This window comes from Rhodanobacter aciditrophus (genome assembly GCF_050026795.1).
Lineage (GTDB): Bacteria > Pseudomonadota > Gammaproteobacteria > Xanthomonadales > Rhodanobacteraceae > Rhodanobacter_A.
Genome location: NZ_JALBWP010000010.1, coordinates 688,126 through 742,736, shown reverse-complemented (window position 1 = coordinate 742,736; position 54,611 = coordinate 688,126). Strand labels below are relative to the sequence as shown.

Here is a 54,611-nt window from a genome sequence, read left to right as displayed (position 1 = left end):
TGCGTACGGTTCACCGCGCCCATGTGGCCGGACATCTTCTTGCCAGGGAACACGCGACCCGGCGTCTGGCGCTGGCCGATCGAACCCGGCGCGCGATGCGACAGCGAGTTACCGTGCGTCGCGTCGCCCATCTTGAAGTTGTGACGCTTGATGGTGCCCTGGAAACCCTTGCCCTTCGAGACGCCGGCGACGTCGACGATCTGGCCGACCGAGAACACCTCGTCCGCCTTGATCTCCGCGCCCACGCTGTACTTGCCGAGATCCTCGGCGGCCACGCGGAACTCCCACAGGCCGCGACCCGGCTCCACCTTGGCCTTGGCGTAGTGGCCCTTCAGCGGCGCCGTCAGCAGGCTGGCGCGCTTCACGCCCGCCGCGACCTGCACCGCGCTGTAGCCATCGTTGTCTTCCGTCTTCAGCTGGGTGACGCGGTTCGGGGTGGCCTCGATGAGGGTCACCGGGATCGAGCGTCCGTCTTCAGTGAAGAGCCGGCTCATGCCGCACTTGCGGCCTACCAGTCCGATACTCATGTTCGTATCCTGTCTGTCGCTCAACCGAGCTTGATCTGAACATCGACGCCAGCGGCGAGATCAAGCTTCATGAGCGCGTCCACGGTCTTGTCGTTGGGGTCGACGATGTCGAGCACGCGCTTGTGGGTACGGGTCTCGTACTGGTCGCGGGCATCCTTGTCGACGTGCGGCGACACCAGAATGGTGTAGCGCTCGATCTTGGTCGGGAGCGGGATCGGGCCGAGCACCGTGGCGCCGGTGCGCTTGGCCGTCTCGACGATCTCGCTGGCCGAACGGTCGATCAGACGATGATCGAACGCCTTGAGGCGGATGCGAATCTTCTGGTTCGCCATAAACCGTGTCCTGTTATCAAAAGAACTTGAATGTGCAACGAGGCGGCTTCTCACCGCATCGCACTGCTCTCTGGAACCAACCGGGACCGCATCAGGTACGGTCCCGGCCTGAAAAACGCCAAGCGAGCACGAATCGGCTCGCCTGGCGCAAATCCTGCTGCGCAGTTGACGTAGCGGCGGGATTACCCCGGAACTGCGCCGAATGCGATGGCCGTCCACGGCCTGCGAACTCGAAGCACTTCCTGCGCCTCATTTCGCGGTAAGTCGGCCTGGAATCTGATCCAGCCGGCAAGTGAGCTGCGAAGTATAGCCACAAATCCTCGCCGAGTGAAGAGCCCCGCCGCGACCGGCCAGGCTACTCCGAACGGCGGCAGCGGATCGGCCACGCCGATCCGCTGCGGGGGTCTTACTTGATGACCTTGGCCACCACGCCGGCGCCGACGGTGCGGCCGCCCTCGCGGATCGCGAAACGCAGGCCCTCGTCCATCGCGATCGGGTGGATCAGGCTCACCACCATCTTCACGTTGTCGCCCGGCATCACCATCTCCACGCCTTCCGGCAGCTGCACCGCGCCGGTCACGTCCGTGGTGCGGAAGTAGAACTGCGGACGGTAGCCCTTGAAGAACGGGGTGTGACGGCCGCCCTCCTCCTTCGACAGCACGTACACCTCGGCCTCGAAGTCCGTGTGCGGCGTGATCGTGCCCGGCTTCGCCAGCACCTGCCCGCGCTCCACGTCGTCGCGCTTCAGGCCGCGCAGCAGCAGACCCACGTTGTCGCCCGCCTGGCCCTGGTCCAGCAGCTTGCGGAACATCTCCACGCCGGTCACCGTGGTCTTCTGCGTCGGGCGGATGCCCACCACCTCGATTTCCTCGCCGACCTTGATGATGCCGCGCTCCACGCGACCGGTCACCACCGTGCCGCGACCCGAGATCGAGAACACGTCCTCGACCGGCATCAGGAACGGCTTGTCGATCTCGCGCACCGGCTCCGGAATGTAGCTGTCCAGCGCGTCCACCAGCTTGATGATCGCCGGCACGCCGATTTCGCTCTGGTCACCTTCCAGCGCCTTCAGCGCCGAACCCTTGATGATCGGCGTGTCGTCGCCAGGGAAGTCGTACTTCGACAGCAGCTCGCGCACTTCCATCTCGACGAGCTCCAGCAGCTCGGCGTCGTCCACCATGTCCGCCTTGTTCAGGAATACCACGATGTACGGCACGCCCACCTGGCGCGACAGCAGGATGTGCTCGCGCGTCTGCGGCATCGGGCCGTCCGCCGCCGAGCACACCAGGATCGCGCCGTCCATCTGCGCCGCACCCGTGATCATGTTCTTCACGTAGTCCGCATGGCCCGGGCAGTCCACGTGCGCGTAGTGGCGCACCGGCGACTCGTATTCCACATGCGCCGTCGAGATCGTGATACCGCGCGCCTTCTCTTCCGGCGCCGCGTCGATCGCGTCGTAGGCCTTGAATTCGCCGCCGAAACGCTCCGCACCAACCTTCGTCAGCGCCGCCGTCAGCGTCGTCTTGCCGTGGTCCACGTGACCGATCGTACCCACGTTCACGTGGGGCTTGGTGCGCTCGAACTTGCCCTTTGCCATGACTTGAGACCTCTAGATAGAACTTCTGTCAGTGCGGCTTGCGCCGCGTCGTTTGATCTACGCGACCCGCAGGCCGCACTGTTTTCTTCCGATTCCCGCAACCGGCTGCGGTCGCGGGCTTTTCCTGAAAAGTGCGGCCACGGATGGCCGCTTCTTGATTTGCTTTTGCGCTCACGGATGAGCGCAAGGGTCATGCCTTCTTCACCACCTGCTCGGCGATGTTGCTCGGCGCCTCGGCGTAGTGGTCGAATTCCATCGTGAAGGTGGCACGACCCTGCGTCAGCGAGCGGATACTGGTGGCGTAGCCGAACATCTCGCCCAGCGGGACGAACGCGTCGACGGTCTTGCCCGACGGCGTGTCCTCCTGGCCGCGCAGGATGCCGCGGCGACGGCTCATGTCGCCCATCACGTCGCCGACGTACTCCTCCGGCGTCACCACCTCGACCTTCATGATCGGCTCGAGCAGCGCCGGCGAGGCCTTCGCGAAGCCCTGCTTGAACGCCATCGAGGCGGCCAGCTTGAACGCCATCTCGGACGAGTCGACGTCGTGGTAGGAGCCGAACACCAGCTTCACCTTGACGCCCACCACCGGGAAGCCCGCCAGCGGGCCACTGGTGATGGTCTCGCGCAGGCCCTTCTCGACCGAAGGAATGAACTCCTTCGGGATCACGCCGCCGGTGATCTCGTTGATGAACAGGAAGTCGTCCTTGATCATCGGCGCCAGCTTCTCGTCGGCGCGGTCGGCGTCGGTGATCGGGGACATCTCGATCACCACATGGCCGTACTGGCCCTTGCCGCCGGACTGCTTGGCGTGCTTGTAGTCGCTCTTGACGTCACTGGAACGGATCGTCTCGCGGTACGCCACCTGCGGCTTGCCGACGTTGGCCTCGACGTTGAACTCACGCTTCATGCGGTCGACGATGATGTCGAGATGCAGCTCGCCCATGCCCGAAATGATCGTCTGGCCCGACTCCTCGTCGGTGCGGACGCGGAAGGACGGATCCTCGGCGGCCAGGCGGCCGAGCGCGACGCCCATCTTTTCCTGGTCGGACTTGGTCTTCGGCTCCACCGCCATCGAGATCACCGGCTCCGGGAACGTCATGCGCTCCAGGGTGATGACGTGATCCTGCGCGCACAGCGTGTCGCCGGTCGTCACATCCTTCAAGCCGACTGCCGCGGCGATGTCGCCCGCGCGCACTTCCTTCAGTTCGTGACGATCGTTCGCGTGCATCTGCAGGATACGGCCGATGCGTTCCTTCTTCGACTTCACCGGGTTGTAGACGGCGTCGCCGGCGTTCAGCACGCCCGAATAGACGCGGAAGAACGTCAGCGAACCGACGAACGGATCAGTCATGATCTTGAACGCGAGCGCGGAGAACGGCGCGGCGTCGTCCGCCTTGCGGGTCGCCTCGTGCTCGTTCTCGTCCACGCCGGTCACCGGCGGACGATCCACCGGCGACGGCAGCAGATGCACCACCGCGTCCAGCATCGCCTGCACGCCCTTGTTCTTGAAGGCGGTGCCGCAGTAGACCGGAATGATCTCGCTGGACAGCGTCCGCTGGCGCAGGCCGCCGATGATCTCGGCCTCGGAGAGGTCGCCCTCTTCAAGGTACTTGTTCATCAGCTCTTCGCTGGCCTCGGCGGCGGACTCGACCATGAAGTTGCGCGCCTCCGCGGCCTTGTCCGCGAGGTTCGCCGGGATGTCCTTGTACTCGAACTTCATGCCCTGGGACGGCATGTCCCAGATGATCGCCTTCATCTTGATCAGGTCGATCACGCCCTCGAAATCGTCCTCGGCACCGATCGGCACCACCATCGGCACCGGATGCGCACCCAGGCGCGACTTCAGCTGGCCAACCACCTTGTCGAAGTTGGCGCCGGTGCGGTCCATCTTGTTGACGAAGGCAAGGCGCGGCACGTGATACTTGTTGGCCTGGCGCCACACGGTCTCGGACTGCGGCTGCACGCCGCCGACCGCGCACAGCACGAACACCGCGCCGTCGAGCACACGCAGCGAACGCTCCACCTCGATGGTGAAGTCCACGTGCCCGGGGGTGTCGATGATGTTGAAGCGGTGCTGCTCCATCGAACCATCCATGCCCTTCCAGAACGCCGTGGTGGCGGCGGAGGTGATGGTGATGCCGCGCTCCTGCTCCTGCTCCATCCAGTCCATCGTGGCCGCACCGTCGTGCACCTCGCCGATCTTGTGCGAGACGCCGGTGTAGAACAGGATGCGCTCCGTGGTCGTGGTCTTGCCGGCATCGATGTGGGCCATGATGCCGAAGTTGCGGTAGCGCTCGATGGGAGTGGTGCGGGCCATAGTCGTATCCGACGGAGATCCATCCCCGAATGGGCAATGGCGGCCATCCGGGCCGCTCTGGTCATGAAAAAATCCGGCAGGATGCCGGTTGGCGCGACACCGCCCGCATCGCGGGCGGCACGACACTTCCGCCGCTTACCAGCGGTAGTGCGAGAAGGCCTTGTTGGCTTCCGCCATGCGATGGGTTTCCTCGCGCTTCTTGGCAGCGCCACCGCGGCTTTCGGAAGCCTCCTGCAGCTCGGCAGCCAGCTTGCGCGGCATCGAGGTCTCGCCGCGCTTGCGCGCAGCCTCGATCACCCAGCGCATCGCCAGCGCCATGCGGCGACCGGGACGCACTTCCACCGGCACCTGGTAGGTGGCGCCACCGACACGGCGCGACTTCACCTCGACGGCGGGCGCGACATTGTTCAGCGCCTTCTCGACCAGAGCCACCGGCTCGGCGTGCTTCTCGCCCAGATGCTCCAGCGCGCCGTAGACGATGCTCTCGGCCACCGACTTCTTGCCGCTCTTCATCACCATGTTGATGAAGCGGGCGATCAGCTGGCTGCCGTGCTTCGGATCGGGCAGCACCAGACGGGCGGGATGGGAACCTTTACGCGACATAGTTATTTCCTAACGATCAGGACTTCGGACGCTTGGCGCCGTACTTCGAGCGCGACTGGCGACGCTTGGTGACGCCGGCGCAGTCGAGGCTGCCGCGCACCGTGTGGTAGCGCACGCCCGGCAGATCCTTGACGCGGCCACCGCGGATCAGCACCACCGAGTGCTCCTGCAGGTTGTGGCCTTCGCCGCCGATGTAGCTGATCACCTCGTAGCCGTTGGTCAGGCGCACCTTGGCAACCTTGCGCAGGGCCGAGTTCGGCTTTTTCGGGGTGGTCGTGTAAACGCGCGTGCAGACGCCGCGACGCTGCGGGCTGTTCTGCAGAGCAGGCGAATCGCTCTTGTAGCTCTTCGGGCTGCGGGATTTGCGCACCAACTGGTTGATAGTCGCCATGCGAAGCCTTTTCTGAAAACATAAAGGCAGCCCGAACAAGCTCGGTCTGCCAAGAAGCGGGAATATAACACGGACGGCCTGTCACAGACAAGCCAATGTCCCGCCTTCCATGACCCGAACACGAGGTGCGTCCGTGCACCTCATTTCGTATGTCTAGCGAGCAAGGCCCGGAATGGGCTTACTCGACACCACTTTCACTGCCGGCCGGCGCCTCGGCGAACGAGACGGCGGGGGCGGCACCGGAGAGCGTTTCCAGCTCCGAGGCGGTCAGGCCGCCCTGGCTGCGGCGCGAGGCGTGATATGCCAAGCCGGTACCCGCAGGGATCAGACGGCCGACGATAACATTTTCCTTCAGGCCCCGCAAGGTATCGCGCGTGCCGCGGACCGCAGCCTCGGTGAGGACGCGGGTGGTTTCCTGGAACGAAGCCGCCGAGATGAACGACTCGGTGGCCAGCGAGGCCTTCGTGATGCCCAGCAGCACCGACTGGTACTCGGCCGGACGCTCGCCCTTGCCTTCCGCACGCTCGTTCTCGGCATTGATGCGCACGCGCTCGACCTGCTCGCCGCGCAGGTAGTGGCTGTCGCCCGGCTCGGTGATCTCGACCTTGCGCAGCATCTGGCGAATGATCGCCTCGATGTGCTTGTCGTTGATCTTCACGCCCTGCAGGCGGTACACGTCCTGGATCTCCTTGACCAGGTACGTGGCCAGCGGCTCCACGCCCAGCAGGCGCAGGATGTCGTGCGGGCTGGGCTCGCCGTCCACCACGGTCTCGCCCTTCTCCACGTGCTCGCCTTCGAACACGATGACCTGGCGCCACTTCGGGATCAGCTCCTCGTGCTCGTTGCCGTCGGCGTCCTTGATGATCAGGCGCTGCTTGCCCTTGGTGTCCTTGCCGAAGCTGACCACGCCGGAGCGCTCGGCGAGCACCGCCGGCTCCTTCGGCTTGCGCGCCTCGAACAGGTCGGCCACGCGGGGCAGGCCGCCGGTGATGTCGCGGGTCTTGGAGGTTTCCTGCGGGATACGTGCGACCACGTCGCCCACGCCCACCGCGGCGCCGTTCTGGATCGACACGATCGCGCCCGCCGGCAGGAAGTATTGCGCGGCGATGTCGGTGCCCGGCAACTTGAGCTCGCGACCCTTGCTGTCCTCCAGGCGCACGATCGGGCGCAGGTCCTTCGCCTGCGTGCCGCGACGCTTCGGATCGGTGACCACCGCCGACTCCAGGCCGGTCAGCTCGTCGGTCTGGCTCTGCACGGTGACGCCATCGATGAAGTCGATGAACCGCACCACGCCCGCCACCTCGGTGACGATCGGGTGGGTGTGCGGATCCCAGTTCGCCACGGTCTGGCCCGCCTTCACCGGTGCGCCGTCCTTCACCGCGATGGTGGCGCCGTAGGGCACCTTGTAGCGCTCGCGCTCGCGGCCGTTGGCGTCGAGCACCGACACCTCGCCAGAACGCGACACCGCCACCAGGTGGCCCTGGGCGTGCTGCACGGTCTTCAGGTTGTTGAACTTCAGCGCGCCGGTGGTCTTCACCGTCACGTTGTCCACCGCGGCGGCTCGCGAGGCCGCGCCGCCGATGTGGAAGGTACGCATGGTCAGCTGGGTGCCCGGCTCGCCGATCGACTGCGCGGCGACCACGCCCACGGCCTCGCCCATGTTGACCAGGTGGCCACGAGCCAGGTCGCGGCCGTAGCACAGCTTGCACACGCCGTGGCTGGCCTCGCAGGTGATCGGCGAACGCACCTTGACCGACTGCACGCCGGCCTTGTCGAGCTTCTCAACCAGCGCCTCGTTCAGCAGGGTGTCGCGGGTGACGATCGGCTGGTCGTCGTTGCCGGGGGCATACACGTCCTCGACCACCACGCGGCCCAGCACGCGGTCGCGCAGCGGCTCGACCACGTCGCCGCCCTCCACGATCGGCTGCATGGTGAGGCCTTCCTCGGTACCGCAGTCATCCATGGTGACCACCACGTCCTGCGCCACGTCCACCAGGCGGCGGGTGAGGTAGCCGGAGTTCGCGGTCTTCAGCGCCGTGTCCGCCAGGCCCTTGCGGGCGCCGTGGGTGGAGTTGAAGTACTGCAGCACGTTCAGGCCTTCGCGGAAGTTGGCCTTGATCGGCGTCTCGATGATCGAGCCGTCCGGGCGCGCCATCAGGCCGCGCATGCCCGCCAGCTGGCGGATCTGCGCCACCGAACCACGGGCGCCGGAGTCGGCCATGATGTAGAGCGAGTTCATCGACTTCTGGGCAACCTGCTTGCCCTCGCTGTCGGTCACCGTCTCGGTGCCGATGCCGTCGATCATCGCCTTGGCCACCTGCTCGTTGGTGCGCGACCAGATGTCGACCACCTTGTTGTAGCGCTCGCCGGCGGTGACCAGGCCCGACTGGTACTGCTGCTGGATCTCGACGACTTCCTTCTCGGCTTCCTCGAGGATCGCCTTCTTCTCGGCCGGGATCTTCATGTCGTCGATGCCGATGGAGATGCCGGCGCGCGTCGCGAAACGGTAGCCGGTGTACATCAGCTTGTCGGCGAAGATCACCGTTTCCTTCAGGCCCAGGCGGCGGTAGCTGGCGTTGATCAGGCGCGAGATCGCCTTCTTGGTCAGCTCGGTGTTGGCGAGCTGGAACGGCAGGCCCTCCGGCAGGATCTCGGCGAGCAGCGCGCGGCCCACGGTGGTCTCGACCAGCGCGATCTCGCTGTGGCGCTCGCCGTTGTCGCCCAGGCGCACCTGCTTCAGGCGCACCTTGACCTTGGCGTGCAGCTCGACCGCGCGGTTGTCATAGGCGCGGCGCACCTCGCTGATGCCGGAGAACACCATGCCGGTGCCCTTCGCGTTCACCAGCTCGCGCGTCATGTAGTACAGGCCCAGCACCACGTCCTGGGTCGGCACGATGATCGGCTCGCCGTTGGCGGGCGACAGGATGTTGTTGGTCGACATCATCAGGGCGCGTGCCTCGAGCTGCGCCTCGATCGACAGCGGCACGTGCACGGCCATCTGGTCGCCGTCGAAGTCGGCGTTGAACGCGGTACAGACCAGCGGATGCAGCTGGATCGCCTTGCCTTCGATCAGCACCGGCTCGAAGGCCTGGATGCCAAGGCGGTGCAGCGTCGGAGCACGGTTCAGCAGCACCGGATGCTCGCGGATCACCTCTTCGAGGATGTCCCACACCTGGCCTTCCTCGCGCTCGACGAGCTTCTTGGCGGCCTTGATCGTGGTGGCCTCGCCGCGGGCCTGCAGCTTGGCGAAGATGAACGGCTTGAACAGCTCCAGCGCCATCTTCTTGGGCAGGCCGCACTGGTGCAGGCGCAGCGTCGGGCCCACGGTGATCACCGAGCGGCCGGAGTAATCCACGCGCTTGCCGAGCAGGTTCTGGCGGAAGCGGCCCTGCTTGCCCTTGATCATGTCGGCCAGCGACTTCAGCGCGCGCTTGTTCGTGCCGGTGATGGCACGGCCGCGGCGGCCGTTGTCGAGCAGCGCGTCCACCGACTCCTGCAGCATGCGCTTCTCGTTGCGCACGATGATGTCGGGCGCGTTGAGTTCGAGCAGGCGCTTCAGGCGGTTGTTGCGGTTGATGACGCGGCGGTACAGGTCGTTCAGGTCGGAGGTCGCGAAGCGGCCGCCGTCCAGCGGCACCAGCGGACGCAGGTCCGGCGGCAGCACCGGCAACACGGTCAGCACCATCCACTCCGGCTTGTTGCCGGATTCCAGGAAGGCCTCGATCAGCTTCACGCGCTTGGTGAGGCGCTTCAGCTTGGTCTCGGAGTTGGTGGAGGCGATCTCCTCCTTCAGGCGGATGACTTCGCCCGGAAGATCCAGCGACTTCAGCAGCTCGTACACCGCCTCGGCGCCCATGCGCGCGTCGAACTCGTCGCCGTGCTCCTCGACGGCTTCGAGATACTGGTCCTCGCTGAGCAACTGGCCACGCTCGAGCGCGGTAAGACCCGGGTCGATCACCACGAACGCTTCGAAGTACAGGATGCGCTCGATGTCGCGCAGGGTCATGTCCAGCATCAGGCCGATGCGCGACGGCAGCGACTTCAGGAACCAGATGTGCGCGGTCGGGCTGGCCAGTTCGATATGGCCCATGCGCTCGCGGCGCACCTTGGCCAGGGTGACTTCCGTGCCGCACTTCTCGCACACCACGCCGCGGTGCTTCATGCGCTTGTACTTGCCGCACAGGCACTCGTAGTCCTTCACCGGACCGAAGATGGCGGCGCAGAACAGGCCGTCACGCTCGGGCTTGAACGTGCGGTAGTTGATCGTCTCCGGCTTCTTCACTTCGCCGTAGGACCAGGAGCGGATCAGTTCCGGCGACGCCAGCGCGATCTTGATCGAGTCGAACTCGGGCGTGGCACGCTGCTGGTTGAACAGATTGAGCAGGTCTTTCATGTGAGTCTCCGCTTGGAGCTGTCTCTATGGTCGGGATCCACGGAATAACCGGGGCTTGGCTTATCCGGGACCCGGGGCTCTCACCCCGGGTCCCGACCATTCACTTGATCTCTTCCAGGTCGATGTCGATGCCGAGCGAGCGGATTTCCTTCACCAGCACGTTGAAGGACTCCGGCATGCCGGCCGCCATCTCGTGGTTGCCGTCGACGATGTTCTTGTACATCTGGTTACGGCCCTGCACGTCGTCGGACTTCACCGTCAGCATTTCCTGCAGGGTGTAGGCCGCGCCGTAGGCTTCCAGCGCCCAGACTTCCATCTCGCCGAAGCGCTGGCCGCCGAACTGCGCCTTGCCGCCCAGCGGCTGCTGGGTGACCAGCGAGTACGGGCCGGTGGAGCGCGCGTGCATCTTGTCGTCGACCAGGTGGTTGAGCTTCAGGTAATGCATGTAGCCCACGGTGACCGGGCGATCGAACGCCTCGCCGGTGCGGCCGTCGTACAGCGTGGTCTGGCCCGACTCGGGCAGATCCGCCAGCTTCAGCATCGCCTTGATCTCGGTTTCCTCGGCGCCGTCGAACACCGGCGTGGCCATCGGTACGCCTTCCTGCAGGTTCGTCGCCAGCGCGAGGATCTCCTCGTCGGTCAGCGACTTCAGGTCGACGTGCTGCACCGCGCCGGCGACGTGGTGGTTGTAGATCTGGTCGAGGAACTCGCGGATCTGCTTGACCTTGGCCTGCGCCTCCAGCATCTGCTGGATCTTCTTGCCCAGGCCCTTGGCGGCCCAGCCCAGATGCACCTCGAGGATCTGGCCGATGTTCATACGGCTCGGCACGCCCAGCGGGTTCAGGCAGATGTCCACCGAGGTGCCGTCGGCCATGTACGGCATGTCCTCCACCGGCACCACGTTCGACACCACACCCTTGTTGCCGTGGCGGCCGGCCATCTTGTCGCCCGGCTGGATGCGGCGCTTCACGGCCAGGAATACCTTGACCATCTTCAGCACGCCCGGCGCGAGGTCGTCGCCCTGGGTGATCTTGCCCTGCTTCTCCTTGAAGCGCTTGTCGAACTCCTCCTTGTGGCGCTTGACCTGCTCGGCGGCGCGCTCGAGGAACTCGGTGACCGATTCGTCCTTGACGTTGATCTTGAACCAGTCGTCCTTCTTCAGGCCGTCCAGGTACGCGTCGGTGATCTCGGCACCGCGCTTCAGGCCGCCCGGACCGCTCATCGCGCTCTGGCCGACCAGCTGCGCGCGCATGCGGTTGTAGATCGCGCCTTCCAGGATGCGGAACTGGTCGTCGAAGTCCTTGCGGATGCGCTTGATCTCGGTTTCCTCGATCTGCTTGGCGCGCTTGTCCTTCTCAATCCCGTCGCGGGTGAACACCTGTACGTCGATGACGGTGCCGTCCATGCCCGGCGGCACGCGCAGCGAGCTGTCCTTCACGTCCGAAGCCTTCTCGCCGAAGATCGCGCGCAGCAGCTTCTCCTCCGGGGTCAGCTGGCTCTCGCCCTTCGGCGTGACCTTGCCCACCAGGATGTCGCCCGCCTTCACCTCGGCGCCGATGTAGACGATGCCGCTCTCGTCGAGGCGGGCCAGCGCCTGCTCACCCACGTTGGGGATGTCGGCGGTGATTTCCTCGGCGCCCAGCTTGGTGTCGCGCGCGACGCAGGCCAGCTCCTCGATGTGGATCGAGGTGTAGCGGTCTTCCTGCACGACACGCTCGGAGAGCAGGATCGAGTCTTCGAAGTTGTAGCCGTTCCACGGCATGAAGGCGATCAGCATGTTCTGGCCGAGCGCGAGCTCGCCCAGGTCGGTCGACGAACCGTCGGCCAGCGTGTCGCCCTTCGCCACCACGTCACCCACGTTCACCAGCGGGCGCTGGTTGAGGTTGGTGTTCTGGTTGGAGCGGGTGTACTTGGTCAGCGTGTAGATGTCGACGCCGGCGTCGTTCTCGCCCACCTCGTCCTCGTTGACGCGCACCACGATGCGGCCCGCGTCGACCTGGTCGATCACGCCGCCGCGCCTGGCGCTCACCGTGACGCCCGAGTCGCGCGCCACGGCGCGCTCGATACCGGTGCCCACCAGCGGGGTCTGCGAACGCAGCGTCGGCACGGCCTGGCGCTGCATGTTCGCGCCCATCAGTGCGCGGTTCGCGTCGTCGTGCTCCAGGAACGGCACCAGCGCCGCCGCCACCGACACGGTCTGCATCGGCGAGACGTCCATGTAGTCGACTTCGGCCGCCGGACGCAGCTCGGACTCGCCGCGGAAACGGCAGGAGACGAATTCCTCGACGAACGCACCGTGCTTGTCCAGTGGCGAGTTCGCCTGCGCGATCACGTGATCGCCTTCCTCGATCGCCGACAGGTAGTCCACCTTGTCGGTGACCTTGCCGTTCGCCACCTTGCGGTACGGCGTCTCCAGGAAGCCGTACTGGTTGGTGCGCGCGTACACGGCGAGCGAGTTGATCAGGCCGATGTTCGGGCCTTCCGGCGTCTCGATGGTGCAGACGCGGCCGTAATGGGTCGGGTGCACGTCGCGCACCTCGAAGCCGGCACGCTCGCGGGTCAGGCCGCCCGGGCCCAGCGCGGAGACGCGGCGCTTGTGGGTGACTTCCGACAGCGGGTTGTTCTGGTCCATGAACTGGCTGAGCTGCGAGGAGCCGAAGAACTCCTTCACCGCCGCCGCCACCGGCTTGGCGTTGATCAGGTCCTGCGGGGTGAGGCCGTCGGCCTCGGCCAGCGACAGGCGCTCGCGCACCGCGCGCTCCACGCGCACCAAGCCGATGCGGAAGGTGTTCTCGGTCATCTCGCCGACCGAGCGCACGCGACGGTTGCCGAGGTGGTCGATGTCGTCCACGGTGCCATGGCCGTTCTTGATCTCGATCAGCACCTTCAGCACGTCGAGGATGTCCGAACTCTCGCCCTGGGCCTTGACCAGGCGCTGGGCTTCCTCTTCCTTGCGCTCGCCGAAGTACTTGTAGTCGTACAGCACGCCGGGGCCGAGGATGTCCTTGCGGCCCACTCGGCGGTTGAACTTCATGCGGCCGACCGCCGACAGGTCGTAGCGGTCGAAGGTGAAGAACAGGTTGTAGAACAGGTTCTGCGCGGCATCCTTCGTCGGCGGCTCGCCCGGGCGCATCATGCGGTAGATCTCCACCAGCGCCTCCAGCGGGGTGCGGGTGTTGTCGATGCGCAGGGTGTGCGAGATGTAGGCGCCACGGTCGAGGTCGTTCACGTACAGCGTCGGCACGACATCGATGCCGGCCTTGCGGAAGCTCTCCAGCTGCTCGGCAGTGATCTCGTCGTTGGCGGCTGCCAGCAGCTCGCCGGTCTTCGGGTCGACGATGTCGATCGCCAGGATGCGGCCCACCGGGTAGTCGTCCGGCACTTCCAGCGCGGTGATGTTCTCGGCCGCGAGCTGGCGCACGTGACGCGCGGTGATGCGCTTGCCGGCCTCCACCAGCACCTTGCCGCCGATCGCCAGATCGAACGACAGCGTCTCGCCGCGCAGGCGCTCGGCGACCAGCTCCAGCGTGGTGCCGCCCTTGGCTCCCAGATGGAACACGTTGTGCTCGAAGAAGATGGCCAGCATCTCCTCGTTGCTGTAGCCCAGCGCGCGCAGCAGCACCGTCACCGGCAGCTTGCGGCGACGGTCGATGCGCGTGAACAGCGCGTCCTTCGGGTCGAACTCGAAGTCCAGCCACGAGCCGCGGTAGGGGATCACGCGGGCGGAGAACAGCAGCTTGCCCGAGCTGTGCGTCTTGCCGCGGTCGTGGTCGAAGAACACGCCCGGCGAACGGTGCAGCTGCGAGACGATGACGCGCTCGGTGCCGTTGATGATGAAGGTGCCGGTGTCGGTCATGAGCGGGATTTCGCCCATGTAGACCTCCTGCTCCTTGACGTACTTCACGGCCTTCTTCGAGGCCGGGCTGTCCTTGTCGTAGATGACCAGGCGCACGGTCACGCGCAGCGGCGCGCCGAAGGTCATGCCGCGGTTGCGGCACTCGCGCTCGTCGAAGCCCGGCTCGCCGAGGCGGTAGTCGACGTACTCCAGCGCGGCGTTGCCCGAGTAGCTGACGATCGGGAACACCGACTTCAAGGCGGCATGCAGACCCTTGTCCTCGCGCTGCTTTGGCGCGACGTGCTCCTGCAGGAATTCCCGGTAGGAATCGGTCTGGATGGTCAGCAGGTTGGGCACGCCCAGCACGGGGGGCCGCTTGCCGAAATCCTTGCGGATGCGCTTCTTCTCGGTAAACGAGTAGGTCATGGGTTGACGCCTCGGTTCGCAGTGGCGCCGGTGGTGCACACACCGGCTGAATGGGGATGCTTGGATCTGGGGGATCGCGGCTGGGGACTCGATACCTGAATTCCCAGTCGCCATGCCTCAGAGCGCAGAGCTTCCGTGCCTATGGGCAACCCATGGGCTCCTGCCCTTGGTTGCTCGCCCGCCAAAGGCGGGCTCCGCCGGAACAGGCGCCGAGGCGCCTGTTCCACGGCAGGCCATCCTGGCCTGCCTGCGGGCTCCGTTGAATCGGGCGCAAAGCACCCGATTCACGGCGGGCCGTCCTGGCCTGCGCGCCAACCGGCCCTTAAGCGGCCAAAGCCCGGGGACTTTCGCCCCCAGGCTCGGCTTGCGCTAGGTCTGGCTGACGGCGCGCAAGGCGCCGATTACTTCAGTTCGACCGTGGCGCCGGCAGCTTCCAGATCCTTCTTGAACTTCTCGGCGTCTTCCTTCGACACGGCTTCCTTCAGGACGCCACCCGACTCGGTGAGGTCCTTGGCTTCCTTCAGGCCCAGGCCGGTGATCGCGCGGACGGCCTTGATCACGTCGACCTTCTTGTCGCCGGCGGACTTCAGGATCACGTCGAACTCGGTCTGCGCCTCGGCGGCCGGAGCGGCGGCGCCGCCGGCAACGGCCACGGCGACCGGGGCAGCGGCGGACACGCCAAACTTCTCTTCGATGGCCTTCACCAGCTCCATCACTTCCATGAGCGACTTGGCGGCGACGGCTTCAACGATCTGTTCGTTGGTCAGGGACATTTTGATTTACCTCTGGAAATGGATTCGGTACGGATAAGCGTCGGGATCAGGCGGCCGCAGGGGCTTCGGCGACGACTTCGCCACCGCCCTGCTTGTCGGCCACGGCCTTGACGGCGCGGGCGAACATCGCGGCGGGCTCCGCCAGCACGCGGGCCAGCATGGCCAGCGCCTCTTCACGGGTCGGCAGCGAGGCCAGCACGTCGACGTGCGCGGCCGGCAGCAGCTTGCCTTCCACGGAGACGACCCTGGCCTTGAGCTTGTCGTTGGTCTTCGCGAATTCCTTGATCAGGCGACCGGCGGCGCCGGGCTCCTCGGTCGAGAACGCGTACAGCAGCGGACCGGTCAGGGCGTCCTTGACGACCTCGAACTCGGTGCCCGCCACGGCGCGCGACGCCAGCGTGTTCTTGACAACCTTCAGGAACACGCCAGTCTCGCGGGCCTTCTTGCGCATCGCGGTCATCTGTTCGACCGTGGTGCCCGCGTACTCGGCAGCGACCAGGGAGTGGGCCTTCGCGGCGACTTCTGCCAGCTCGGCGACTACTTCTTGCTTCTGGGACAGATTGAGAGCCATTGCACTCCTCCAAATGAACTCCGCTCACGGCTCCTGCCGCTTGCGGTCCTCGGCGACGCCGTCCTTGACGTCGGGGACGCCAGGCGTCCCGGGGTGACGGCCTTTCCAGAACGACGAATCATTCCAGTGGGGGCGGCACCATCTGCGCAGGCCGGATGCGGGCATCCGATTAAGCGGCCGGGCTGGCGGCGACGGCGATTCCCTGCCATGAGCGAGTTCCTTGCCCGTCGTCGTCGCGCGCTGGCCGCGCCTGCGGTCTTTGACGGCTGCCCCGGTACTCGACCGGGGCTGCCCTCAAAAACGGTCCCGCGCGGCAACCGGCCGCGCGGGAAAAGCACTTACTTGGTCGCGATGTTCAGCGACGAGGTATCCACGGTGACGCCGATGCCCATCGTGCTGGACAGCGCCACCTTCTGCAGGTACTGGCCCTTGGCGGTAGCCGGCTTCGCCTTCAGCAGGTCGTTGACCAGCGCGTTGAGGTTGTCCGCGAGCTGCGCGGCCTCGAACGTGGCCTTGCCGATGGTGGCGTGGATGATGCCCGCCTTGTCGTTGCGGAACTTCACCTGGCCGGCCTTCGCATTCTTCACCGCGGTGACCACGTCGGCGGTGACCGAGCCGTCCTTCGGATTCGGCATCAGGCCACGCGGACCGAGCAGCTGGCCCAGCTTGCCGACCACGCGCATCGCGTCCGGCGTGGCGATCACGCGACCGAAGTCGAGATCGCCGCCCTGCATGCGCTCGGCCAGGTCGTCCATGCCGACCGCATCGGCACCGGCGGCCTTGGCCGCCTCGGCCTTCTCGCCCGGCGGGCAGAACACCGCCACCTTGATCGTCTTGCCGGTGCCGTGCGGCAGCAGCGAGGAGCCGCGCACGCCCTGGTCCGACTTCTTGGCGTCAATGCCGAGGCGCACGGCGACGTCGACGGATTCGGCGAACTTGGCCTTGGCGTTGTCCTTGACGATCTTCAGGGCTTCATCCAGGCCGTACACCTTGCCCGGCTGCACCGCGGCCTGGGCGGCCTTCATACGCTTGGTGATCTTTGCCATGTCTTAACCCTCCACCACCAGGCCCATGCTGCGCGCGCTACCGGCAATGGTGCGCACCGCGGCGTCCAGATCGGCAGCCGTCAGGTCCGGCTCCTTCTGCTTGGCGACGTCTTCGAGCTGCTTGCGGGTGATCTTGCCGACCTTGTCGGTGTTCGGCTTCGACGAGCCCTTGGCGACGCCCGTGGCCTTCTTGATCAGGATCGTGGCCGGCGGGGTCTTGGTGATGAAGGTGAAGCTGCGGTCGGAGTACGCGGTGATGATCACCGGGATCGGCAGACCCGGCTCCATCTTCTGCGTGGCGGCGTTGAACGCCTTGCAGAACTCCATGATGTTCAGGCCGCGCTGGCCCAGCGCCGGACCGACCGGCGGGCTGGGGTTGGCCTGACCGGCCTTGACCTGCAGCTTGATGTAGCCTACGACTTTCTTTGCCATTGGATTTTCCTCGCGAGTTCAGGCGCCTTGCGGCTCCTCGCCATGCAACTTCCCTGGTTGAGAGGGGAATCCGCGCTCCCGCAGATTCCTGAAACACGGGCACGCCGGGTCGAAAGACCCCGGCGGGAACCGTGCAGTATAAAGATTGACCAGTCCTTTAGCAAGCTCCATGCCGAACTCCCTCCTCCCCCATGGGGAGAAGGTGGCCCGAAGGGCCGGGGGAGGAGTCGGCCAGCCTCGACGCGAGACCGAAGGAGCGCCCCGGATCAATCCCGGCGCAAGCCCCGCCCCATCACCTCGATCCTCTCCCCGGAGGGGGAGGGCGGGAACGTGCGATGCGCCACCGCCCCGTTCAAATACTTCAGTCGAATCAGGCCTTCTCGACCTGGCCGAACTCCAGTTCCACAGGCGTGGAACGGCCGAAGATCAGCACCGCCACGCGCAGGCGGCTCTTCTCGTAGTTGACTTCCTCGACCACGCCGTTGAAGTCGTTGAACGGACCGTCGGTGACGCGCACCATCTCGCCCGGCTCGAACAGCACCTTGGGCTTGGGCTTTTCCACGCCCTCGCGCACGCGGCTCAGGATGGTGTCGGCCTCGCTGTCGCGGATCGGCAGCGGGCGGTCGGCGGTGCCGCCGATGAAACCCATCACCTTGGGAGTTTCCTTGACCAGGTGCCAGCACTCGTCGTCGATGCGCGGCGCCTTGCCCTCGGTGTTGGTCTCGATCTGCACCAGCACGTAGCCGGGGAAGAACTTGCGGTCGCTGCGGCGCTTCTGGCCGCCGCGCATCTCGACCACTTCCTCGGTGGGCACCAGCACCTCACCGAACTTCTCTTCCATCCCGGCGCGCACGATGCGCTCGGAGAGCGCCCGCTTCACCTGGTTCTCGAAGCCCGAATAGGCGTGCACCACATACCAACGCTTGCTCACGGCTTTGACCTCACAGCTTGAGCAGCCAGTCGAGAATGACCGACTTGAGGATCAGGTCGATCAGGCCCAGCAGCAGCGACAGGACGATGACCACGAGAATAATGATGCCGGTGGTCTTGATCGTCTCGTCGCGAGTCGGCCAGACCACCTTGCGCATTTCGAACTGCGACTCGGCAAGAAAATGCCGCATGCGGCGTCCCAGCGCGGTGAACGCGGCGATCGACAGCGAGATCACCAGCGCCGCCAGCACGCCCAGCAGGCGCGCCACCGGCGGCACCCGCGCATCGTTGCTGAACCACGAATACGCCACGATACCGGCCACCAGGATCACGGCGGCCAGCACCAGCTTGCCGATATCGGCAGCACTCGTGCCCTTGGACTGTTCTGCCTTGGTATTCATGCGCAGTCTGCGGATGTCATCGGCCATCGGAACGGGTGAGGTGTCCGCTGCGCCGCCATCCGTCGTCGATCCTCGGAAAGGTGGCACGCCAGGAGGGACTCGAACCCCCAACCTGCGGTTTTGGAGACCGCTGCTCTGCCAATTGAGCTACTGGCGTAGATAAAACGGGATACGGGATTCGAGCCCCGGAACCCGGCGATGGCGGAAGAGCCTGCCCTTCCGTATCCCGAGTCCCGCCACCCGAATCCCGCAGTTGTTACTTGATGACCTTGGCCACCACGCCGGCGCCGACGGTGCGGCCGCCCTCGCGGATCGCGAAACGCAGGCCCTCGTCCATCGCGATCGGGTGGATCAGGCTCACCACCATCTTCACGTTGTCGCCCGGCATCACCATCTCCACGCCTTCCGGCAGCTGCACCGCGCCGGTCACGTCCGTGGTGCGGAAGTAGAACTGCGGACGGTAGCCCTTGAAGAACGGGGTGTGACGGCCGCCCTCCTCCTTCGACAGCACGTACACCTCGGCCTCGAAGTCCGTGTGCGGCGTGATCGTGCCCGGCTTCGCCAGCACCTGCCCGCGCTCCACGTCGTCGCGCTTCAGGCCGCGCAGCAGCAGACCCACGTTGTCGCCCGCCTGGCCCTGGTCCAGCAGCTTGCGGAACATCTCCACGCCGGTCACCGTGGTCTTCTGCGTCGGGCGGATGCCCACCACCTCGATTTCCTCGCCGACCTTGATGATGCCGCGCTCCACGCGACCGGTCACCACCGTGCCGCGACCCGAGATCGAGAACACGTCCTCGACCGGCATCAGGAACGGCTTGTCGATCTCGCGCACCGGCTCCGGAATGTAGCTGTCCAGCGCGTCCACCAGCTTGATGATCGCCGGCACGCCGATTTCGCTCTGGTCACCTTCCAGCGCCTTCAGCGCCGAACCCTTGATGATCGGCGTGTCGTCGCCAGGGAAGTCGTACTTCGACAGCAGCTCGCGCACTTCCATCTCGACGAGCTCCAGCAGCTCGGCGTCGTCCACCATGTCCGCCTTGTTCAGGAATACCACGATGTACGGCACGCCCACCTGGCGCGACAGCAGGATGTGCTCGCGCGTCTGCGGCATCGGGCCGTCCGCCGCCGAGCACACCAGGATCGCGCCGTCCATCTGCGCCGCACCCGTGATCATGTTCTTCACGTAGTCCGCATGGCCCGGGCAGTCCACGTGCGCGTAGTGGCGCACCGGCGACTCGTATTCCACATGCGCCGTCGAGATCGTGATACCGCGCGCCTTCTCTTCCGGCGCCGCGTCGATCGCGTCGTAGGCCTTGAATTCGCCGCCGAAACGCTCCGCACCAACCTTCGTCAGCGCCGCCGTCAGCGTCGTCTTGCCGTGGTCCACGTGACCGATCGTACCCACGTTCACGTGGGGCTTGGTGCGCTCGAACTTGCCCTTTGCCATACGCCAGAATCCCGATGAGTCAGTGAGAGAAAAACGCCCCGGACGGGCGAGCAACGATGATGGTGCTCATGACTGGAATCGAACCAGCGACCTCTTCCTTACCAAGGAAGTGCTCTACCGACTGAGCTACATGAGCGGAGACTTTCGGCCGCCATCCATGACGGCGAAGAACAGGCCGGCATCCTGCCGGACTCTTCAAAAACTCGACGGGATCAATGGAGCGGGAGACGGGAATCGAACCCGCACCATCAGCTTGGAAGGCTGAGGTTCTACCATTGAACTACTCCCGCCCTGCGCGGAGCCCGTTGCCGCATCGAAGATCGACCCGGCGAACCAGCCCAATCGCAGCCCGCGCGAATCGACTGGTGGAGGGAGGTGGATTCGAACCACCGAAGGCGTAAGCCAGCAGATTTACAGTCTGCCCCCGTTGGCCGCTTGGGTATCCCTCCAACAAAGAACGCGTATTGTGTGGATCGCCCCGCCGACTGTCAACACCCGCGAACGCCCGCAGGCGTGCTTCCGCGGCGCTCCGCGGGCCGGTTTCAGCCCGGATCGCGCCGGTTTTCGTCGGCCCGGGTATCCACCAGTTGCTCCATCTCGCGCGACAACTGCTGCAGGCGACGCGCATGCGCCTGCAGCTTGCGCTCGCCCTCGTCGCGCGGCTCCCAGCGCGGCACCGGGGTGGGCTTGCCGTCCGGCGCGTCCAGCGCCACGAACACCATCACGCAACTGGTCGCCAGCCTTTGCTCCCCCTTGCGCAGGTCGCTGGCCAGCACGTCCACCGCCATGTGCATGCTGGAGGTGCCGGTGTGGATCAGTCGCGCGCGCACCGTCACCAGATCGCCGATCAGGATCGGCGCCACGAACTGGATGCCGCTGACCGAGGCGGTGACGCAGTACGCCCCGCTCCAGGCCACCGCACAGGCGTAGCCGGCCTGATCGATCCACTTCATCGCCATGCCGCCATGCACCTTGCCGCCGAAGTTGACGTCGGTGGGCTGGGCGAGGAAACGGAAGCTCACTTCGTGCTGGTGGCCTGGCATGCGCGCTCCGGTCATTGCGGCAGGGAAATCGCCATTATGCCCGCTCGCCACGTGCCGGCACGCGCGTCAGCGCCATCGGCGTGGTGAGCACGCCGTTCGGCGATAACCGCTCCGGCCCGGCAGCCACGAAGCCCAGTCGCAGGTACGCCGACACCGCGCAGCGCGAGGCGTTGAGCGTGAAGCGGCGCGTACCGGCGCGACGCACCGCGTCGGCCATCGCGCGCTGCCACAGGCGCCGCGCGATGCCACGGCCGTGATACCGAGTGCCCACGAAGAGCTGGGTGAGATGGCTGTCGTCGCGCAGCGCCGCCACGCCCACCAGGGTGTCGCCCAGCCAGGCGAGGTGGAAGCGGTGCCCCTCCTGCATGCGCAGCCGCTGGGCCGCCGCACCCTGCCGCGCCAGCAGCGCCCGCCCGGCCTCGTGCGGCTGGTCGGGCAGGATCCAGCGCCGCGTCACGCGACGCACCAGCGCAGCCACCGCACGGGCGTCATCGGGACGCCCCAACCGGATCCGCAGCACCGCCTTGGCCATGCCTCACCCCGCGCCTTGCCGAACGGCGCGCATGCTCGCACGGAATGCCCGCCGCCGGTGCGCATCCGGCCCGCGCGATACGAGAGGCGATTCAGACGTTGAACAGGAAGTGCAGCACGTCGCCATCCTTCACTACGTAGTCCTTGCCTTCCTTGCGCAGACGGCCGGCGGCGGCGGCGCCCTGCTCGCCCTTGTATTGGATGAAGTCGTCGTAGGAGACGGTCTCGGCACGGATGAAGCCGCGCTCGAAATCGGTGTGGATCACGCCGGCCGCCTGCGGCGCGGTGTAGCCGCGCCTGATGGTCCAGGCGCGCACTTCCTTCACGCCTGCGGTGAAGTAGGTCTGCAGGTCGAGCAGCTTGTAGCCGGCGCGGATCACGCGGTTCAGGCCCGGCTCGTCCAGGCCCAGGTCCTTGAGGAACTCGTCACGATCGGCGTCGTCGAGCTGGGCCAGCTCCTCCTCGATCGCGGCGCACACCGGCACCACCTCGGCACCCTCCTCGGCGGCGCGGGCACGCACGGCATCGAGGTGCGGGTTGTTCTCGAAGCCGTCCTCCAGCACGTTGGCGATGTACATCAGCGGCTTGAGCGTGAGCAGGAAGAGGTCGCGCACCAGCGCCTTTTCCTCGTCGTCCAGCTTCGCGCTGCGCGCCGATTTGCCCTCATTGAGCGTGGCGGCGAGCTTCTGCAGCACCGGCTTCTTCGCCAGCGCTTCCTTGTCGTTGGCCTTGGCCGCGCGCTCGGCGCGGTTCAGCGCCTTCTCCACCGACTCCAGGTCGGCCAGTGCCAGCTCGGTGTCGATGGTCTCGATGTCGGCGACGGGATCCACCTTGCCGGCCACGTGCACGATGTCGCCGTGCTCGAAGCAGCGCACCACGTGGGCGATCGCATCCACCTCGCGGATGTGCGCGAGGAACTTGTTGCCCAGTCCTTCGCCCTTCGAGGCACCGGCGACGAGGCCGGCGATGTCGACGAACTCCACCGCGGTGGGGATGACCTTCTGCGGATTGACGATCGCCGCCAGCGCGTTGAGCCGCGGGTCGGGCACCGGCACCACGCCCACGTTCGGCTCGATCGTGCAGAACGGGAAGTTTGCCGCCGCGATGCCCGCCTTGGTCAGCGCGTTGAACAGGGTGGACTTGCCGACGTTGGGCAGGCCGACGATGCCGCATTTGATGCCCATGGGTGCTCCGAGATATGTGCCGTTCCGGGCGCCGTCGCCGCGAACGCGGAAACGGCGTCAAAAAATCTACTTGCCATCGGCGGTGTGCAGCCGCTGCATCGCCTTGTCGAACTGCCCGTCCACGGCCAGCGGCAGCACATCCATCGCGCGGGCGATGCCATCGACGATCGCGTCCTCGTCCTGTGCCGAGGGCCGGCCCAGCACCCACGGGGTGACCTGGTCCTTGTGGCCAGGATGGCCGATGCCGAGGCGCAGGCGGTGGAACTTGCCGTGGCCGAGGTGGGCCACGATGTCGCGCAGCCCGTTCTGGCCGCCGTGGCCGCCGTCGAACTTCAACCGCACGGTGCCGGCGGGAAGGTCCAGGTCGTCATGCGCGACCAGGCACTCCTCCGGCGAAATCTTGTAGTAGCGCAGCGCGGAGGCGACCGCGATGCCGCTCTTGTTCATGAAGGTGGCGGGCTTCAGCAGCCACACCGGCTCGCCGCCGAGGCGCAGCTTGCAGCTCTCGCCGTGCAGCTTGCCGTCGAAGCTCCAGCGTTCGCCCTGCCCTGCCGCGAGGGCGTCCACAAACCAGAACCCGGCATTGTGCCGGGTTCGGAGATATTCGGCGCCGGGATTGCCCAGCCCGACGATCAGCCGCAGACCTGCCATGACGGCCAGCAAGCGCCCGGGCCCGCGCCCCGGCGGGGCGCGGGCCGCAGCGGCTTACTTCTTGGCGTCCTTGGCCGGCGCGGCGGCGGCCGGGGCGGCCTCGGCGGCGCCGCCCTCGGCGGCCGGCGCCTCCTCGACCTCTTCCTTCACCGTGTTCGCGGTCACCACCGTGGTGTCGTGGTCGGCACCCAGGTGCAGCGCCACGATCTCCACGCCCTTCGGCAGCTTCAGCTGCGACAGGTGCACGATGTCGCCGGGCTTGAGGTCGGCGAGGTCCAGCTCGATGTGCTCGGGCAGGTCCTTCGGCAGGCAGGAGACTTCCACTTCCGTCAGGTTGTGCGAGATCACCACGCCGGAGGTCTTGGCGGCGGCGGACTTCTCCTGGTTCAGGAAGTGCAGCGGCACGTTCACGCGGATGGCGTGGTTCTCGTCGATGCGCAGGAAGTCCATGTGCATCATCTGCTGCTTGAACGGATGCTTCTGCCAGTCGCGCACCAGCACCTTCTGCACCTTGCCGTCGACGTTCAGGTCGAGCACCGAGGAGAAGAACCACTCGTGCTTGGCGGCGAGCAGGATGGTGTTGTGCTCGATCTGGATGCTCTGCGCGGGCTGGCCCGCACCATAGACGACGGCCGGGACGTAGCTCGCGCGACGCAGGCGGCGGCTCGCACCCTTCCCCTCGTCCTTGCGGCTCTCGGCCTTGATTTCATGAATCTGTGCCATTTCGGTACTACCTTGGGTTGGGAAGCCGCCTCGCGGCGGCCGTTCGACTTTTCCGCGACCAGAAAAGCCGGTTGCTTCTACGCGGCGCCCTGCCGCGAAAAGCCAAACATCAAAAACCGCCCGTCCTGGGCGGACTTTCAAATTTCTCAGTCGACGTACAGCGAGCTCACCGACTCGCCGAAGGCGATGCGGCGGATCGTCTCGGCCAGCAGCTCGGCCACCGACAGCTGGCGAATCTTCGCGCAGGCCTGCGCCGCGGGGCTGAGCGGCAACGTGTTGGTGACCACCAGCTGGTCGAGCTGGGAATTCTCCAGGTTGCTCATCGCCGCGCCGGACAGCACCGGGTGCACGCAGTAGGCCACCACCTTGCGGGCGCCACGCTCCTTCAGCGCCGCAGCCGCGGCGCACAGCGTGCCGGCGGTGTCGACGATGTCGTCCACCATCACGCAGGTCTTGCCGTTCACGTCGCCGATGATGTTCATTACCGTGGCCACGTTCGCCTTCGGACGGCGCTTGTCGATGATCGCCAGGTCTGCGTCGTCCAGCCGCTTGGCCAGCGCGCGGGCGCGCACCACGCCGCCCACGTCGGGACTGACCACGATCATGTCGTCCATGCTGAAGTGGCGCCAGATGTCGGCCAGCAGCACCGGCGAGGCGTAGACGTTGTCCACCGGGATGTCGAAGAAGCCCTGGATCTGCTCGGCATGCAGGTCCACCGTGAGCACGCGGTCGACGCCGGCGGTGCTGATCAGCTTGGCCACCAGCTTCGCGGTGATCGGCACGCGCGCGGAGCGCGGGCGGCGATCCTGCCGCGCGTAGCCGAAGTACGGGATCACCGCGGTGACGCTGGCGGCGGAGGCACGCTTGAGCGCGTCGGCCAGCGCCAGCAGCTCGACCAGGTTCTTCGCGCTCGGCGCGCCGGTGGGCTGCAGCACGAACACTTCCTGGCGGCGCACGTTCTCCTCGATCTCGATCTGCACCTCGCCGTCGCTGAAGGTGCTGACCAGCGCCTTGCCCAGCGGCACACCCAGGCGATGGGCGACGTCCTCGGCAAGCTGAGGGTGTGCCTTGCCAGTAAACAGCATCATCGGGCTGGACCTGTCCACGCTTGCGTTCCTCGGAAACCTGCAACTGCTGTTGGATGGCTGGGGCGGCAGGATTCGAACCTGCGCATGCGGGAATCAAAATCCCGTGCCTTAACCAGCTTGGCGACGCCCCATCATTGATTTCATTGTGCGGTCACTTGCGCGACCGTTGGCGACGCATCCTGAGTCGCCCGGCGGTTCTTTCCCTGACGATGGCAACATCCAGACCGCCGTCGTTGGTCCCTGGGATCCGCCATTCCAGGGCGGCCTCCGGGTCGCGAACCATCCCCGGTCCGCTTCTGGTTCCCCGACCGTCAGGGTCGGTGCCGGCCGCCCCCATGGCGGCCCAAGGCTTCAAGCAGGGGCGAAACCGCGACGCCGGTGGCCACGTGGGCCGTGAACGCGGACGGGCAACGGTCCGCGATGGACTGTGCCTGCTCCAGCGTGCGCAGCTCCAGGAACACGCAACCGCCACTGCCGGAAAGCCGCGCCGCCCCGTGGCGGCCCAGCCAGTCCAGCGCCGCCGCCACGCGGGGATGGCGCGCGCGCGCCACCGGCGTGAAGGCGTTTTCCGTCGTTTCGCCCGAAACAAAGGATGAAATTGTCGCCGGGGGCGCATTTCGTGTCAATTCAGGCGCTTGAAACAGCGCCGCCGTGGGCACCTGCTCGTGCGGATCGAGCACCACATAATGCCGCCGCGGCAGCGCCAGCGGGGTCAGCCGCTCACCCACGCCTTCGGCCCAGGCCGAACGGCCGCGCACGAACACCGGCACGTCGGCGCCCAGCCGCCCGCCCAGTTCCGCCAGCGCGTCCTCGCCCAGCCCGCAGTGCCACAGGTGGTTCAGCGCCACCAGCACGGTGGCTGCGTCGGAGCTGCCGCCGCCGAGGCCGCCGCCCATCGGGATGCGCTTGTCCACCTCGATCTCGACGCCCGGTGTGGCGCCTGCGTGCTCCTGCAGCAGCCGCGCGGCGCGCACCACCAGGTCGTCCTGTTCGGGCACGCCGGGTACCGCGGTGACGCGGCGGATCACGCCGTCCTCGCGCACGCGCAGACGCAACTCGTCGCCCCAGTCGAGCAGGCGGAACACGGTCTGCAGCTCGTGGTAGCCGTCGGGCCGGCGGCCGGTGAAGCGCAGGAACAGGTTGAGCTTGGCCGGCGCCGGCCAGCGCGTCCAGCCGCCGGGCGAAGCCTGCAGGCGACGGCGCATGTACACGCGCAGATGCATGGGAAAGCCGCGTTCGCGGTCGGATGCATGGTGCGCCGCCAGCGCCGGCGTGTAACGCGCCGGATCGACGGCCTCGAAGCCATGGCGCGCATAGAACGGCGCGTTCCACGGCACGTCGGAAAGCGTGCCCAGCACCACGGACGGGTAGCCCGACTCGGCGGCCCACGCGCAGGCGTGTTCCAGCAGCGCCGCGCCGATGCCGCGCCGGCCGTGGCTGGGCAGCACGTCGATCTCGGCGATGCCGACCTCACCGTCCTCGACCGCCACGCCCACGAAGCCCAAGGGGCTTCCGCCTTCATCCAGCGCCACCCAGACGCGACCGGCGCCGACAGCGACCGCCAGCGACGGCGCATCCATCGGCGCGGCGGCATACGACGGCCACGCAGGATGGCCGCGGAACAGCTCCTGCGCCGCGCGTTCGATGTCGCCAAGGGCGTCAACCTGCGCCAGCCGGGCGCGCTCGATGCGGAATGACATGGGCCGAGGGATTCCAGGGAGCCGTCTAGCTTAACCGCCGTACCGGCGCGCGGATCACAGGTGCCGGCGGATCGCGCCCGCCACCGCCCCGGCGGGGGCGTCGGCGACGACCCGGTTGCGGCCACCCTGCTTGGCGGCATAGAGCGCCGCATCGGCGCGCGCAAACAGCTCGTCCGAGTGGTAACCGTGATCCGGGTCCGCCTGCGCCACCCCGAGGCTCAGGGTGAGGCCTGGAATCGGCGGCTGGGCCTGCGGCGCCCGCTCGGCCACCGCTGCGCGCAAGCGCTCGGCCAGCGCCGCGGCGTGCGCCGCGCCCTGCCCGGCGCAGGCGATCATGAACTCGTCGCCGCCGAAGCGACCGAACAGGTCGTCGCTCACCAGGTGCTCGCGCACCACGCCGACCACCAGAGCCAGCGCGGCATCGCCGACCAGATGGCCGTGGCCATCATTGATCGTCTTGAAGTGGTCGAGGTCGAACACGATCAGGCTGAGCGGCTGGTTGTACTTCGCCAGGTGATCGATGCGCTCGCGCAGCTCCGCGGCGAATGCCTGCCGGTTCAGCGTGCCGGTGAGGGGATCGTGCATCGACAGCTGCTGCAGCTGCTCGGATTTCTGTCGCAGATGGCTGTGCGCGGACTTCAGGAAACGCTGCTGGCGTACCAGTCGCTCGGCCTCTTCGCGCAGCTGCCGCGACCGGCGCAGCGACGCCCACCAGGCCAGCAGCGCGCCGGCCAGCGCCAGCAGCAACAGCCACGGCAATGGACGCGGCGACGGATTCGCGGAAGCAGAGGCCCGGGCCGGCGTCGGCGCGATCCGCGCCGGCATGGTCGCCGTCAATGCCTGGCGATGCGCGGCCGGCTCCGGCGCGGACACCGCCGGCGACGTGGCGCCGCCATCGACGACCGGCTCCGGACCCGCCGCCGACGCCGGAGCGAGCAGCACCGGCGCGGGCAGGTTCGCGGGCGCGGCCGCCGGGACCGGGTCGAGCCGCGGCGGCGGCGGCGGCCGCATGCCGGGTGGTGGCGGCATGCCCGGTGGCGGCCGTAACGGCATGCCCGGCGGCGGCGGCAGGACGCCATCGCCGGGCCGCTGTTGCGCGCCGGCGGGAAGCGCCAGCCCCAGCATCAGGCTCATGGCGATCCCCATGCCACCTCGTCGAAATGCAGCCACGTCTCCCCCCATGCGCACCCCGGCGCACTCTAGCGAGTCGGCCGCGTGCGGTCACTCCGCAGCGACCGGGTCACCCGCGGCCGCCGCGTCCGGGGCGATATCCGCACGGCAATCCTTTCAGCGCAGGCTCCACGTCTCGATCGACAACCGCACCTTGTACGGTGGCCGCGAGGCGAAGATGGTGGTGGGCAGCGGCGGCTGACGCGCGGCGTCCCAGGCCCGGTAGTCCACCGTCCAGCCGTCCTGCGTGAGCAGCGAAGGCAGGCGGTTGTCGCCGAACGCCAGCTCGGCGGGGCCGCTGTCGGCGCGCAGGCCCAGCACCCACGCACGCAGGTCGTGCAACGGCACCTCCCAGCCCAGCGCCCGCCGCATCAGCGCCTCGGCGTCGGTGCCTCTCAGCGGGCCGCCGTCCAGTCCCTGCAGCAGTGCGCCGGCGGGACCGCCGCTCAGCTCGAAACTGCGGCCGGTGATCGGCGCACGGAACACGAAGCGGTAATCGTCGCCGTCCTGGGTCCAGGTGAAGCCGCCGCTGCCGCCGTCGCGGCCATCGGACACGCCCAGCCGACCCTCCAGCGTCCAGTGGTCGGTGTGCGCCAGCGCCCGCTCGCGCGCGGCTTGTGCGGCGAGCAGGCCGGCGTCGCCCTTGATGCGCACGAGCTGCGGCGCGCAGGCGGCCAGCAGCAACGGCAGCACCGCCGCGAGGAACCGGTGATGGCGCCTCATGGATGCAGCCGCTGCAGGAGGCTTTGCAGGCTGGCGTTGTGCGGGTCGATCTTGCGCACCTCGTCGAACACGCGCCGCGCGTCCTGGCGGTCGCCCTGCTTCCACAGCACCTCACCGAGATGCACGCCGACGTCGGCGTCCCTGCCCGCCCGCCACGCGCCACGCAACACCTGCGCAGCCTGCTGCAGATGCCCCAGCCGGTATTGCACCCAGCCCCAGGAGTCGGCGATCGCCGGATCATTCGGCCGCGCCGCGCGCGCCCTGGCGATCAACTGCTCCGCCTCGGGCAGGTCGCGGTTCGCGTCGGCCAGGGTGAAGCCCAGCGCGTTGCTGGCGTCGATGTCGTCGGGCTTGAGCTTGAGCAGGCTGCGGAAATCCTTCACCGCCAGATCGGTCTGGCCCACCTCGGCGTAGGCCAGGCCGCGGCCGTACAGCAACCCCGGGTCGTTCGGCACCACCTGCAGCGCGCGGGTGAACGCATTGATCGCCTGCACGTAGCGCCGCTCGCGCATGTAGAGCTCGGCGTCGAGTTGCCAGGCCTGGCGCAACTGGGCGGGCTGGTCGAGGTAGTCCAGCTGCATCTGAGCCAGCAGCTCGTGCGCGGCGGCGCTCTTGCCCTGCGCCTGCAGCAGCACGGCGCTGCGCAGGTCGGCGTCGAAGGCGTGCGGATCGTCGTCGCCGACCTGGCCATACCAGGCCAGCGCCTCGGCGTCACGGTGCTGCATCTCGGCGAGCTGGCCGAGCAGGAAGGCGTTCTGCTCGCGCACCTCGGGACCGGCCTGCTGCAGCTGGCGATACAGCGCCGCCAGCGCCTTGCTGTCCTTGCTGCGGGCGGCCAGCGCGGCGCGCAGCCGGTAGGTGTCGGCGTTCTGCGGCCCGTGGTCCAGCAGCTTCGCCGCCGCCGCGTAGTCGCCGGCCGCACTGAGCATGCTGGCGTAGACCAGGCGCAGGTGCACGTTGTCGGGCGCCTTGGCGATCGCCTGCTGCAGCAGCGCGCGGGCACCCTTGGCGTCGCCGTTGCGGGCCTTCATCTGCGCGGCCCAGGCGTAGACCTCGGCGTTGTTGCGGAAACGCGCCATCGCGGCGTCCGCGATGCGCTGCGCGTAGGCGTGGCGACCCAGCTTGTCGCCCAGCTCGCTCATCGCCAGCCAGGCCTGCGGATCGGCGGGCAGGCGTTGCGGCGTGGCCAGCGCCTCCAGCAATTGTCCGGCCTGGGCCTGGTCGCGGGCACCCAGCAGCACCTGGCCGAATTCCCGCCAGGCGTTCTTGTCGCGGCTGCCGGTGAGGATCTCGAGCTGGCGCCGCGCCTCCGGCGTGTCGCCGCGGTTCAGCGCCAGCTGGGCGCGCGCCTGCGCCATCGCCGCCGGCTTGGCACCCAGGGCCTGCCAGCGATCCAGCGCACGTCCGGCTGCCGCGTCGTCGTGCACCGCGATCGCCAGCATCGCGGCGTGCTCGGCCACCGCGGGATCGTCGCTCAACGCCGCCGCCTTGCCGTAATGCAGCGCGGCGCCCTTCAGGTCGGTGCGGCCCAGCGCCATCTCGCCGGCCATCAGCTGCGCAAGCAGGTCGTGATCCTCGTCCGGCGTCGCCACCACCATCCGCGCCAGCGGCTGGGCGGAGACTGCCGCCGGCGCGGCGGTCCGCCGCAGCGGCGTCGGGGCGCAGGCGGCCAGCCCGAGCATCAGCGTCGCGGCTGCCGTAAAATGCCGCATCTGCTTGAATCCGCAACGCCTGCTTCGCACACTGACCACCGTCTGTCCGTCCGTCTGCCCAACACGCCACGACCGTGCCCGTACCCACGGCGCCTCGACGACAAGCTTAGCCTACGCCGCCAGACATCCGCCGGGACCCTCGCCTCGCCATGCCACTCGTCGCCCTCGGGCTCAACCATCTCACCGCGCCGGTGGCCCTGCGCGAACAGGTGGCGTTCGATCCCGAAGCCACCGCCGCCGCCCTGCGCGAACTGCAGCGCGAACCCGGCGTGGAGGAGGCGATGATCCTGTCCACCTGCAACCGCACCGAGCTGTACGTGGGCGTGGCCGCCGGCGCCGAACAGCTGCCGCTGGCGTGGCTCAACCGCCATCATCGTCTGACTCCCGGCAAGCTGGACGAGTTCCTGTACCGCCACGACGAGCAGGACGCGGCGCGCCACCTGTTCCGCGTCGCCACCGGGCTGGATTCGATGGTGCTGGGCGAACCGCAGATCCTCGGCCAGGTGAAGGACGCCTACCAGCTCGCGCGCGAGGCGCATACGCTGAAGGCACCGTTGGACCGCCTGCTGCAGCACACCTTCGCGGTGGCCAAGCGGGTGCGCACGGAGACCCGCGTGGGCGCGCACACGGTCTCGGTGGCGTTCACCGCGGTGCGCCTGGCCGAGCAGGTATTCGCCGACCTGCGCGAGGCCTGCGTGCTGCTGATCGGCGCCGGCGACACCATCGAACTGGCCGCGCGCCACCTCGCCGACAAGCAGGCACGCCGGCTGATCGTGGCGAACCGCACGCTGGAGACCGCGCAGGATCTCGCCGGCCGCTACGGCGGCTACGCGGTCGCGCTGGCCGGCCTGCCGCAGCACCTCGCCGAGGCCGACGTGGTGATCGCCTCCACCGCATCGCGCCAGCCCGTGGTCACCCGCGCGATGGTCGAGCAGGCGCTGGCCGCGCGTCGCCGCCGCCCGATGTTCATGGTCGACATCGCGGTGCCGCGCGACATCGAACCCGACGTGGCCGAGCTGCCCGACGTCTACCTCTACGGCATCGACGACCTGCAGCAGGTGATCGACGACAACCGCCGCTCGCGCGCCGCCGCCGCGCGCGAGGCCGACGCCATCATCGACCTGCAGGTGGACCGCTACATGGCCTGGCGCCGCGCGCTCGGCCTGCGCAATCCTGCCCTGGACCTGCGCCAGCACGCGGAGGTCTACCGCGACGAGGTGCTGGAGAAGGCGCGCGCGATGCTGGCGCGCGGCAAGTCGCCCGACGAGGCGCTGGGCTTCCTCGCGCACACGCTCACCAACAAGCTGCTGCACCACCCCAGCGCGCGTCTGCGCGAGGCAGCGCTCTCCGGCGACCTCGACCTGCTGCACGCGGCCGGACGGCTGTACGGGCTGGACGAGGAAGAGCCGGACACGCGGGACGTCTAGCGAGGGCGGCTGGCTGCCGCCTCCCGCATCCGCGCGCCGCTGCGCCGGCCGCCCCGTTCCCGCTTCCCTGCCTTCGCCCATGACGCCTTCGATCCGCCGCAAACTCGAAACCCTCGTCGAACGTCACGAGGAGATCAGCCTGCTGCTGGCCCAGCCTGAGGTGCTGGCCGACGGCACGCGCTTCCGCGAACTGTCGCGCGAGTACGCGCAACTGGAACCCGTCACCGCCGCGCTGCGGGACCACGAGGCGGCCGCGCGCGAGCTGGCCGACGCGCGCGCGATGCTGGACGACCCCGAACTCGCCGGGATGGCCGCCGAGGACGTCGCGCGGCTGGAGGCCCGCCTCGCCGAACTCGACGGCGAGCTGCAGATCCTGCTGCTGCCGAAAGACCCGCGCGACGAGGCCAACCTGTACCTGGAGGTGCGCGCGGGCACCGGCGGCGACGAGGCGGCGATCTTCGCAGGCGACCTGTTCCGCATGTACGCGCGCTATGCCGAGCGCAAGCGCTGGGGCGTGGAAATCCTCTCGGCGCACGAAGGTGAGCACGGCGGGTACAAGGAGATCGTGGCGCGCGTCGAGGGCAAGGGCGCGTACTCGCGGTTGAAGTTCGAGTCGGGCACGCACCGCGTGCAGCGCGTGCCGGAAACCGAGTCGCAGGGACGTATCCACACCTCGGCAGCCACCGTGGCGATCCTGCCCGAGCTGGACGAGATCGAGGCGATCGAGCTCAACCCGGCCGACCTCAAGATCGACACGTTTCGCGCTTCGGGTGCCGGCGGCCAGCACGTCAACAAGACCGACTCGGCGATCCGCATCACGCATCTCCCCACGGGTACGGTGGTGGAGTGCCAGGACGAACGCAGCCAGCACAAGAACCGCGCCCGCGCGATGAGCCTGCTGCAGGCGCGCCTCACCGACGAGGCGCAGGGCAAGCAGGCCGCGGCGCAGGCGGAATCGCGCCGGCTGCAGGTGGGTTCGGGCGACCGCAGCCAGCGCATCCGCACCTACAACTTCCCGCAGGGCCGCATCACCGACCACCGCGTCAACCTAACCCTGTACCGGCTGCCGGAAATCATGCAGGGCGACCTGGACGAACTCATCGACACCCTCACCCGCGAGAACCAGGCGGACCAGCTGCAGGCGCTGGGCCACGCCTGAAGTGGCGATTCAGCCGATGCGGAACCCGCCCGGCGCCTGCTCCGGCAGCTCCGTCCGCTCGACAGCATCCACCCGTGCCGCCGGCGGCCCCTGCCACAGCCAGCGTTCGAGCGCGTCGAGCGCGGCGACACTGCCTTCGGCCACGACCTCGACGCGGCCATCCGGCAGGTTTCTCGCGTGGCCGGCCAACCCCAGCGCCAGCGCCTGCTCACGGGTGCCGGCCCGATAGCACACGCCCTGCACCCGGCCGCCGACGAGGAAGCGCGCGGCCGCCATCAGCGTCGGGCCCGACCCATCGCCGCGTCCAGCTTGGCGGCGTTGATCGGGCCGATGAAGTGCGTGGCCACCGTGCCGTCCGGCGCGATCAGGTACGTGGTCGGCAGGCCGCGCGGCTCGTCGAAATCCTTCAGCGACTTGTCCAGCGTGACCTGGGCGACCGGATACACCACCGGATGCTTCTTGAGAAACGCCTTGATGTCGGCCGGTTCGCTGTCCTCGTAGGCCAGGCCGATCGCGCGCACGTCCGGATGGGTGGCCACGTAGTGCGAGAGCTCCGGCATCTCCGCGATGCACGGCACGCACCAGGTGGCCCAGAAGTTCACGATCACCCAGTGACCGCGCTGCGCGGCAAGGTCGTAGGGCTTGCCGTCCAGCGTGGTGACGCGGATGGAAGGATGCGCAGGCATCGCGGCCCGCGCCGCGCCCGCCGGTGCGAGCGGCAGCAACAGCAGGGCGGCAAGCCAGAGGAACTTGTTCATGCGGAATGCTCCGGTGGGTCGGTGGCCGCGACAGCGGCCGGATAGGCGTGGTCGAGCGGCGCACCCAGGGTCGCGCGCAAGGCCGCGGCAAGTTCGGCCAGCATCGCCAGCAATTCCGGCGGCAGCCGCAGGTTCAGCGCCGCCGCCTCCTGCGCCGGCTGCAGCGGCAGGCGGTAGTTGCTGTGCCGGTACACGCGCAGCAGGTCGGCGCTGTCCAGGCTGCGGCTGAGCAGCCAGCCACCGGCCTCGCTGCGCTGGATCAGGTCGGCACGCTGCAGGTCGTCGAAGTACGCCGCCACCAGCGTGCTGCGCAGGCGTGGCTCGCCGGCGCGGACCAGCGCCGGGTCGACGCTCTTGCCGCGTCGCTGTGCCTCGACGAAGTGGCGCAGCACCACCAGCAGGCCGAGGAATTCCGCACCTTCCGGCAGCGTCTCCGCGGGCGGCTGGTAGTCGAACGCCGACACCGACGCGGCAATCGAGGCGCCGAGGATCACGATGACCCACGACAGGTAGATCCACAGCAGCAAGATCGGGATCGCCGCCAGCGCGCCGTAGATGTCCTGGTAGGTCTGCGCGTGCTGCACGAAGCGGGCGAAACCCCAGCGCGCGATCTCGAACAGCAGCGCACCGAGCAGCGCACCGATCGCCGCGTCGCGGCGCGACACCCGGCAGTTCGGGACCAGCACATACATCAGCCACAGCGTGACGAAGGTCACCACAAACGGCAGCAGGCCGAGCAGGCGCTGGCCCGCGCTCGTCAGCTGATCCGGCGCAGCCTGCAGCAACGGCACCGCGGTGACGTAGGAAGTGAGCGCGATGCTGCCCATCACCAGGATCGGCCCCAGCGTCAGCGCGGCCCAGTACAGCAGCAGGCGCGAGCCCCAACCGCGCGGCCGATGCACGCGCCAGATGCGGTTCAGCCGGTCCTCGATGCTCACCATCATCGAGACCGCGCTGAACAGCATCACCAGGATGCTGATGCCGGTGAGCTTGCGCGCGTTCGTGGCGAATGCCACCAGCGCTTCCTGCACCTTCTCGCCCGCCGCCGGCACCACGTTGTTGAAGACGAAGTCGAGCAGCGTCTCGCGGGCCGTCTCGAACATCGGGAACGCGGCGAACATCGTCAGCACCACCACCGTCAGCGGCACCAGCGACACCAGGGTGGTGTAGGACAGCGCGCCCGCGGTCTCGAAGCACTTGTCGTCGACGAAGCGCTGCCACAGGAAGCGGCCGAAGCTCAGCGTGCGGTCGCGGTCGAGGCGCAGTTGCATGGGGCGGCTAGCCAGGCTCACGGGGATCGCCCGTACACTAGCATGATGCCGTGAAGCGCTTCGTGCACATCACGGCGCCGCCGATCCACCGCCGGATCGCGCCACTCCGGGAGCACACTCGACGCATGAACGACATCCTCGTCCTCTACTACAGCCGCGGCGGCCACACCGCGCAGTTGGCGCGACTGATCGCCCGCGGCATCGAGGAGATCCCCGGCATGCGCGCACGCCTGCGCCAGGTGCCGCCGGTGGCGCCGGTCACCGAGACCGCGCAGCCGCCGGTACCGGACGATGGCGCACCCTACGTGACGAAGCAGGACCTCGCCGAATGCAGCGGCCTCGCGCTGGGCAGTCCCACCCGCTTCGGCAACATGGCCGCGCCGCTCAAGCACTTCCTCGACACCACCGGCGCCGAGTGGGCCAGCGGCACACTGGCGGGCAAGCCCGCCGCGCTGTTCACCTCCACCAGCACCATGCACGGCGGCCAGGAATCCACCCTGCTGACGATGGCCCTGCCGCTGCTGCACCACGGCATGCTGATCGTCGGCATCCCGTTCACCGAGCCGGCGCTCACCGCCACGCACAGCGGCGGCACGCCCTACGGCGCCAGCCATGTCGCCGGCGCCAAGGGCGAGAACGCGATCAGCGAGCATGAGCGCGAGCTGGCCCGCGCGCTGGGCCGCCGCCTCGCCGACGCCGCGCGCAAGCTGGCCGCAGGCGCATGAACGCCGCCAGCCTGCCGGTCGAGCAGAAGATCGGCCTCGCCGCCTGGGCTGCACTCGCCGTGCTGCAGCCCCTCTGGCATGGCTGGCTGCAGCCGCCGCAAAGCGTGCCCGTGGCCCTGGTGCTGGCGATCACCGTGGTGCCGCTGTTGCTGCCGCTCACCGCGCTGCGCTCGCCGCGCCGTGCCCTGCTCTGGGTCGGCATCCTCGCCCTGTTCTATTTCTGCCACGGCGTGGCCGAAGCGTGGAGCGCGCCGGTCGAACGCATGCTGGCCATCGTCGAGATCGTGCTGACCCTGCTGCTGATCGGCACGCTGGGCGCAGGCGTGCGGCGCCCGCGCCGCTGAGGCTACTCCCCGTGCGGGACACCCGCATGCCCAGCTCGGCGGACCGCGGAAGGCCGGCATCGGGGTGATGGCAGCGGTGGCCGGCACGCAGACCTCAACCGGCGCGGTCGCCACCGCAAGCCGCGCGGCGACGTCCCGCTGCCGCTGACGGAAGGCCGACGCGCGGTACGGGACATGCGCGGCCACCCGCGCCGCCACAGGCGCCCGTACGTGCGCGGCGCGGGGCGGCCTGGAGGATTCCGGCGCGATCGTGCCACGCCGGCCGCGCCACTCACGCGGGCCGCAGCGCTTCCGCCCCGGTGAGCACCGCCACCGCGATCAGCAGGCCGCCCACGCAGCGCGTGGCGAGCGTGCCGCCCGCCGGGCGACGCTGCAGCCAGCCGCGCACGCGGCCGGCCAGCAGGGCCAGTGTGCCGTACACGCCGCACTGGGTGAGCGCGACGATCGCCCACAGCACCAGCGCCTGCAGCCACAGCAGGCCGTCGGCCGGGCGCAGGAACTGCGGGAAGATCGCCAGCATGAACAGGTAGGCCTTCGGATTGAGCAGGCAGGTGAACAACCCCTGCCGGAACGTCGTGCCCAGCGGGACTGCCGCATGTCTTGCCGTTGGCATGCGGAGCGCCACGGCGCTGCGCAGCAGCGAGATCCCGATCCAGGCGATGTACAGCGCGCCCGCCAGCAGCAGCGCGTCGAACACGCCGGGCACCAGGCGGATCAGCACGCTGATGCCCAGCGCGGTCATCAGCACGTGGCAGGCACCACCGGCCACGATGCCGCCTACCGCGGCCAGGCCGCGGGCGCGGCCGCCGCTCAGCGCGCTGCCTAACACGAAGGCCATGTCCAGGCCCGGCAAGGCGATCACCCCGAACACCACCACGAAGAACAGCCACAGCTGGGCGGCATGGCTCATCGCCCCACCTCGCCGGCGCCCGGCAGCCAACGCAGCCGCGAGCGCGGCGTGGGATCCATCGCCAGCCATTCCGGCGCATCGCGCAGCATGCCGCTGGCGAGCAGGGCGCTGGCGACGGCCTGCATCGCCGGCTCCAGTTGCGCATGCAGCGCCGCCTCGTCGCGCACCACGCCCAGCCAGACCAGCCACGGGCCGTCCGTGCGCACCGGCAGCTGCGGGAAGTTGTTTGGCTCGTCCAGCGTGACGAGGATGCCGGCCGCACGTACGCCGGCCACGCGGTAGCTTTCGAACTGCGCCTCCGCATGCGCCGCGAATACCGACTCGCTGCCCTTCTTCACCGCGAAGATCTGCGCCACCACGATGCCCTGCGCGCCATCGGCCTCGTCCACCGGGTCCACCGCCGGCAGCACGGCAACGGCAGTGTCCGGCCGCAGCGGGCGCAGCAGCAGCACGTCGTCGCTGTCGGGCAGCAGCGCGTTCACCTTCATCCGGTGCTCGCGCCACAGCGGTCCGTAGTAGAACCGCGCGTTCACCACCGCGCGCGCCGGCATGTCGCGGAAGCCGCGCAGCCACACGAAGCGGTCCGCCTGTTCACGCGGCAGGAACTGCCCGAACACCATCGCGCCCAGCTGCTCGAAGGCCTCCGGGAAATAGGTGTCGAAGTAGCTGGCGAAGCGCTTCCGCCCATCGTGGCTGGTGGTGTAGCGGCGCAGCTCGACGACCTCGAAGCCGGGCAGGTGCTCGATGCTGCGGAAGTCCGGCGAGAGGTGGCAGGCGGATTCGGCGGCGATGCCGGCAGTGGGCATCGCGGACGGTTCCGGCGCGTGCTGGGGCGTCTGATTCATGGCAGCTCCTGGTTGCGTGGGCGACAAGTCGTGCGCACGCTACGCCTCAATCAGGACAGGTCCCGCCCTGATGAGTCGCTACACTGCGCCCATGACCCGACCCACCACCCGCGTGCTGGCCGTGCTGGAGCTGTTGCAGGGCCGCGGCCGGATCAGCGGCCCGGAGCTGGCACAGCGGATCGGCGTGGATGGCCGCACTCTGCGCCGCTACATCGCCATGCTGGAGGAACTGGGCATCCCGATCGTCGCCGAGCGCGGACGCTACGGCGCCTACCTGCTGGTGCCAGGCTTCAAGCTGCCGCCGCTGATGTTCAACGACGACGAGGCGCTGGCGCTGTCGGTAGGGCTGCTCGCGGCACGCGGGCTGGGCCTGGCCGAGGCCGCCCCGGCCGTGGCCAGCGCCCAGGCCAAGCTGGCGCGCGTCACGCCGGATCGCCTGAAGCGCCAGCTGCAGGCGATCGCCGAGACGGTGCGCCTCGACCTCGCCCACGCCAGCGACGCCCCGCACAGCAACGAGGCGCTGATGGCGCTCACCGCCGCGGCGCAGGCCCAGCAGCGCGTGCACCTCGACTACACCACGCCGCAGCACCAGCGCAGCGAACGTGACGTCGATCCCTACGGCCTCGCCTGGCGCGCGGGTGCGTGGTACCTGGTGGGCTGGTGCCACCTGCGCCGCGACCTGCGCTCGTTCCGGCTCGACCGCATCGGCAAGGTACAGGCGCTTGCCGCGCACTTCGAACGGCCGGCCGCCTTCGACACGCTGGCGCAGCTCGCCTTCAGCCTCGCCACCCTGCCGCGCAGCATCGCGATCGAGGTGCTGCTGCGCACCGACCTGAAGACCGCGCGCGACGCCTTCTCGCTCGCCTTCGGCCTGCTCGAACCGATCGATGGCGGCGTGCTCCTGCGCAGCAGCGCGGACGACCTCGACTGGTTCGCCCGCCAGCTGGCGCGGCTGCCGTTCGGCTTCGAGGTGCGCAGGCCGGCGCGCCTGCGCGGCGCACTGCGGCGCCACGCGACACGCCTGCTCAAGCTCGCCGGCAGCGGCTGAGCGCCGTCCGCGCCTCACGCGGCGCGGACGGCTCCCTGCCTATACTGGCGCGGTCGATCCGCCCGGGAGCCGGACATGGGATTCCTGCAAGACGCCCCGCAGCTTGCCCACCCGTACCGCAACGACCGCCTGCTGCACGCGCTGCTCGAACGGACCCTGCCCGCCGCGCGCCGCGCTGCGCTGCAGGCCGATCTCGATGCACTCGGCGACTACGCACTGCTGGCGTGGCAGCGTGCCGCCGCCACCACGCGGCGCAAGCCGGTGCTCACCCAGTGGGATGCCTGGGGCCGACGGGTGGACCGCATCGAACTGACCGCGGCATGGCAGGAAGGCCCCGACGTCGCTACCTATCATGCCGTCCTCGCCAGCGGCCACGAGAATCACGAGCACGCGCGGCTGGAGGAATTCGCCCGCGTCTACCTCTACCACGTGGCCAGCGAGTTCTACACCTGCCCGCTGGCGATGACCGACGGCGCGGCGACAGCGCTGAAGGCCTCCGGCAACCAGGCGTTGATCGAACGGGCACTGCCGCATTTCCTCAGCCGCGACCCGGCCACGTTCTGGCTCAGCGGCCAGTGGATGACCGAGACGCACGGCGGCTCGGACGTGGGGCAGACCGAGACCGAAGCGCGGCGCGGTGCCGACGGCCAGTGGCGGCTGTACGGCCGCAAGTGGTTCAGCTCGGCGGTGGTGGGTGAAGCCGCGCTGGCGCTGGCCCGGCCCGAGGGTGCCGGCACCGGCTCCGGCGCGCTGGCGCTGTTCTACGTGGAGACCATGGACGGCGCCGCGCGCAAGCCGGAGCTCGCCATCGACCGTCTGAAGGACAAGCTCGGCACGCATGAGCTGCCCACCGCCGAGATCCACCTCGACGGCCTGCCCGCGTGGCCACTGGGCGAACTGGCGAACGGCGTGCGCCAGGTGGCGCCGATGCTCAACGTCACCCGCACCTGGAACGCGGTCGGCGCGGTGGCGCACATGGCGCGGGCGATCGCGCTGGCGCGCGACTACGCCGAGCGCCGGCAGGCCTTCGGCCGCCCGCTGATCGAGCAGCCGTTGCATGCTCAGACCCTGGCCGACATGCAGGCCGAGTTCGAGGGGGCGTTCGCGCTGGCCTTCGAGGTGGCGCAACTGCTGGGCCGGGTGGAGCACGGCAGCACCACGCCGCGCGAAGCCGCGCTGCTGCGCCTGCTCACCCCGCTGGCCAAGCTGTGGACGGGCAAGCTCGCGGTGCGCCTCTGCTCCGAGGCGCTGGAATGCTTCGGCGGCGCCGGCTACATCGAGGACACCGGCTTGCCGCAGTTGCTGCGCGACGCGCAGGTCTACGCGATCTGGGAAGGCACCACCAATGTGCTGGCGCTGGACGCGCTGCGCGCGGCGGCGGGCGACGGCTTCGGCGCGCTGCGCGGCGCCGTCGCCGCGTGGCAGCAGGGCGGCGACCCGCATGCCGCGTTCGCGATCGACGCCGCGCTGGATGCCGCCGCCAGCCATCTCGATGCGTCGTCCGCGGATCGCGCCGCGCTGGAAGCCGGCGCACGCGGCGTCGCGCTCACACTGGCGCGCTGCGCGGCGGCGGCACTGCTGGCACGGCAGGCGGCATGGGCGCAGGCGCGTGGCGACGCACGCCCCGCCGCAGCCTTGCGCCGCTTCCTCGGCCACGGCCTGCTGCGGCTGGCCGACACCGGTGCGGACGACACCGCGCTGCTGCTGGCCTGAGCGCCGCAGGGACGCAACCCGCTAAAATGCCTGGATTCTCCCTTGCGGCGCAGCGACCATGCAGCACCTGACCATCGTCACCACCGGCGGCACCATCGACAAGATCTACTTCGACGACAAGTCGGACTACAAGATCGGTGCGCCGCAGATCGGCGAGATCCTCGGCCAGCTCGGCGTGGCGTTCCAGTTCGACGTGATCCCGATCCTGCGCAAGGACAGCCTGCACGTCACCGACGAGGACCGCGCACTGATCCGCTCCACCATCGAGGCGCAACCGCACCGCCACGTGCTGGTGACGCACGGCACCGACACCATGGTGGAAACCGCGCGCGTGCTCGCCGGCATCCCCGGCAAGGTGATCGTGCTCACCGGCGCGCTGAACCCGGCGCGCTTCCAGGGTTCGGACGCCGTGTTCAACATCGGCTGCGCGGTGGCTGCGGTGCAGACCCTGCCCGACGGCGTCTACATCACGATGAACGGCCGCGTGTGGGATCCGACGAAGGTGCGCAAGAACCGCGCGGAGAACCGCTTCGAGGAAGTGCAAGGCTGAGAAGCCGGCAAATGGAAGCGGGGAGTGCGGAAGGCGCGGCAGGCCCTGCCTTCCGCACTCCCCGCTCGTCGCCCCTCACGTCACAGCATGCCGGTTTCCAGCTTTGCCGCGTCGGACATCATCGAGTGGTCCCACGGCGGATCGAACACCAGGTCGATGTCGGCGTGGGCAATGGTGGGGATCATCTCCAGCTTGGTGCGGGCGTCGTCCACCAGGATGTCGCCCATGCCGCAGCCTGGCGCGGTGAGGGTGAGCTTGACGTAGACCTTGCGCTGGCCGTCCTCGCGCTGTTCGAGGCTGAGGTCGTAGACCAGGCCTAGATCGACCACGTTCACCGGGATCTCGGGGTCGAACACGGTACGCAACTGGTCCCAGGCCAGCTTCTCCACGTCGGCGTCGGTGGCGTCCGCCGGCACCTCGATCGGCGCCGGCTTCTCCTTGCCCAGCGCATCGGCATCGTCGCCGGCGACACGGAACAGGTTGCCCTCCACGTACACGGTGAAGCTGCCGCCCAGCGCCTGCGTGATGTAGCCGATCTGGCCCGCGGGCAAGCGTACCGTTTCGCCCTGCGGCACCATCACGGCATCGCAGTCCCGCAACAGGGTGAAGGGTTCGCTGCTCAGACTGAAACCGCTCATGCCACTCGCCAATCCGTCGTCAATGATGGGCGCGGCACAGCGCGCCAGGCCGCCTATTATGCCGCGTCGCAAGGTCCGGCACCTGTTCCAGATCAGGCCGACCCCGCGAATTGCAAGCGCGGCATGCCCGCGCAGGGCGGCGGCCGATCGCGGCGACCGGCTATGATCGGCGCTTTGCCCGCCGGACCGATGCATGCGCCACCGCCCCTCAATCCGCCCCGCGCCATGAAGCCGCGCGACGTACCGCGGTATCTCTTCGCCCTGTTCTGCGCCGCGATGATGGGCCTGGCGGCGGGAGCGACCTGGATGGTGGCGGCCATGTACCTGCGCCATCCCGCCCCGTGGCTGGCGGTGGCGGCAGGTGCGGCGCTGGCCTGGGCGATCCGCCACTGGGTTCGCCGCCCCGGTGCCGGCGCGGCATCGCTGGCGGCCTTCGCCACCTTGCTGGCCGCGCTCTACGTCAACGTGCTGATGGTCGCGATCCGGCTCGCCGGCAATTTCGGCATGGACCTCACCGCGGCCATGCGCACGGCCGGCGCCGGCATGCTGCTGGCGCTGGCGCGGCTGGGCCTGCACCCGGTCGACGGGATCTGGTACGCGGCGGGCGCGCTGCTGTCGGCGTGGCTGGCGTGGCGGCGGAGGCAGTGATCCCTGCAGCCATCCTGGCGGTGCCGCCGTGATCGTGCTGATCGCGAGAATCAAATGGACGGCCATCCATCGCCGCACTGCTCGAGCCTTTGCGATCGTCCAGATCGCGAAGATCAGACGGGCGGCGATCCATGGCCACACGGCCTTGGCCTTTGCGATCATCCCTGATCGCGAGGATCAAACGGGCGGCCATCCATGGCCGCACTGCTCGAGCTTTTGCGATCATCCTGATCGCGAGGATCAAGCGGGCGGCCATCCATGGCCGCACTCTTCAACGGATCAGGTATCCAGCGCCTTCAGTTCGCTGACCAGCTGGCCGGCGGCGGCCTGGCCGTCGCCGTACAGCATGCGGGTGTTGTCGGCGTAGAACAGCGCGTTCTCGATGCCGGCGAAGCCGGTGCCCTTGCCGCGCTTGATCACGATCACGTGCTTCGCCGCCGCCACGTCGAGAATCGGCATGCCGTAGATCGGCGAGGACGGATCGGTCTTCGCCATCGGGTTCACCACGTCGTTCGCGCCGATCACCAGCACCACGTCGGTATTGGGGAACTCGGGGTTGATGTCGTCCATGTCCTCGATCAGGTCGTAGGGCACGCCCGCCTCGGCCAGCAGCACATTCATGTGGCCGGGCATGCGGCCGGCCACCGGATGGATCGCGAACTTCACCTTCACCCCGCGCTCGATCAGCAGCCTGGCGAACTCCCACACCTTGTGCTGCGCCTGCGCCACCGCCATGCCGTAGCCCGGCACGATGGCCACGCGCTCGGCGTAGGCCATCATCACCGCCGCGTCGGCGGCCTCGACGGGCTTCTGGCTGCCGGAAATCTCCTGCGCCGCCCCGCCCGCCGCGGCACCGAAGCTGCCGAACAGCACGTTGCCCAGCGAGCGGTTCATCGCCTTCGCCATCAACTGGGTAAGCAGGGTACCGGCCGCGCCTACCACCATGCCGGCGATGATCATCGCCTCGTTGCCCAGCACGTAGCCCTCGAACGCCACCGCAAGGCCGGTGAACGCGTTGTACAGCGAGATCACCACCGGCATGTCGGCGCCGCCGATCGGCAGCGTCATCAGCAGGCCGAACAGCAGCGAGAACAGGAAGAAGCCCGCGATCACCGGCATCGTGAGGTCGCCGCCGGCGAGCATCGCGCCGTGCGCCAGTGCCAGCAGCAGCACCAGCAGGTTCACGATGCGCTGGCCGGGAAACACGAAACGCTTGTCCAGCCAGCCCTGCAGCTTGGCGAAGGCGATCAGCGAGCCGGAAAAGCTCACCGCGCCGATCAGCGCGCCCAGCACGCCCAGCAGCAGCGCCACCGTCGACAGCGGCGCCACCGCGGGAACCTGATGCAGTGCATCGATCGTCCAGCTCTCCGGCCGCAACGGCGCAGTGTCCGGGACCGCCGGCAGCGCGCGCCGCGCGTGGGCCACCAGCTCCACCGCGCCGATGCCGGCCGCCGCGCCGCCGCCCATGCCGTTGTACAGCGCCACCATCTGCGGCATCGCCGTCATCGCCACGCGGCGGCCGCTCCACCACGCCGCCGCCACGCCGATCAACACCGCGGCGAGGATCAAGCCGCGATGGTGCATGTCCGGCAGCGCGAACGTGGCCAGCACCGCCAGCAGCATGCCCACGCCCGCCCACACGATGCCGCCGCGCGCGGTGCGCGGCGAACTCATGCGTTTCAGGCCGAGGATGAACAGCAGCGCGGCGAGGAAATAGCAGGCCTTGACCAGGGTAGGCAGCCAGCTCATGCCTTGTCTCCCGGCTTGCCGGCGCTGGGCTTGAACATCTCCAGCATCCGCTCGGTGACCACGTAGCCGCCGGCCGCATTGCCGGCGCCCAGCAGGACGGCGAGGAAACCCAGGCCGGTCTCGAACGGCGTGCTGGCATGGCCCAGCGCTATCATGGCGCCCACCAGCACGATTCCGTGAACGAAGTTGGAACCGGACATCAGCGGGGTATGCAGGATCACCGGCACCCTCGCGATGATCTCGTGGCCGGTGAACGCGGCCAGCATGAAGATGTACAGCGCCAGGAACCCGTCGATCATGTGCTTCCCCCGCCTCGCAGCCGTGTCCGCCGCATCATACGGTACAAGGCGTGCCCTGATTCACCCCCGCGCAGGCGGCGCGGCACCCGGCCGGTCAACCCGCACGGGCCTGCGGCGTTGAGCACGCGTGTCGAACCGATGGAGCCCAGGCATGCATCTGCCGACGACGCGGACGAGGCGGCCATGAACAGCCTCGCCGGCACGCTCGATGCCGAACTGCTGGCCGAAACCGCGCAGGAGGTTCCGGCCACCCTCGACGCCTTCCTGGCGCAGGTGGAACGGCGCGCCTTCCGCATGGCCGAACTCAACCTGCGCCAGCACGAGGACGCGATGGACGCGGTGCAGGACGCCATGCTGCGGCTGGTCAAGCACTACCGCGACAAGCCGGCCGGCGAATGGGCGCCGCTGTTCTGGGGCATCCTGCGCCGGCGCATCGTCGATCTGCAGCGTCGCCGCAAGGTGCGGTCGATCGTGGTGGGTTGGCTGGGCGGCGGCCGCGACGACGAAGGCGGCGAGTTGCCCGGCTGGGAGCCGGCCGACCACGGCCCGGGCCCGCTGGACCGGCTGCAGGACGCGCAGTCCTGGGGCGACCTCAGCACCGCGCTGCGCGACCTGCCGCGGCGCCAGCGCGAAGCGTTCATGCTGCGCATGCTGGAGGGCCTGGACGTGGCCGAGACCGCGCAGGCCATGGGCTGCTCCGAAGGCAGCGTGAAAACGCATCTGTCGCGCGCCATGCAACGGCTGCGCAAGCAACTGGAGGACTGGCGATGAACACGCCCGTACAGAGCAGGCCCGATCAGAGCCGGCCGGCGAAACCGCTGGAACAGCGCGCCCGCGCGCTCTACCACGAGGCCGCGCGCTGCCTCGACCCCGCCACCGCCGGGCGCCTGCGCGCCGCGCGCCGCGACGCGCTGGCCGGCGCGCACCACGCGCAGCGGCCGCACCACCTGGCGCGCTGGCTGGTGCCGTCCGGCGCCTGCGCGATGATCGCGCTGGCCGCACTGCTGGCGTGGCCGTCCGCGCCGCGCCACGCCACCACGGCCCCGAACACCGCCGCGGTCGCGACCGCGGGCGAAGCCGACAACACGCTGCCGCCCGACCCCGAGCAGGCCGATCCCAACCTCTACCAGAACCTCGACTTCTACGGCTGGCTGGCTGCCAACGACAGCCGGCCCGCCACCCACTGAACCATGACCGCGCCCGCCCGCCCGCTGCTGCCACTCGTCCTCGCCATCCTGCTCGGCGCCCTTGCCGCGCCTGCGCTGCGCGCGCAGAGCGCGCCGCCGCCGACCGCCTGGAACAGCCTCACGCCCGACCAGCGCGACGTACTGGCGCCGCTGCGGCAGGAATGGAACACCATGCCGCCGCACCGGCAGCAGCGCCTGCTGGAGAAGAGCGAGCACTGGGTGACGCTGCCGCCCGCCAAGCGCGAGGAGATCCGCGAGCGCATCGCGCACTGGCAGCAGATGACGCCGGCCGAGCGTGCGCAGGCGCGCGAGAACCAGCGCCTGTTCCGCCAGCTGCCGCCCGAACAGCGCAAACAGCTGCACGCGGCCTACCAGCGCTTCCAGCAGTTGCCGCCGGAACGCCGCGCACAGCTGATGCAGCAGTGGCACGCGATGCCGCCCGCGCAGCGGTTGCGCTGGCTGCACCAAGGCTCCGGGCACTGAACCACCGGAGCCGGGGCTGCGTCCTCGCTCAGCCCTTGAACAGCACCTCGCCGGCGCGCACCAGGCAGCTCTTCGCCACCAGCTCGTCGTCGAAATCCGGCTGCAGGGCGCCGTCCTTCAGCAGCAGCTCGGCGAAGTTCACCACGTTGCGCGCATACATCTCCGAGGCATGCAGCGGTGCCCCGGCCGGCAGGTTGAGCGGCCCCAGGATGGCGACGCCGCCGTGCTCCACGCGCTCGCCCGGCCGGGTCAGCTCGCAGTTGCCGCCACCTTCGGCCGCGAGGTCGACGATCAACGCGCCCGGCTTCATGCCCGCGACCATCGCGGCGGTGAGGATCTTCGGCGCGGCACGGCCCGGCACCGCGGCGGTGGAGACCACCACATCGAAGGCCTTCAGGTGTTCGGCCAGCGCCTGCTGCTGCGCCGCGCGCTCCTCGGCCGACAGCTCGCGCGCATAGCCACCGCTGCCGGCGGCGCTGACGCCAAGGTCGAGGAACTTCGCGCCCAGCGACTCCACCTGCTCGCGCGTCTCCGGGCGCACGTCGTAGCCCTCGGTCTGCGCGCCCAGCCGGCGCGCCGTGGCGATCGCCTGCAGGCCGGCCACGCCAGCGCCGATCACCAGCACCCTCGAGGGCCGGATGGTGCCGGCGGCGGTGGTCAGCATCGGGAAGAACTTCGGGCAGGCCTCGGCGGCGATCAGCATCGCCCGATAGCCGGCTACCGCCGCCTGCGAGCTCAACACGTCCATCGCCTGCGCGCGGGTGGTCCGCGGCAGCAATTCCAGCGCGAACGCGCTGAGCCTGCGCGCGGCCAGCGCCGCGATGCGCGACGGCGCGCCGTAGGGACGCAGCTGGCCCACCACCACGGCGCCTTCGCGCAGGCCCGCGAACACCGCGTCGTCCGGCGGCAGCACGCAGGCCAGCAGGTCGGCCTGCGCCAGCACGCTCGCGGCATCGGCGAAATCCGCATTCGCATAGCTGCCGTCGGGGAAGCCCGCCGCCGCTCCGGCGTCATGTTCCAGCAGCACGCGCAGGCCCTTGCTGCCGAGCTTCTTCGCCATCTCGGGCGTGATCGCGACGCGGCGTTCGCCGGCGGCGGTTTCGCGCAAGGCGGCTACGGTGATCGGCATGGCGCATCCCCTCGTGGAAGATCGTGGCATCTTGCCATGAATGCGCATGCTTGGAGGTGCGGGCCACGCGCGCTAACCTGCCCCACCCGGGGCAGCACGGAGAACTCGATGCCCGCATCCATCCCGCATCACGAACTGCTGGCGCTGGCGCGCGCCGCGCGCGAGCAGGCCCACGCGCCGTATTCCGGCTTCGCGGTGGGCGCCGCCCTGCTCGCCCGCGACGGCCGCCGCTTCGCCGGCTGCAACGTGGAGAACGCCGCCTACGGCCTGTGCAACTGCGCCGAACGCACCGCGCTGTTCGCGGCCGTCGCGGCCGGCTGCAGGCCGGGCGACTTCGCGGCGATCGCGGTGATCGCCGACACCGCGGCGCCGGTGAGCCCCTGTGGCGCCTGTCGCCAGGTGCTGAGCGAGCTGTGCGACGGCGACATGCCGGTGCTGCTCGGCAACATGCGCGGCGACACCGCGCAGACCAGCGTGGCGGCGCTCTTGCCGGGCGCGTTCACGCTGCCGCCGCGCTGATGGCGCCTGCCATGCGGGTTACCATGCGGCTTTCCGCATCGCGATCCCGCCATGGCCGCCCCGCTCGAGCTGCTGCAGCAGCGTCACTCCGTCCCCTCGCGCCAGCTCGGCGAACCCGCGCCCGACGAGGCCACGTTGCGCGAACTGCTCACCGCCGCGATCCGCGTGCCCGATCATGGCAAGCTGGTGCCGTTCCGGCTGATCCGCCTGCAGGGCGAAGCCAAGCTGCGCTTCGGCGAGCAGTTGGCCGAACTGGCGATCCGCAAGCAGCCCGAACTCTCCGAGGCCAAGCGCGAGAAGGAGCGCCTGCGCTACACCTTCGCGCCGCTGGTGATCGCGGTGGTCGCGCGGATCGACGGCGCCAGCACGGTACCGGAGATCGAGCAGCGCCTGTGCGCCGGCAACGTGGCCTACAACCTCCTGCTCGGCGCCTGCGCGCTGGGCTACGGCGCGCAATGGCTCACCGGCTGGGCTGCCTACGACCCCGATGCGGCAGGCCTGCTCGGCCTCGCCGCGAACGAGCACGTGGTCGCCTTCGTGCACCTGGGCACGCCGCAGATCGAGGTGCCCGACCGCGAGCGCCCCGCGCTGGACGGACTGCTGACCACGTGGACGCCGTGAACGCGCACCGCCGCGCTGCCGCCCATCTGGTCGACGGCAGCCTCTACGTGTTCCGTGCCTGGCACTCGATGCCGGACGAGTTCCACGACGCCGACGGCCACCCCGTCAACGCGGTGCACGGCTTCACCCGCTTCCTGTGCGAACTGCTGGAGAAGGTGCGCCCGGATCGCCTGGCGGTGGCCTTCGACGCCTCGCTCACCAGCTCGTTCCGCAACGCGATCTACCCGCCCTACAAGGCCAACCGCGAACTGCCGCCGCCCGACCTCGAACGCCAGTTCGTGCTGTGCCGCGAGATCACCGCGGCGCTTGGCGTCGCGGTGCTGATCGACCACAGCTACGAGGCCGACGACCTGATCGGCAGCGCGCTGTGGAACCTGCGCGCGCACGGCGTGCCCGGCGTGATCGTCTCCGCCGACAAGGACTTCGGCCAGCTGCTCGGCGAGCACGACGAGCAGTGGGACTACGCCCGCAACCTGCGCTGGGGCCCCGCCGGCGTGCACGAGAAACTCGGCGTGCACCCGCACCAGGTGGCCGACTACCTCGCGCTGTGCGGCGACGCGGTGGACAACATCCCCGGCGTGCCGGGCATCGGCGCCAAGACCGCTGCCGCCCTGCTCGGCCACTTCGGCAACCTCGACGCCCTGCTCGAGCGCGTGGACGAGGTGGCTTTCCTGCGCCTCCGCGGCGCCGCCAGCTGCGCCGCGAAACTGCGCGAGCACGGCGAGCAGGCGCGGCTCTACCGCCGCCTCACCCGCATCGCGCTGGATGCGCCGGTGCCGGACGGTGCCGATGCGCTGCGGCGTGGGCGCGGCGACGACAGCGCGCTGCGGGACCTGTGCGAACGCCTGCGCTTCGGCCCGCTCACGCGCAACCGACTGAACGCGCTGGCCGACGGCGGTGCGGGCGACTGACGGCCATGGCGTGCCATCATCCCGGCATGCAAGGCGTACCCGGCCAGTTCGAGCACCCCGCCGACACGGCGCAGTTCCGGCATCCGCCGCACCGCGCCGGTATCGAGCTCTATCGCGCGCACATCGTGCGGCACGCCTTCGAGCTGCATTGCCATGACGGCTTCGGCCTGGGCGCGATCGAGTCCGGCGTGGAACGGTTCCGCTACCGTGGCGCCGAGCATCTGGCGCCACCCGGTTCGCTGGTGACGATGAACGCCGCCGAGCTGCACACCGGCAGCGCCGAGACCGCCGGCGGCTGGCGCTACCGCATGATCTACATCGATCCGGCGCTGGTGGCGCACATCAGCGGCGAACCCGGCTGGTGGTTCGATGAGGCGGTGTGCATGGACGGGATTGGCACGCGCAAGGTCACCGCCCTGCTCGACGCGCTCTGGCAGGCCGACGAACCGCTGGCCTTCGACAGCCTGCTCGCCACGCTGCTCGACCGCTTCCGCGCGCATGCGCGCGTGCCGCGCCCGGCTCCGGCGCAGGCGGCGATGCGCTTCGCGCCGGTGATCGACTACCTGCATGCGCACCTGGCCGATCGCCCCAATCTTGACCAGCTCGCGGCCGTTGCCGGGCTAAGCCCGTTCCATTTCCTGCGCCAGTTCCGCGCCCAGCATCACGCCACTCCGCAGCAGATGCTGATGGCACTGCGGCTGGCCCGCGCCAAGCGCCTGCTCGATGCGGGCGAGCCGCCGGCCCGGGTGGCCGCGGCCACCGGCCTCAGCGACCAGGCCCACCTCACCCGCGCCTTCGCACGGCGTTACGGCGTGACGCCGGCGCGCTACCAGCGACAGGTGGGTGCCGGGCAGCCGTGATTTCCTCCCGGGCCCGGAGCCCGGGTCCGTCCACCGCAATCTGCTTCAAGACGGCCGCCCTGCGGCGCGCCATGCTGCGCGCATGTTGAAGGGAACCCTCTACGCACTCGCGGCCGGCCTGATGTGGGGCATGGTGTTCGTCGCCCCCGTGCTGCTGCCGGAGTACCCGCCCGCACTGCAGTCGACGGCGCGCTATCTCGCCTTCGGCCTGATCGCACTGCCGCTCGCGTGGCTGCACCGCGATGCGCTGCGTGGCCTTGGCCGTGCCGACTGGGTCGAGGCGCTGAAGCTCGTCGCGGTGGGCAACCTGCTGTACTACCTGTGCCTGGCCAGCGCGATCCAGCGCGCCGGCGCGCCGCTGCCCACGATGATCGTCGGTACCCTGCCGGTGGTCATCGCCATCGCGGCCAACCTGCGCAACGGCCGGCGCGATGGCCAGCTGCCCTGGCCACGGCTGGCGCCGCCGCTGCTGCTGATCGTCGCCGGCATCGCCAGCGTGAACCACGCCGAGCTGGCCGCGCTGCGCCACGCGCACGGCGGCCTGGCGCGCTACGCCTCGGGCGCGCTGTTCGCCTGCGGCGCCGTGGCCTGCTGGACCTGGTATCCGTTGCGCAACGCCGACTGGCTGCGCCATCACCCCGACCGCAACCCGCGCGCCTGGGCCACGGCGCAGGGCGTGGCGATGCTGCCCCTGGCCGCGCTCGGCTATGCCGCGGTGTGGGGCACGATGAAGGCCGGCGGCAGCACGTTCCCGATGCCGCTGGGGCCGCATCCCGCGTTGTTCGCCGGCCTGATGGCGGCGATCGGCCTGTTCGCCTCGTGGCTGGGCACGCTGTGCTGGAACGAGGCCAGCCAGCGCCTGCCCACCGCGCTGGCCGGCCAGCTGATCGTGTTCGAGACGCTCGCCGCGCTGACCTACGCCTTCGTACTGCGCCATCGCGTGCCTGCACCATCGGCCCTGTTCGGCATCGCGCTGCTGGTGGCCGGCGTGGTGCTGGCCGTGCGCGTGAAACCGGTGCCGCTGCCGATCGCCGGGGCGGACGGCGGTCAGGCCATGCCACGCAGGAGACGCCGCCGGCGCGAGCCGCGGGGCTGAGCCTGCCCGAGGCGTGCGGCGCGACGCATGCTCCCGCCGAGCCGGCTGCGGCACTCCCGGGGAGCCTGCAGCCGCGCCCGCTCCGGCGCCGGACAGCACGCCGGCAACCGCCTCCATTGTCGAAAATCCCCTGGCCTGTTCGTCGCCCGGACAAGGGGCGGCAACCGTGCCCCGATCCGCCCGAAATCCGCATCCATCAGCGAGCTACCCATGAACCTGCTGCTCTACATGCATCCCCTGTCCTCGTTCTGCCACAAGGTGCTGATCGCGCTGTACGAGAACGACACGCCGTTCGAGCCGCGCGTGGTGCGGCTGGACGACGAGGCCTCGCGCGAGGATTTCCGCAAGGTCTGGCCGATCCTGCGCTTCCCGGTGCTGCGCGACGAGGCGCGCGGCCGCACCGTGCCGGAGTCCACGATCATCATCGAGTACCTGGCGCTGCACTACCCCGGCCGCACGGCGCTGGTCCCCGCCGACCCGCAGGCCGCGCTGGAGGTGCGCGAGCGCGACCGCTTCTTCGACCTGTACCTGCACGTGCCCACGCAGAAGGTCATCACCGACCGCCTGCGCCCCGAAGATGGCCACGACGCGGTCGGCGTGGCGCAGGCGCGCGTACAACTGCGCACCGCCTATGCCCTGCTCGAGCAGTCCATGGCCGGGCGCACCTGGGCGACGGGCGAGACGTTCACCATGGCCGACTGCGCGGCGGCGCCGCCGCTGTTCTACGCCGACTGGGCCGAGCCGCTGGACGGCTTCCCGCACCTCGCTGCCTACCGGCAACGACTGATGGAACGGCCCTCCTTCGCCCGCGCGTTGCGCGAGGCGGAGCCGTACCTGCAGTTCGTGCCGAAAGCCTAGGGCCTGTTCAAAATCCCTGCGTAGCTGCACCTGTGCGAGCGGAAGATCCCTCAGTTTCCGGATGCGGCGCGGTGTGGCCGCACCGCGCCGTATCTGTAAACCGAGGGGTTTCCAGCCCGTCATCCGCACGGTTGCGCAAAGATTTCTGGGCAACCCGAAGGATCAACCCAGCGCCAGCACGTCGCCCAGCAGGGCCTGCGCGGTGACTTCCGGTCCCGCGCCCGGCCCCTGGATCACCAGCGGCTGGGTGTGATAGCGGGTGGTGGTCAGCGCGAACTGATTGTCGGTGCCGTAGAGGCGCGCGGCGGGATGGTTCGCCGGCACCTCGGCCAGGCCCACGCGGGCACGGCCGCGCTGGTTGAGGCGGGCGAGGAAGCGCAGCACGTTGCCGCGCGCCCTGGCCTCGGCGTGGCGGGTGGCGAGCGGCTCGTCGAGTTCTTCCAGCCGGTCGAGGAACTGTCCGGTATCCAGCGCGCGCAGCGGTTCGGGCACCAGGCCTTCCACCTGCACCTCGTCCGAGCCCAGCGCGAAGCCGGCATTGCGGGCGAGGATCAGCAACTTGCGCGCGACGTCCTCGCCCGAGAGGTCGGCGCGCGGATCGGGCTCGGTGTAGCCACGTTCGCGCGCCTCGCGCAGCAGCGCGGAGAAAGGGCGGCTGCCGTCGTAGCTGTTGAAGAGGTACGACAGCGAGCCGGAGAACACGCCTTCCAGCGTGAGCAGCGCGTCGCCGCAGTGGCGCAGGCGGCGCAGCGTGGAGAGCACCGGCAGGCCGGCGCCCACCGTGGCGGAATCGCCGTAGCGCGCGCCGTGGGCGAGCGCGGACTGCAAGGCGCGCCAGCCCGGCAGTTCGCCGCCGGCCAGCGCCTTGTTGGCGGTGACCACGTGGTAACCGCGGGCCAGCCACTCGGCATGGCGCGCGGCGAGCGCAACGCTGGCGGTGGCGTCCACGATCACCCGGACCGCCGCCTCGCTGGCGTCCAGCGCGGCGAGCAGGGCCGCATCGTCGCGCGGTGTACCGTTGGCCTTGAGCTGCTCGCGCAGGTTGCGCTCGGCAAGCCTGGCGGGGTCGGTCTGCTGGCGGCGCGAATTGGCCGCGCCCACCAGCCGCAGCGCGGCGGCGGCCGGCGTGTTCAGCAGCTTGAGGAAGGCCCCGCCGACGACGCCGGTACCGAGCAACACCACGGCGACGGCTGGGGTCGCTTCGCGCCTTGCCGCGGGCGCCGCTTCGGCCAGCACCGCACTCATGCGCCCACCGCGCGTTTGGATTTGCCTGCAGCCACGGCGCGCGCCAGCGCGGCGTCGAGGTCGCGCAGCAGGTCGCCGCCGTCCTCGATGCCTACCGACACGCGCAGCAGGGTGTCGGCGATGCCCGCCTTGCGGCGTGCCTCCGGCGCCATCGCGGCGTGGGTCATGCTGGCCGGATGCGCGACCAGGCTCTCCACGCCGCCCAGCGACTCGGCCAGCGAGAAGTATTCCAGGCCTTCGACGAAGGCGGCGATCTGCGCCTCGTCGCCCTCCAGCTCGAAGCTGAGCATCGCGCCGAAGCCCTGCTGCTGGCGCGCGGCCAGCGTGTGGTACGGGTTGGACGCGAGGCCCGGGTAGTACACCTTGCGCACGGCGGCATGGCCGTCCAGGTGCGCGGCGATGCGTTCGGCGTTCTCCTGGTGCTGGCGCAGGCGCACGCCCAGCGTGCGCAGGCCACGCAGGGTGAGGTAGCTGTCGAACGGCGCGCCGGTGAGGCCGTTGCAGTTGCCCCACCACTTGAGCTGTTCGGCCAGCTCCGGCGTATGCGCCACCACGGCGCCGCCAACCACGTCGCTGTGGCCGTTGATGTACTTGGTGGTGGAGTGCACCACCACGTCGGCGCCCAGCGCCAACGGCTGCTGCAGCGCGGGCGAGAGGAAGGTGTTGTCGACCACCACCAGTGCGCCGACGGCATGCGCCGCCTGCGCCACGTGGCGGATGTCGGTGATGCGCAGCAGCGGATTGGACGGCGTCTCCACCCACACCAGCGCGGGCCTGGCGGCGAGGCCTGCGGCCAGCGCTGCCGGGTCGGTGAGGTCGGCGAACTGCACCGCGAAACGGCCCTTCTTCGCCCAGGCGTCGAGCAGGCGCCAGGTGCCGCCGTAACAGTCGTGCGCCGCGAGCACCGTGGCGCCGGCCGGCACCAGTTCCAGTGCCAGCGCCACCGCCGCCATGCCGCTGGCGGTGACCACCGCACCGGCGCCCTGCTCCAGCTCGGCCAGCGCGTCGGCGAGCAGGTCGCGCGTGGGGTTGCCGCTGCGCGAGTAGTCGTAGGGGCGCTTCCTGCCGA

Annotated in this window: 53 protein-coding genes and 5 tRNA genes (2 of these 58 only partly in view); 17 read left to right on the top strand and 41 right to left on the bottom strand. The window is 69.2% G+C overall.

Annotated elements, in window-relative coordinates; all coding sequences use genetic code 11:
- The 30 genes from rplC to ACQGNW_RS07985 all read right to left on the bottom strand — a co-directional run.
- Positions 1-527, bottom strand: the 5' portion of a protein-coding gene (gene rplC / locus ACQGNW_RS08130; RefSeq protein ID WP_426662620.1) for a 50S ribosomal protein L3. It extends 115 nt beyond the left edge of the window; 527 of the gene's 642 nt are visible here — the first part of the coding sequence; it begins with the start codon at positions 525-527; its stop codon lies beyond the left edge, outside the window.
- Positions 528-547: 20 nt separating this feature from the next.
- Positions 548-859 carry a 30S ribosomal protein S10 gene (rpsJ, locus tag ACQGNW_RS08125; protein WP_014402136.1) on the bottom strand — a complete coding sequence of 104 codons (312 nt, stop codon included), beginning with the start codon at positions 857-859 and terminating at the stop codon, positions 548-550.
- Between the two features lie 406 nt (positions 860-1,265).
- A complete protein-coding gene (tuf, locus tag ACQGNW_RS08120; RefSeq protein ID WP_426661014.1) occupies positions 1,266-2,456 on the bottom strand; it encodes an elongation factor Tu in 1,191 nt (396 codons plus the stop codon).
- Between the two features lie 190 nt (positions 2,457-2,646).
- Positions 2,647-4,776 (bottom strand): elongation factor G, encoded by a 2,130-nt coding sequence (gene fusA / locus ACQGNW_RS08115; protein WP_426662619.1) that lies wholly within the window; start codon positions 4,774-4,776, stop codon positions 2,647-2,649.
- A 135-nt stretch (positions 4,777-4,911) separates the two neighbouring features.
- A complete protein-coding gene (gene rpsG / locus ACQGNW_RS08110) occupies positions 4,912-5,379 on the bottom strand; it encodes a 30S ribosomal protein S7 (RefSeq protein WP_181300965.1) in 468 nt (155 codons plus the stop codon).
- Positions 5,380-5,395: 16 nt separating this feature from the next.
- Positions 5,396-5,770 (bottom strand): 30S ribosomal protein S12, encoded by a 375-nt coding sequence (rpsL, locus tag ACQGNW_RS08105; protein WP_181300951.1) that lies wholly within the window; start codon positions 5,768-5,770, stop codon positions 5,396-5,398.
- A 178-nt stretch (positions 5,771-5,948) separates the two neighbouring features.
- Positions 5,949-10,163: a DNA-directed RNA polymerase subunit beta' gene (rpoC, locus tag ACQGNW_RS08100; RefSeq protein WP_426662618.1), complete on the bottom strand. Its 4,215-nt coding sequence runs from the start codon at positions 10,161-10,163 to the stop codon at positions 5,949-5,951.
- A gap of 100 nt (positions 10,164-10,263) precedes the next feature.
- On the bottom strand, positions 10,264-14,424 hold the full coding sequence (rpoB, locus tag ACQGNW_RS08095) for a DNA-directed RNA polymerase subunit beta (protein WP_426662617.1): 4,161 nt from the start codon (positions 14,422-14,424) through the stop codon (positions 10,264-10,266).
- A gap of 401 nt (positions 14,425-14,825) precedes the next feature.
- The gene (gene rplL, locus ACQGNW_RS08090; protein ID WP_426662616.1) at positions 14,826-15,197 is read right to left on the bottom strand and encodes a 50S ribosomal protein L7/L12; all 372 of its coding nucleotides are present in this window, start codon (positions 15,195-15,197) and stop codon (positions 14,826-14,828) included.
- Positions 15,198-15,243: 46 nt separating this feature from the next.
- Positions 15,244-15,768, bottom strand: a complete 525-nt coding sequence (rplJ, locus tag ACQGNW_RS08085) for a 50S ribosomal protein L10 (protein WP_426662615.1) — start codon at positions 15,766-15,768, stop codon at positions 15,244-15,246.
- A 338-nt stretch (positions 15,769-16,106) separates the two neighbouring features.
- Positions 16,107-16,814, bottom strand: a complete 708-nt coding sequence (gene rplA, locus ACQGNW_RS08080) for a 50S ribosomal protein L1 (protein ID WP_426662614.1) — start codon at positions 16,812-16,814, stop codon at positions 16,107-16,109.
- A 3-nt stretch (positions 16,815-16,817) separates the two neighbouring features.
- Positions 16,818-17,246 carry a 50S ribosomal protein L11 gene (gene rplK / locus ACQGNW_RS08075; RefSeq protein ID WP_077481280.1) on the bottom strand — a complete coding sequence of 143 codons (429 nt, stop codon included), beginning with the start codon at positions 17,244-17,246 and terminating at the stop codon, positions 16,818-16,820.
- A gap of 370 nt (positions 17,247-17,616) precedes the next feature.
- Positions 17,617-18,177 carry a transcription termination/antitermination protein NusG gene (gene nusG / locus ACQGNW_RS08070; protein ID WP_426662613.1) on the bottom strand — a complete coding sequence of 187 codons (561 nt, stop codon included), beginning with the start codon at positions 18,175-18,177 and terminating at the stop codon, positions 17,617-17,619.
- Between the two features lie 10 nt (positions 18,178-18,187).
- The gene (gene secE / locus ACQGNW_RS08065; protein ID WP_426662612.1) at positions 18,188-18,577 is read right to left on the bottom strand and encodes a preprotein translocase subunit SecE; all 390 of its coding nucleotides are present in this window, start codon (positions 18,575-18,577) and stop codon (positions 18,188-18,190) included.
- An 81-nt stretch (positions 18,578-18,658) separates the two neighbouring features.
- Positions 18,659-18,734 (bottom strand) — tRNA-Trp (locus ACQGNW_RS08060).
- Between the two features lie 99 nt (positions 18,735-18,833).
- Positions 18,834-20,024, bottom strand: a complete 1,191-nt coding sequence (tuf, locus tag ACQGNW_RS08055) for an elongation factor Tu (RefSeq protein WP_426661014.1) — start codon at positions 20,022-20,024, stop codon at positions 18,834-18,836.
- A gap of 60 nt (positions 20,025-20,084) precedes the next feature.
- Positions 20,085-20,160, bottom strand: a tRNA-Thr gene (locus ACQGNW_RS08050).
- Positions 20,161-20,240: 80 nt separating this feature from the next.
- Positions 20,241-20,314, bottom strand: a tRNA-Gly gene (locus tag ACQGNW_RS08045).
- Positions 20,315-20,387: 73 nt separating this feature from the next.
- Positions 20,388-20,473 (bottom strand) — tRNA-Tyr (locus ACQGNW_RS08040).
- 93 nt (positions 20,474-20,566) lie between these two features.
- Positions 20,567-21,067 carry an acyl-CoA thioesterase gene (locus tag ACQGNW_RS08035; protein ID WP_426662611.1) on the bottom strand — a complete coding sequence of 167 codons (501 nt, stop codon included), beginning with the start codon at positions 21,065-21,067 and terminating at the stop codon, positions 20,567-20,569.
- Between the two features lie 34 nt (positions 21,068-21,101).
- The gene (locus ACQGNW_RS08030; protein WP_426662610.1) at positions 21,102-21,599 is read right to left on the bottom strand and encodes a GNAT family N-acetyltransferase; all 498 of its coding nucleotides are present in this window, start codon (positions 21,597-21,599) and stop codon (positions 21,102-21,104) included.
- 91 nt (positions 21,600-21,690) lie between these two features.
- A complete protein-coding gene (ychF, locus tag ACQGNW_RS08025; RefSeq protein WP_426662609.1) occupies positions 21,691-22,782 on the bottom strand; it encodes a redox-regulated ATPase YchF in 1,092 nt (363 codons plus the stop codon).
- Positions 22,783-22,848: 66 nt separating this feature from the next.
- On the bottom strand, positions 22,849-23,433 hold the full coding sequence (gene pth, locus ACQGNW_RS08020; protein ID WP_426662608.1) for an aminoacyl-tRNA hydrolase: 585 nt from the start codon (positions 23,431-23,433) through the stop codon (positions 22,849-22,851).
- Between the two features lie 54 nt (positions 23,434-23,487).
- Positions 23,488-24,156, bottom strand: a complete 669-nt coding sequence (locus ACQGNW_RS08015; RefSeq protein ID WP_426662607.1) for a 50S ribosomal protein L25/general stress protein Ctc — start codon at positions 24,154-24,156, stop codon at positions 23,488-23,490.
- Positions 24,157-24,302: 146 nt separating this feature from the next.
- Positions 24,303-25,244: a ribose-phosphate diphosphokinase gene (locus tag ACQGNW_RS08010; protein WP_426662744.1), complete on the bottom strand. Its 942-nt coding sequence runs from the start codon at positions 25,242-25,244 to the stop codon at positions 24,303-24,305.
- A 54-nt stretch (positions 25,245-25,298) separates the two neighbouring features.
- A tRNA-Gln gene (locus tag ACQGNW_RS08005) sits at positions 25,299-25,375 on the bottom strand.
- 180 nt (positions 25,376-25,555) lie between these two features.
- The gene (gene ispE / locus ACQGNW_RS08000; protein ID WP_426662606.1) at positions 25,556-26,944 is read right to left on the bottom strand and encodes a 4-(cytidine 5'-diphospho)-2-C-methyl-D-erythritol kinase; all 1,389 of its coding nucleotides are present in this window, start codon (positions 26,942-26,944) and stop codon (positions 25,556-25,558) included.
- Positions 26,945-26,998: 54 nt separating this feature from the next.
- Positions 26,999-28,078, bottom strand: coding sequence for a GGDEF domain-containing protein (locus tag ACQGNW_RS07995; RefSeq protein ID WP_426662605.1), 1,080 nt, complete (start codon positions 28,076-28,078; stop codon positions 26,999-27,001).
- Between the two features lie 153 nt (positions 28,079-28,231).
- The gene (gene lolB, locus ACQGNW_RS07990; protein WP_426662604.1) at positions 28,232-28,837 is read right to left on the bottom strand and encodes a lipoprotein insertase outer membrane protein LolB; all 606 of its coding nucleotides are present in this window, start codon (positions 28,835-28,837) and stop codon (positions 28,232-28,234) included.
- Positions 28,834-30,549 carry a tetratricopeptide repeat protein gene (locus ACQGNW_RS07985; RefSeq protein ID WP_426662603.1) on the bottom strand — a complete coding sequence of 572 codons (1,716 nt, stop codon included), beginning with the start codon at positions 30,547-30,549 and terminating at the stop codon, positions 28,834-28,836. The genes lolB and ACQGNW_RS07985 overlap by 4 nt, the downstream gene beginning before the upstream one ends.
- 149 nt (positions 30,550-30,698) lie before the next feature.
- Between ACQGNW_RS07985 and hemA the strand changes: the two genes are divergently transcribed.
- On the top strand, positions 30,699-31,976 hold the full coding sequence (gene hemA, locus ACQGNW_RS07980) for a glutamyl-tRNA reductase (protein ID WP_426662602.1): 1,278 nt from the start codon (positions 30,699-30,701) through the stop codon (positions 31,974-31,976).
- A 79-nt stretch (positions 31,977-32,055) separates the two neighbouring features.
- Positions 32,056-33,135 (top strand): peptide chain release factor 1, encoded by a 1,080-nt coding sequence (gene prfA / locus ACQGNW_RS07975; RefSeq protein ID WP_426662601.1) that lies wholly within the window; start codon positions 32,056-32,058, stop codon positions 33,133-33,135.
- Between the two features lie 9 nt (positions 33,136-33,144).
- Here prfA and ACQGNW_RS07970 read toward each other — a convergent pair whose 3' ends face one another.
- The 3 genes from ACQGNW_RS07970 to ACQGNW_RS07960 are packed head-to-tail and all read right to left on the bottom strand — an operon-like array spanning position 33,145 to position 35,164.
- Positions 33,145-33,411, bottom strand: coding sequence for an acylphosphatase (locus ACQGNW_RS07970; RefSeq protein ID WP_426662600.1), 267 nt, complete (start codon positions 33,409-33,411; stop codon positions 33,145-33,147).
- Positions 33,411-33,893 (bottom strand): TlpA family protein disulfide reductase, encoded by a 483-nt coding sequence (locus ACQGNW_RS07965; protein ID WP_426662599.1) that lies wholly within the window; start codon positions 33,891-33,893, stop codon positions 33,411-33,413. The genes ACQGNW_RS07970 and ACQGNW_RS07965 overlap by 1 nt, the downstream gene beginning before the upstream one ends.
- Positions 33,890-35,164, bottom strand: a complete 1,275-nt coding sequence (locus tag ACQGNW_RS07960) for a YihY family inner membrane protein (protein WP_426662743.1) — start codon at positions 35,162-35,164, stop codon at positions 33,890-33,892. Before ACQGNW_RS07960 ends, ACQGNW_RS07965 begins: the two co-directional genes overlap by 4 nt.
- Positions 35,165-35,289: 125 nt before the next feature.
- On the opposite strand from ACQGNW_RS07960, the gene wrbA reads away from it, so the two are divergent.
- Both wrbA and ACQGNW_RS07950 read left to right on the top strand, forming a co-directional pair.
- Positions 35,290-35,889: an NAD(P)H:quinone oxidoreductase gene (gene wrbA, locus ACQGNW_RS07955; protein ID WP_426662598.1), complete on the top strand. Its 600-nt coding sequence runs from the start codon at positions 35,290-35,292 to the stop codon at positions 35,887-35,889.
- Positions 35,886-36,233: a DUF2069 domain-containing protein gene (locus tag ACQGNW_RS07950; protein ID WP_426662597.1), complete on the top strand. Its 348-nt coding sequence runs from the start codon at positions 35,886-35,888 to the stop codon at positions 36,231-36,233. Before wrbA ends, ACQGNW_RS07950 begins: the two co-directional genes overlap by 4 nt.
- Before the next feature lie 271 nt (positions 36,234-36,504).
- Here ACQGNW_RS07950 and ACQGNW_RS07945 read toward each other — a convergent pair whose 3' ends face one another.
- Positions 36,505-37,143, bottom strand: coding sequence for a LysE family translocator (locus ACQGNW_RS07945; RefSeq protein ID WP_426662596.1), 639 nt, complete (start codon positions 37,141-37,143; stop codon positions 36,505-36,507).
- On the bottom strand, positions 37,140-37,988 hold the full coding sequence (locus tag ACQGNW_RS07940) for a hypothetical protein (RefSeq protein ID WP_426662595.1): 849 nt from the start codon (positions 37,986-37,988) through the stop codon (positions 37,140-37,142). The genes ACQGNW_RS07945 and ACQGNW_RS07940 overlap by 4 nt, the downstream gene beginning before the upstream one ends.
- Positions 37,989-38,079: 91 nt before the next feature.
- Here ACQGNW_RS07940 and ACQGNW_RS07935 point away from each other — a divergent pair, with 91 nt between their 5' ends.
- The 3 genes from ACQGNW_RS07935 (at position 38,080) to ACQGNW_RS07925 (ending at position 41,299) form a co-directional block, all read left to right on the top strand.
- On the top strand, positions 38,080-39,036 hold the full coding sequence (locus tag ACQGNW_RS07935; RefSeq protein WP_426662594.1) for a helix-turn-helix transcriptional regulator: 957 nt from the start codon (positions 38,080-38,082) through the stop codon (positions 39,034-39,036).
- A 75-nt stretch (positions 39,037-39,111) separates the two neighbouring features.
- Positions 39,112-40,749, top strand: coding sequence for an acyl-CoA dehydrogenase family protein (locus ACQGNW_RS07930; RefSeq protein WP_426662593.1), 1,638 nt, complete (start codon positions 39,112-39,114; stop codon positions 40,747-40,749).
- A 58-nt stretch (positions 40,750-40,807) separates the two neighbouring features.
- Positions 40,808-41,299 (top strand): asparaginase domain-containing protein, encoded by a 492-nt coding sequence (locus tag ACQGNW_RS07925; RefSeq protein WP_426662592.1) that lies wholly within the window; start codon positions 40,808-40,810, stop codon positions 41,297-41,299.
- An 80-nt stretch (positions 41,300-41,379) separates the two neighbouring features.
- Here ACQGNW_RS07925 and sufT read toward each other — a convergent pair whose 3' ends face one another.
- Positions 41,380-41,937, bottom strand: a complete 558-nt coding sequence (gene sufT, locus ACQGNW_RS07920; RefSeq protein ID WP_426662591.1) for a putative Fe-S cluster assembly protein SufT — start codon at positions 41,935-41,937, stop codon at positions 41,380-41,382.
- A 225-nt stretch (positions 41,938-42,162) separates the two neighbouring features.
- On the opposite strand from sufT, the gene ACQGNW_RS07915 reads away from it, so the two are divergent.
- A complete protein-coding gene (locus ACQGNW_RS07915) occupies positions 42,163-42,585 on the top strand; it encodes a hypothetical protein (protein WP_426662590.1) in 423 nt (140 codons plus the stop codon).
- Between the two features lie 279 nt (positions 42,586-42,864).
- Here ACQGNW_RS07915 and ACQGNW_RS07910 read toward each other — a convergent pair whose 3' ends face one another.
- Together ACQGNW_RS07910 and ACQGNW_RS07905 are read right to left on the bottom strand one after the other, a co-directional pair.
- Entirely contained in the window at positions 42,865-44,334 is a 1,470-nt protein-coding gene (locus ACQGNW_RS07910; RefSeq protein ID WP_426662589.1) for an NAD(P)(+) transhydrogenase (Re/Si-specific) subunit beta, read from the bottom strand.
- A complete protein-coding gene (locus tag ACQGNW_RS07905) occupies positions 44,331-44,633 on the bottom strand; it encodes an NAD(P) transhydrogenase subunit alpha part 2 (RefSeq protein WP_404542560.1) in 303 nt (100 codons plus the stop codon). Before ACQGNW_RS07905 ends, ACQGNW_RS07910 begins: the two co-directional genes overlap by 4 nt.
- A 183-nt stretch (positions 44,634-44,816) precedes the next feature.
- Between ACQGNW_RS07905 and ACQGNW_RS07900 the strand changes: the two genes are divergently transcribed.
- From ACQGNW_RS07900 to ACQGNW_RS07890, 3 genes are read left to right on the top strand one after another with little or no spacing between them, the layout of a single operon-like run.
- Entirely contained in the window at positions 44,817-45,404 is a 588-nt protein-coding gene (locus ACQGNW_RS07900; protein ID WP_426662588.1) for an RNA polymerase sigma factor, read from the top strand.
- Positions 45,401-45,820 (top strand): hypothetical protein, encoded by a 420-nt coding sequence (locus ACQGNW_RS07895; protein ID WP_426662587.1) that lies wholly within the window; start codon positions 45,401-45,403, stop codon positions 45,818-45,820. Before ACQGNW_RS07900 ends, ACQGNW_RS07895 begins: the two co-directional genes overlap by 4 nt.
- 3 nt (positions 45,821-45,823) lie before the next feature.
- Complete coding sequence (locus ACQGNW_RS07890; RefSeq protein WP_426662586.1) at positions 45,824-46,303, top strand: DUF3106 domain-containing protein; 480 nt, start codon at positions 45,824-45,826, stop codon at positions 46,301-46,303.
- Between the two features lie 28 nt (positions 46,304-46,331).
- Here ACQGNW_RS07890 and ACQGNW_RS07885 read toward each other — a convergent pair whose 3' ends face one another.
- Positions 46,332-47,432: an NAD(P) transhydrogenase subunit alpha gene (locus ACQGNW_RS07885; RefSeq protein WP_426662585.1), complete on the bottom strand. Its 1,101-nt coding sequence runs from the start codon at positions 47,430-47,432 to the stop codon at positions 46,332-46,334.
- A 108-nt stretch (positions 47,433-47,540) separates the two neighbouring features.
- Between ACQGNW_RS07885 and ACQGNW_RS07880 the strand changes: the two genes are divergently transcribed.
- The 6 genes from ACQGNW_RS07880 to ACQGNW_RS07855 all read left to right on the top strand — a co-directional run bounded on the left by ACQGNW_RS07880 (position 47,541) and on the right by ACQGNW_RS07855 (position 52,297).
- On the top strand, positions 47,541-47,951 hold the full coding sequence (locus tag ACQGNW_RS07880) for a cytidine deaminase (protein WP_426662584.1): 411 nt from the start codon (positions 47,541-47,543) through the stop codon (positions 47,949-47,951).
- A gap of 51 nt (positions 47,952-48,002) precedes the next feature.
- Positions 48,003-48,572 (top strand): nitroreductase family protein, encoded by a 570-nt coding sequence (locus ACQGNW_RS07875; protein ID WP_426662583.1) that lies wholly within the window; start codon positions 48,003-48,005, stop codon positions 48,570-48,572.
- Positions 48,560-49,483 carry a 5'-3' exonuclease gene (locus ACQGNW_RS07870; RefSeq protein WP_426662582.1) on the top strand — a complete coding sequence of 308 codons (924 nt, stop codon included), beginning with the start codon at positions 48,560-48,562 and terminating at the stop codon, positions 49,481-49,483. The genes ACQGNW_RS07875 and ACQGNW_RS07870 overlap by 13 nt, the downstream gene beginning before the upstream one ends.
- A 26-nt stretch (positions 49,484-49,509) precedes the next feature.
- A complete protein-coding gene (locus ACQGNW_RS07865; RefSeq protein WP_426662581.1) occupies positions 49,510-50,343 on the top strand; it encodes an AraC family transcriptional regulator in 834 nt (277 codons plus the stop codon).
- Positions 50,344-50,425: 82 nt separating this feature from the next.
- Entirely contained in the window at positions 50,426-51,439 is a 1,014-nt protein-coding gene (locus ACQGNW_RS07860) for a DMT family transporter (RefSeq protein ID WP_426662580.1), read from the top strand.
- 210 nt (positions 51,440-51,649) lie between these two features.
- Complete coding sequence (locus tag ACQGNW_RS07855; RefSeq protein WP_426662579.1) at positions 51,650-52,297, top strand: glutathione S-transferase family protein; 648 nt, start codon at positions 51,650-51,652, stop codon at positions 52,295-52,297.
- Between the two features lie 162 nt (positions 52,298-52,459).
- Here ACQGNW_RS07855 and ACQGNW_RS07850 read toward each other — a convergent pair whose 3' ends face one another.
- Both ACQGNW_RS07850 and metB read right to left on the bottom strand, forming a co-directional pair.
- Positions 52,460-53,542, bottom strand: coding sequence for a homoserine dehydrogenase family protein (locus tag ACQGNW_RS07850; RefSeq protein WP_426662578.1), 1,083 nt, complete (start codon positions 53,540-53,542; stop codon positions 52,460-52,462).
- Positions 53,539-54,611, bottom strand: the 3' portion of a protein-coding gene (gene metB / locus ACQGNW_RS07845) for a cystathionine gamma-synthase (protein WP_426662742.1). Its footprint extends 139 nt past the window's final position; 1,073 of the gene's 1,212 nt are visible here — the last part of the coding sequence; its start codon lies off the right edge, out of view; its stop codon occupies positions 53,539-53,541. Before metB ends, ACQGNW_RS07850 begins: the two co-directional genes overlap by 4 nt.

Bases quoted from the DNA above. Each gene is read 5' to 3' on its own strand.
- rpsJ (WP_014402136.1), bottom strand. From the start codon at position 859: ATGGCGAACCAGAAGATTCGCATCCGCCTCAAGGCGTTCGATCATCGT.
- tuf (WP_426661014.1), bottom strand. From the start codon at position 2,456: ATGGCAAAGGGCAAGTTCGAGCGCACCAAGCCCCACGTGAACGTGGGT.
- fusA (WP_426662619.1), bottom strand. From the start codon at position 4,776: ATGGCCCGCACCACTCCCATCGAGCGCTACCGCAACTTCGGCATCATG.
- rpsG (WP_181300965.1), bottom strand. From the start codon at position 5,379: ATGTCGCGTAAAGGTTCCCATCCCGCCCGTCTGGTGCTGCCCGATCCG.
- rpsL (WP_181300951.1), bottom strand. From the start codon at position 5,770: ATGGCGACTATCAACCAGTTGGTGCGCAAATCCCGCAGCCCGAAGAGC.
- rpoC (WP_426662618.1), bottom strand. From the start codon at position 10,163: ATGAAAGACCTGCTCAATCTGTTCAACCAGCAGCGTGCCACGCCCGAG.
- rpoB (WP_426662617.1), bottom strand. From the start codon at position 14,424: ATGACCTACTCGTTTACCGAGAAGAAGCGCATCCGCAAGGATTTCGGC.
- rplL (WP_426662616.1), bottom strand. From the start codon at position 15,197: ATGTCCCTGACCAACGAACAGATCGTTGAAGCCGTCGCCGCCAAGTCG.
- rplJ (WP_426662615.1), bottom strand. From the start codon at position 15,768: ATGGCTCTCAATCTGTCCCAGAAGCAAGAAGTAGTCGCCGAGCTGGCA.
- rplA (WP_426662614.1), bottom strand. From the start codon at position 16,814: ATGGCAAAGATCACCAAGCGTATGAAGGCCGCCCAGGCCGCGGTGCAG.
- rplK (WP_077481280.1), bottom strand. From the start codon at position 17,246: ATGGCAAAGAAAGTCGTAGGCTACATCAAGCTGCAGGTCAAGGCCGGT.
- secE (WP_426662612.1), bottom strand. From the start codon at position 18,577: ATGAATACCAAGGCAGAACAGTCCAAGGGCACGAGTGCTGCCGATATC.
- tuf (WP_426661014.1), bottom strand. From the start codon at position 20,024: ATGGCAAAGGGCAAGTTCGAGCGCACCAAGCCCCACGTGAACGTGGGT.
- ACQGNW_RS08035 (WP_426662611.1), bottom strand. From the start codon at position 21,067: ATGCCAGGCCACCAGCACGAAGTGAGCTTCCGTTTCCTCGCCCAGCCC.
- ACQGNW_RS08030 (WP_426662610.1), bottom strand. From the start codon at position 21,599: ATGGCCAAGGCGGTGCTGCGGATCCGGTTGGGGCGTCCCGATGACGCC.
- ychF (WP_426662609.1), bottom strand. From the start codon at position 22,782: ATGGGCATCAAATGCGGCATCGTCGGCCTGCCCAACGTCGGCAAGTCC.
- pth (WP_426662608.1), bottom strand. From the start codon at position 23,433: ATGGCAGGTCTGCGGCTGATCGTCGGGCTGGGCAATCCCGGCGCCGAA.
- ACQGNW_RS08015 (WP_426662607.1), bottom strand. From the start codon at position 24,156: ATGGCACAGATTCATGAAATCAAGGCCGAGAGCCGCAAGGACGAGGGG.
- ACQGNW_RS08010 (WP_426662744.1), bottom strand. From the start codon at position 25,244: ATGATGCTGTTTACTGGCAAGGCACACCCTCAGCTTGCCGAGGACGTC.
- ispE (WP_426662606.1), bottom strand. From the start codon at position 26,944: ATGTCATTCCGCATCGAGCGCGCCCGGCTGGCGCAGGTTGACGCCCTT.
- ACQGNW_RS07995 (WP_426662605.1), bottom strand. From the start codon at position 28,078: ATGAGCCTGATGCTGGGGCTGGCGCTTCCCGCCGGCGCGCAACAGCGG.
- lolB (WP_426662604.1), bottom strand. From the start codon at position 28,837: ATGAGGCGCCATCACCGGTTCCTCGCGGCGGTGCTGCCGTTGCTGCTG.
- ACQGNW_RS07985 (WP_426662603.1), bottom strand. From the start codon at position 30,549: ATGCGGCATTTTACGGCAGCCGCGACGCTGATGCTCGGGCTGGCCGCC.
- hemA (WP_426662602.1), top strand. From the start codon at position 30,699: ATGCCACTCGTCGCCCTCGGGCTCAACCATCTCACCGCGCCGGTGGCC.
- prfA (WP_426662601.1), top strand. From the start codon at position 32,056: ATGACGCCTTCGATCCGCCGCAAACTCGAAACCCTCGTCGAACGTCAC.
- ACQGNW_RS07970 (WP_426662600.1), bottom strand. From the start codon at position 33,411: ATGGCGGCCGCGCGCTTCCTCGTCGGCGGCCGGGTGCAGGGCGTGTGC.
- ACQGNW_RS07965 (WP_426662599.1), bottom strand. From the start codon at position 33,893: ATGAACAAGTTCCTCTGGCTTGCCGCCCTGCTGTTGCTGCCGCTCGCA.
- ACQGNW_RS07960 (WP_426662743.1), bottom strand. From the start codon at position 35,164: ATGCAACTGCGCCTCGACCGCGACCGCACGCTGAGCTTCGGCCGCTTC.
- wrbA (WP_426662598.1), top strand. From the start codon at position 35,290: ATGAACGACATCCTCGTCCTCTACTACAGCCGCGGCGGCCACACCGCG.
- ACQGNW_RS07950 (WP_426662597.1), top strand. From the start codon at position 35,886: ATGAACGCCGCCAGCCTGCCGGTCGAGCAGAAGATCGGCCTCGCCGCC.
- ACQGNW_RS07945 (WP_426662596.1), bottom strand. From the start codon at position 37,143: ATGAGCCATGCCGCCCAGCTGTGGCTGTTCTTCGTGGTGGTGTTCGGG.
- ACQGNW_RS07940 (WP_426662595.1), bottom strand. From the start codon at position 37,988: ATGAATCAGACGCCCCAGCACGCGCCGGAACCGTCCGCGATGCCCACT.
- ACQGNW_RS07935 (WP_426662594.1), top strand. From the start codon at position 38,080: ATGACCCGACCCACCACCCGCGTGCTGGCCGTGCTGGAGCTGTTGCAG.
- ACQGNW_RS07930 (WP_426662593.1), top strand. From the start codon at position 39,112: ATGGGATTCCTGCAAGACGCCCCGCAGCTTGCCCACCCGTACCGCAAC.
- ACQGNW_RS07925 (WP_426662592.1), top strand. From the start codon at position 40,808: ATGCAGCACCTGACCATCGTCACCACCGGCGGCACCATCGACAAGATC.
- sufT (WP_426662591.1), bottom strand. From the start codon at position 41,937: ATGAGCGGTTTCAGTCTGAGCAGCGAACCCTTCACCCTGTTGCGGGAC.
- ACQGNW_RS07915 (WP_426662590.1), top strand. From the start codon at position 42,163: ATGAAGCCGCGCGACGTACCGCGGTATCTCTTCGCCCTGTTCTGCGCC.
- ACQGNW_RS07910 (WP_426662589.1), bottom strand. From the start codon at position 44,334: ATGAGCTGGCTGCCTACCCTGGTCAAGGCCTGCTATTTCCTCGCCGCG.
- ACQGNW_RS07905 (WP_404542560.1), bottom strand. From the start codon at position 44,633: ATGATCGACGGGTTCCTGGCGCTGTACATCTTCATGCTGGCCGCGTTC.
- ACQGNW_RS07900 (WP_426662588.1), top strand. From the start codon at position 44,817: ATGAACAGCCTCGCCGGCACGCTCGATGCCGAACTGCTGGCCGAAACC.
- ACQGNW_RS07895 (WP_426662587.1), top strand. From the start codon at position 45,401: ATGAACACGCCCGTACAGAGCAGGCCCGATCAGAGCCGGCCGGCGAAA.
- ACQGNW_RS07890 (WP_426662586.1), top strand. From the start codon at position 45,824: ATGACCGCGCCCGCCCGCCCGCTGCTGCCACTCGTCCTCGCCATCCTG.
- ACQGNW_RS07885 (WP_426662585.1), bottom strand. From the start codon at position 47,432: ATGCCGATCACCGTAGCCGCCTTGCGCGAAACCGCCGCCGGCGAACGC.
- ACQGNW_RS07880 (WP_426662584.1), top strand. From the start codon at position 47,541: ATGCCCGCATCCATCCCGCATCACGAACTGCTGGCGCTGGCGCGCGCC.
- ACQGNW_RS07875 (WP_426662583.1), top strand. From the start codon at position 48,003: ATGGCCGCCCCGCTCGAGCTGCTGCAGCAGCGTCACTCCGTCCCCTCG.
- ACQGNW_RS07865 (WP_426662581.1), top strand. From the start codon at position 49,510: ATGCAAGGCGTACCCGGCCAGTTCGAGCACCCCGCCGACACGGCGCAG.
- ACQGNW_RS07860 (WP_426662580.1), top strand. From the start codon at position 50,426: ATGTTGAAGGGAACCCTCTACGCACTCGCGGCCGGCCTGATGTGGGGC.
- ACQGNW_RS07855 (WP_426662579.1), top strand. From the start codon at position 51,650: ATGAACCTGCTGCTCTACATGCATCCCCTGTCCTCGTTCTGCCACAAG.
- ACQGNW_RS07850 (WP_426662578.1), bottom strand. From the start codon at position 53,542: ATGAGTGCGGTGCTGGCCGAAGCGGCGCCCGCGGCAAGGCGCGAAGCG.